This is a genomic window from Mesorhizobium sp. WSM3879, from assembly GCF_002294915.1.
Lineage (GTDB): Bacteria > Pseudomonadota > Alphaproteobacteria > Rhizobiales > Rhizobiaceae > Mesorhizobium.
In genome coordinates this window covers 563233-618501 of the sequence record NZ_NSFZ01000001.1, presented here as the reverse complement: position 1 = coordinate 618501, position 55269 = coordinate 563233, and the positions used below count along the sequence as shown (strand labels likewise).

The 55269-nt window shown below is 63.9% G+C and carries 56 protein-coding genes and 1 pseudogene (2 of these 57 cut by a window edge); 14 read left to right on the top strand and 43 right to left on the bottom strand.

Features of this window, described 5'->3' with window-relative positions; translation table 11 throughout:
• Positions 1–192 carry the beginning of an Hsp20 family protein gene (locus CK218_RS02970; RefSeq protein WP_067004038.1) on the bottom strand. The gene continues 234 nt to the left of window position 1, outside the view, so 192 of the gene's 426 nt are visible here — the first part of the coding sequence; it begins with the start codon at positions 190–192; its stop codon lies beyond the left edge, outside the window.
• A 140-nt stretch (positions 193–332) separates the two neighbouring features.
• Here CK218_RS02970 and CK218_RS02965 point away from each other — a divergent pair, with 140 nt between their 5' ends.
• Complete coding sequence (locus tag CK218_RS02965) at positions 333–1277, top strand: nucleoside hydrolase (RefSeq protein WP_095826789.1); 945 nt, start codon at positions 333–335, stop codon at positions 1275–1277.
• Between the two features lie 30 nt (positions 1278–1307).
• Here the strand turns inward: CK218_RS02965 and CK218_RS02960 are convergent, their stop codons facing one another.
• The 10 genes from CK218_RS02960 to CK218_RS02915 form a co-directional block, all read right to left on the bottom strand.
• Entirely contained in the window at positions 1308–1709 is a 402-nt protein-coding gene (locus CK218_RS02960) for a hypothetical protein (protein ID WP_179294417.1), read from the bottom strand.
• Positions 1710–1760: 51 nt separating this feature from the next.
• Positions 1761–2375, bottom strand: a complete 615-nt coding sequence (locus tag CK218_RS02955; RefSeq protein ID WP_095826788.1) for a LysE family translocator — start codon at positions 2373–2375, stop codon at positions 1761–1763.
• Positions 2376–2468: 93 nt separating this feature from the next.
• Positions 2469–3920: an amidase gene (locus tag CK218_RS02950; protein WP_095826787.1), complete on the bottom strand. Its 1452-nt coding sequence runs from the start codon at positions 3918–3920 to the stop codon at positions 2469–2471.
• Positions 3921–3925: 5 nt separating this feature from the next.
• A complete protein-coding gene (locus CK218_RS02945) occupies positions 3926–4828 on the bottom strand; it encodes a ribokinase (protein ID WP_095826786.1) in 903 nt (300 codons plus the stop codon).
• A gap of 149 nt (positions 4829–4977) precedes the next feature.
• A complete protein-coding gene (locus tag CK218_RS02940) occupies positions 4978–5463 on the bottom strand; it encodes a hypothetical protein (protein ID WP_095826785.1) in 486 nt (161 codons plus the stop codon).
• Entirely contained in the window at positions 5438–5968 is a 531-nt protein-coding gene (locus CK218_RS02935; RefSeq protein ID WP_067004024.1) for a hypothetical protein, read from the bottom strand. Before CK218_RS02935 ends, CK218_RS02940 begins: the two co-directional genes overlap by 26 nt.
• Positions 5935–6312, bottom strand: a complete 378-nt coding sequence (locus CK218_RS02930) for a hypothetical protein (protein ID WP_095783522.1) — start codon at positions 6310–6312, stop codon at positions 5935–5937. Before CK218_RS02930 ends, CK218_RS02935 begins: the two co-directional genes overlap by 34 nt.
• 38 nt (positions 6313–6350) lie before the next feature.
• Positions 6351–6821 (bottom strand): hypothetical protein, encoded by a 471-nt coding sequence (locus CK218_RS02925; RefSeq protein ID WP_095783521.1) that lies wholly within the window; start codon positions 6819–6821, stop codon positions 6351–6353.
• Positions 6822–7054: 233 nt separating this feature from the next.
• Complete coding sequence (locus tag CK218_RS02920; RefSeq protein WP_164746661.1) at positions 7055–7960, bottom strand: methylated-DNA--[protein]-cysteine S-methyltransferase; 906 nt, start codon at positions 7958–7960, stop codon at positions 7055–7057.
• A 213-nt stretch (positions 7961–8173) separates the two neighbouring features.
• Positions 8174–8668 carry a DUF2244 domain-containing protein gene (locus CK218_RS02915; protein WP_095783520.1) on the bottom strand — a complete coding sequence of 165 codons (495 nt, stop codon included), beginning with the start codon at positions 8666–8668 and terminating at the stop codon, positions 8174–8176.
• A 22-nt stretch (positions 8669–8690) separates the two neighbouring features.
• On the opposite strand from CK218_RS02915, the gene nth reads away from it, so the two are divergent.
• Entirely contained in the window at positions 8691–9506 is an 816-nt protein-coding gene (gene nth / locus CK218_RS02910; RefSeq protein WP_095826784.1) for an endonuclease III, read from the top strand.
• A gap of 81 nt (positions 9507–9587) precedes the next feature.
• On the opposite strand, the gene CK218_RS02905 is transcribed toward nth, so the two are convergent.
• From CK218_RS02905 to CK218_RS02890, 4 genes are all read right to left on the bottom strand, one after another.
• Positions 9588–11096, bottom strand: a complete 1509-nt coding sequence (locus tag CK218_RS02905; RefSeq protein ID WP_095826783.1) for a tripartite tricarboxylate transporter permease — start codon at positions 11094–11096, stop codon at positions 9588–9590.
• Between the two features lie 10 nt (positions 11097–11106).
• Positions 11107–11568 (bottom strand): tripartite tricarboxylate transporter TctB family protein, encoded by a 462-nt coding sequence (locus tag CK218_RS02900; protein WP_067004012.1) that lies wholly within the window; start codon positions 11566–11568, stop codon positions 11107–11109.
• 95 nt (positions 11569–11663) lie between these two features.
• Positions 11664–12641, bottom strand: coding sequence for a tripartite tricarboxylate transporter substrate-binding protein (locus CK218_RS02895; protein WP_095778744.1), 978 nt, complete (start codon positions 12639–12641; stop codon positions 11664–11666).
• 259 nt (positions 12642–12900) lie between these two features.
• Positions 12901–13356, bottom strand: a complete 456-nt coding sequence (locus CK218_RS02890; protein ID WP_095826782.1) for a DUF2214 family protein — start codon at positions 13354–13356, stop codon at positions 12901–12903.
• Positions 13357–13562: 206 nt separating this feature from the next.
• Here CK218_RS02890 and CK218_RS02885 point away from each other — a divergent pair, with 206 nt between their 5' ends.
• Positions 13563–14117 (top strand): GNAT family N-acetyltransferase, encoded by a 555-nt coding sequence (locus CK218_RS02885; protein WP_095826781.1) that lies wholly within the window; start codon positions 13563–13565, stop codon positions 14115–14117.
• A 49-nt stretch (positions 14118–14166) separates the two neighbouring features.
• Here CK218_RS02885 and CK218_RS02880 read toward each other — a convergent pair whose 3' ends face one another.
• The 7 genes from CK218_RS02880 to CK218_RS02850 form a co-directional block, all read right to left on the bottom strand.
• The gene (locus CK218_RS02880; protein WP_095826780.1) at positions 14167–14565 is read right to left on the bottom strand and encodes a DUF1801 domain-containing protein; all 399 of its coding nucleotides are present in this window, start codon (positions 14563–14565) and stop codon (positions 14167–14169) included.
• A gap of 78 nt (positions 14566–14643) precedes the next feature.
• Positions 14644–15093, bottom strand: coding sequence for a DUF1801 domain-containing protein (locus CK218_RS02875; protein ID WP_095826874.1), 450 nt, complete (start codon positions 15091–15093; stop codon positions 14644–14646).
• Positions 15093–15326 carry a hypothetical protein gene (locus CK218_RS02870; protein ID WP_095826779.1) on the bottom strand — a complete coding sequence of 78 codons (234 nt, stop codon included), beginning with the start codon at positions 15324–15326 and terminating at the stop codon, positions 15093–15095. Before CK218_RS02870 ends, CK218_RS02875 begins: the two co-directional genes overlap by 1 nt.
• A 79-nt stretch (positions 15327–15405) precedes the next feature.
• Positions 15406–15816, bottom strand: a complete 411-nt coding sequence (locus tag CK218_RS02865) for an SRPBCC domain-containing protein (protein ID WP_095783513.1) — start codon at positions 15814–15816, stop codon at positions 15406–15408.
• Positions 15813–16136, bottom strand: a complete 324-nt coding sequence (locus CK218_RS02860) for a metalloregulator ArsR/SmtB family transcription factor (protein ID WP_095826778.1) — start codon at positions 16134–16136, stop codon at positions 15813–15815. Before CK218_RS02860 ends, CK218_RS02865 begins: the two co-directional genes overlap by 4 nt.
• A gap of 103 nt (positions 16137–16239) precedes the next feature.
• Positions 16240–16710 carry a nucleoside deaminase gene (locus CK218_RS02855; protein WP_095826873.1) on the bottom strand — a complete coding sequence of 157 codons (471 nt, stop codon included), beginning with the start codon at positions 16708–16710 and terminating at the stop codon, positions 16240–16242.
• Between the two features lie 82 nt (positions 16711–16792).
• On the bottom strand, positions 16793–17644 hold the full coding sequence (locus CK218_RS02850) for an IclR family transcriptional regulator (RefSeq protein WP_082980771.1): 852 nt from the start codon (positions 17642–17644) through the stop codon (positions 16793–16795).
• 202 nt (positions 17645–17846) lie between these two features.
• Between CK218_RS02850 and CK218_RS02845 the strand changes: the two genes are divergently transcribed.
• The 5 genes and pseudogenes from CK218_RS02845 to CK218_RS02825 all read left to right on the top strand — a co-directional run bounded on the left by CK218_RS02845 (position 17847) and on the right by CK218_RS02825 (position 23033).
• Positions 17847–18812, top strand: coding sequence for a tripartite tricarboxylate transporter substrate-binding protein (locus CK218_RS02845; protein WP_067318842.1), 966 nt, complete (start codon positions 17847–17849; stop codon positions 18810–18812).
• Positions 18813–18932: 120 nt separating this feature from the next.
• Entirely contained in the window at positions 18933–19469 is a 537-nt protein-coding gene (locus tag CK218_RS02840) for a tripartite tricarboxylate transporter TctB family protein (protein WP_095826777.1), read from the top strand.
• Between the two features lie 5 nt (positions 19470–19474).
• Entirely contained in the window at positions 19475–20998 is a 1524-nt protein-coding gene (locus tag CK218_RS02835) for a tripartite tricarboxylate transporter permease (RefSeq protein ID WP_067318840.1), read from the top strand.
• 15 nt (positions 20999–21013) lie between these two features.
• Positions 21014–22197: pseudogene (locus tag CK218_RS02830) on the top strand (CoA transferase).
• On the top strand, positions 22194–23033 hold the full coding sequence (locus tag CK218_RS02825; protein WP_095800552.1) for a citryl-CoA lyase: 840 nt from the start codon (positions 22194–22196) through the stop codon (positions 23031–23033). The pseudogene CK218_RS02830 and the gene CK218_RS02825 overlap by 4 nt, the downstream one beginning before the upstream one ends.
• Positions 23034–23144: 111 nt before the next feature.
• Here CK218_RS02825 and CK218_RS02820 read toward each other — a convergent pair whose 3' ends face one another.
• The 14 genes from CK218_RS02820 to CK218_RS31025 form a co-directional block, all read right to left on the bottom strand.
• Positions 23145–23612, bottom strand: coding sequence for an NUDIX hydrolase (locus tag CK218_RS02820; RefSeq protein WP_095800551.1), 468 nt, complete (start codon positions 23610–23612; stop codon positions 23145–23147).
• Positions 23613–23757: 145 nt separating this feature from the next.
• Positions 23758–24021, bottom strand: a complete 264-nt coding sequence (locus CK218_RS02815; RefSeq protein ID WP_245299831.1) for a hypothetical protein — start codon at positions 24019–24021, stop codon at positions 23758–23760.
• A gap of 167 nt (positions 24022–24188) precedes the next feature.
• Positions 24189–24881, bottom strand: a complete 693-nt coding sequence (locus tag CK218_RS02810) for a response regulator transcription factor (RefSeq protein WP_095826776.1) — start codon at positions 24879–24881, stop codon at positions 24189–24191.
• Positions 24878–27601, bottom strand: a complete 2724-nt coding sequence (locus CK218_RS02805; protein WP_095826775.1) for a sensor histidine kinase KdpD — start codon at positions 27599–27601, stop codon at positions 24878–24880. Before CK218_RS02805 ends, CK218_RS02810 begins: the two co-directional genes overlap by 4 nt.
• A gap of 56 nt (positions 27602–27657) precedes the next feature.
• Positions 27658–28221, bottom strand: coding sequence for a potassium-transporting ATPase subunit KdpC (gene kdpC, locus CK218_RS02800; protein ID WP_095826774.1), 564 nt, complete (start codon positions 28219–28221; stop codon positions 27658–27660).
• A gap of 12 nt (positions 28222–28233) precedes the next feature.
• Positions 28234–30330 (bottom strand): potassium-transporting ATPase subunit KdpB, encoded by a 2097-nt coding sequence (gene kdpB, locus CK218_RS02795; RefSeq protein ID WP_095826773.1) that lies wholly within the window; start codon positions 30328–30330, stop codon positions 28234–28236.
• Positions 30327–30563, bottom strand: a complete 237-nt coding sequence (locus CK218_RS02790) for a hypothetical protein (RefSeq protein ID WP_245434855.1) — start codon at positions 30561–30563, stop codon at positions 30327–30329. The genes kdpB and CK218_RS02790 overlap by 4 nt, the downstream gene beginning before the upstream one ends.
• 1 nt (position 30564) lies before the next feature.
• Positions 30565–32268: a potassium-transporting ATPase subunit KdpA gene (gene kdpA, locus CK218_RS02785; RefSeq protein WP_095826772.1), complete on the bottom strand. Its 1704-nt coding sequence runs from the start codon at positions 32266–32268 to the stop codon at positions 30565–30567.
• Positions 32269–32290: 22 nt separating this feature from the next.
• A complete protein-coding gene (locus CK218_RS02780; RefSeq protein ID WP_067003971.1) occupies positions 32291–32380 on the bottom strand; it encodes a K(+)-transporting ATPase subunit F in 90 nt (29 codons plus the stop codon).
• Between the two features lie 493 nt (positions 32381–32873).
• A complete protein-coding gene (locus CK218_RS02775) occupies positions 32874–33965 on the bottom strand; it encodes a Gfo/Idh/MocA family oxidoreductase (RefSeq protein WP_095826771.1) in 1092 nt (363 codons plus the stop codon).
• 74 nt (positions 33966–34039) lie between these two features.
• A complete protein-coding gene (locus tag CK218_RS02770; protein WP_067003968.1) occupies positions 34040–35212 on the bottom strand; it encodes an ABC transporter substrate-binding protein in 1173 nt (390 codons plus the stop codon).
• Positions 35213–35296: 84 nt separating this feature from the next.
• Positions 35297–36145, bottom strand: a complete 849-nt coding sequence (locus CK218_RS02765; RefSeq protein ID WP_095826770.1) for an ABC transporter permease — start codon at positions 36143–36145, stop codon at positions 35297–35299.
• The gene (locus tag CK218_RS02760; RefSeq protein WP_245434865.1) at positions 36142–36798 is read right to left on the bottom strand and encodes an ABC transporter ATP-binding protein; all 657 of its coding nucleotides are present in this window, start codon (positions 36796–36798) and stop codon (positions 36142–36144) included. The genes CK218_RS02765 and CK218_RS02760 overlap by 4 nt, the downstream gene beginning before the upstream one ends.
• The gene (locus CK218_RS31025) at positions 36777–36974 is read right to left on the bottom strand and encodes a hypothetical protein (protein ID WP_245434853.1); all 198 of its coding nucleotides are present in this window, start codon (positions 36972–36974) and stop codon (positions 36777–36779) included. Before CK218_RS31025 ends, CK218_RS02760 begins: the two co-directional genes overlap by 22 nt.
• 272 nt (positions 36975–37246) lie before the next feature.
• Here CK218_RS31025 and CK218_RS02755 point away from each other — a divergent pair, with 272 nt between their 5' ends.
• Both CK218_RS02755 and CK218_RS02750 read left to right on the top strand, forming a co-directional pair.
• Positions 37247–38194 carry a MurR/RpiR family transcriptional regulator gene (locus tag CK218_RS02755; RefSeq protein ID WP_095778765.1) on the top strand — a complete coding sequence of 316 codons (948 nt, stop codon included), beginning with the start codon at positions 37247–37249 and terminating at the stop codon, positions 38192–38194.
• A gap of 218 nt (positions 38195–38412) precedes the next feature.
• Positions 38413–40203: an NAD(P)/FAD-dependent oxidoreductase gene (locus CK218_RS02750; RefSeq protein WP_095826769.1), complete on the top strand. Its 1791-nt coding sequence runs from the start codon at positions 38413–38415 to the stop codon at positions 40201–40203.
• 5 nt (positions 40204–40208) lie between these two features.
• Here CK218_RS02750 and CK218_RS02745 read toward each other — a convergent pair whose 3' ends face one another.
• Positions 40209–41432 carry an amidohydrolase/deacetylase family metallohydrolase gene (locus tag CK218_RS02745; protein WP_095778767.1) on the bottom strand — a complete coding sequence of 408 codons (1224 nt, stop codon included), beginning with the start codon at positions 41430–41432 and terminating at the stop codon, positions 40209–40211.
• 29 nt (positions 41433–41461) lie between these two features.
• On the bottom strand, positions 41462–41827 hold the full coding sequence (locus tag CK218_RS02740; protein ID WP_067318812.1) for a RidA family protein: 366 nt from the start codon (positions 41825–41827) through the stop codon (positions 41462–41464).
• Positions 41828–42026: 199 nt separating this feature from the next.
• On the opposite strand from CK218_RS02740, the gene CK218_RS02735 reads away from it, so the two are divergent.
• Positions 42027–42512, top strand: a complete 486-nt coding sequence (locus tag CK218_RS02735; RefSeq protein ID WP_095826768.1) for a hypothetical protein — start codon at positions 42027–42029, stop codon at positions 42510–42512.
• Between the two features lie 96 nt (positions 42513–42608).
• Here CK218_RS02735 and CK218_RS02730 read toward each other — a convergent pair whose 3' ends face one another.
• Positions 42609–42863 carry a hypothetical protein gene (locus tag CK218_RS02730; protein ID WP_095783502.1) on the bottom strand — a complete coding sequence of 85 codons (255 nt, stop codon included), beginning with the start codon at positions 42861–42863 and terminating at the stop codon, positions 42609–42611.
• Between the two features lie 208 nt (positions 42864–43071).
• Here CK218_RS02730 and CK218_RS02725 point away from each other — a divergent pair, with 208 nt between their 5' ends.
• A complete protein-coding gene (locus CK218_RS02725) occupies positions 43072–44571 on the top strand; it encodes an ATP-binding protein (protein ID WP_067003950.1) in 1500 nt (499 codons plus the stop codon).
• 158 nt (positions 44572–44729) lie between these two features.
• On the opposite strand, the gene CK218_RS31455 is transcribed toward CK218_RS02725, so the two are convergent.
• Positions 44730–44948, bottom strand: coding sequence for a hypothetical protein (locus tag CK218_RS31455; RefSeq protein ID WP_348628588.1), 219 nt, complete (start codon positions 44946–44948; stop codon positions 44730–44732).
• Between CK218_RS31455 and CK218_RS02720 the strand changes: the two genes are divergently transcribed.
• On the top strand, positions 44949–50435 hold the full coding sequence (locus CK218_RS02720; RefSeq protein ID WP_348628709.1) for a HAMP domain-containing protein: 5487 nt from the start codon (positions 44949–44951) through the stop codon (positions 50433–50435).
• 23 nt (positions 50436–50458) lie between these two features.
• A complete protein-coding gene (locus tag CK218_RS02715; protein WP_095826766.1) occupies positions 50459–52528 on the top strand; it encodes a response regulator in 2070 nt (689 codons plus the stop codon).
• A gap of 9 nt (positions 52529–52537) precedes the next feature.
• Here CK218_RS02715 and CK218_RS02710 read toward each other — a convergent pair whose 3' ends face one another.
• The 3 genes in view from CK218_RS02710 to CK218_RS02700 are tightly spaced (each overlapping or abutting the next) and all read right to left on the bottom strand, a layout consistent with a single transcriptional unit that may run on beyond the window.
• Positions 52538–53524: an ABC transporter permease gene (locus CK218_RS02710; protein ID WP_095826765.1), complete on the bottom strand. Its 987-nt coding sequence runs from the start codon at positions 53522–53524 to the stop codon at positions 52538–52540.
• On the bottom strand, positions 53521–54507 hold the full coding sequence (locus CK218_RS02705) for an ABC transporter permease (protein ID WP_067003944.1): 987 nt from the start codon (positions 54505–54507) through the stop codon (positions 53521–53523). The genes CK218_RS02710 and CK218_RS02705 overlap by 4 nt, the downstream gene beginning before the upstream one ends.
• A protein-coding gene (locus CK218_RS02700) for a sugar ABC transporter ATP-binding protein (RefSeq protein ID WP_095826871.1) crosses the window boundary here: on the bottom strand, positions 54504–55269 show its 3' portion. 782 nt of this gene lie beyond the right edge of the window; 766 of the gene's 1548 nt are visible here — the last part of the coding sequence; its start codon lies off the right edge, out of view; it ends in the stop codon at positions 54504–54506. The genes CK218_RS02705 and CK218_RS02700 overlap by 4 nt, the downstream gene beginning before the upstream one ends.

Here is a 55269-nt window from a genome sequence, read left to right as displayed (position 1 = left end):
GAGGTCGTTCTCTGCGAAACCCGCCACGGCAAGTGTGATGCGCAGCCTTTCGGCCTTGCCGTCCGAGGCGCCCAGACGCTCGATGTTATACGGAGGGTAGCTGTCGCCCGACTTCGCCAGACGTTCGAGCGTCTTTTCCATGGCGTCGAAGCCCAGAAGAAGCGGGCTGGAGAAGGGCGTCATTCGACTCATTGTTACACTGTCCTCTTAAGAGCGACACAAACCGGAAAAACCCGGATGGCATTTTTCCCGATGGTCTTGATATGGTCCGCCGCGCGATCAAGTTCAAGCCGTGAAAACCCCGCCCAAAAAGACTCCCCAAAGGAATAGAAATGCCCCAGTCACGAAAGATCATCATCGACACGGATCCCGGCCAGGACGACGCCGTCGCCATATTGCTGGCGCTCGGCAGCGCCGAGCTGGAGGTCGTCGGCATCACCGCCGTTGCCGGCAACGTGCCGCTGAAGCTCACCGAGAAGAATGCGCGCAAGATCTGCGAGCTCGGCGGCCGACCCGACGTCAAGGTCTATGCCGGCGCCATCCGCCCGCTGGCGCGCGAGCTCGTCACCGCCGAGGACGTGCATGGCAAGACCGGCCTCAATGGACCCCAGCTGCCCGAACCGACGATGCCGCTGCAGGAGCAATACGCGGTCGATTTCATTGTCGAGACGCTGATGCGTGAGGAAGCGGGCACGATCACGTTGTGCCCACTCGGGCCGCTCACCAATGTCGCGCTGGCGCTGATCCGCGAGCCGCGGATCGCGCCGCGTATCAAGGAGATCGTGCTGATGGGCGGCGGCTTTTTCGAGGGCGGCAACGTCACGCCTGCCGCCGAATTCAACATCTACGTCGACCCGCAGGCGGCGGATTTGGTGTTCAAGTCGGGCGTTCCGATCGTGATGATGCCGCTCGACGTCACCCACAAGGCACTGACCTCGGCCAAGCGCATCCAGGCCTTCCGCCAGCTCGGCACCAAGGTCGGCACCGCAACCGCCGAGATGCTGGAGTTCTTCGAGCGCTTCGACGAGGAGAAATACGGCACCGACGGCGGGCCGCTGCACGATCCGTGCGTGATCGCCTATCTCATCAAGCCGGAGCTGTTCAAGGGTCGCCGCTGCAATGTCAGCGTGGAGACCAGCTCCGAGCTGACCATGGGCATGACGGTCATCGACTGGTGGGGCGTCACCAAGCGCGAGAAGAACGCCATGGTGATGCGCGACATCGACCACGATGCGTTCTTCGCGCTGCTGGTGGAGCGGCTGGGGCGGCTCAACTGACCGTCAAAGCGGCCAACTGAGCACACGTCGTCATCCGTTGAGCAACCGATAGGTGTCGGCGCCGTGATTGTGGTGCTGTCGCTCGATGGGAAGGACGGAGCCGACAAGATGGGGTCGCCTCACATCGTCGTCGACAGATATCCGTGTGTTGTCGTCATCAAGGCGCAGATCGTAGGTGTAGTATAGATTGTGGCCGATCGTGCCGTACGGATTGATGGGCTTCACCCTGACGTATTCGACCACGCCCATCACGCGTTGAGTGGCGATGACCGGATTGGCCTGAAGCTCAACGATGGCGATGGATTTCATAGCCGCAAATGCGCAGAACAAAGCGACGCCGATCACGGCGTCGCTGTACTCATATTGCCAAATAAGCAAGCGATTCCGGAAGGAAACGTTTGACTTGTTCATCCTGAAGAAGTGTGCTGCCAAGCACAGTTATTCAATAGGCGTCAAAAATAATTGCGACCAGAGTATTCGCTCTCATTTCGCCTTGGAGAACGCCAGCCAGAGCCCGCCGCCGACCAGGAAGCTGCCGCTGATCCGCGACATCAGCTTAACGCGGCTGGCCGAGAGCATGCGCCCGGCGCGGCCGGCGGCAAGCGCGTAGGTCGAATCCGACATGGCGGCGAAGACCATCGCGGTCAGGCCCATGACCACGATCTGCAGCGTGTAATTGCCCTGTGGCGCGATGAACTGCGGGAAGAAGGCGCCGAAGAAGACAAGCGTCTTCGGATTGGAAATCGCCACCAGGAAACCTTGCAGGAAGAAGCCGCCGCGCGGTTTCTTGGTCGATCCATCGGGGTTCAGGGCTCCCTTGGCGCGGAGCATCTGCACGCCCATCCAGATGAGGTAAGCCGCACCGATCAGCCGCACCCATTCGAACCAGTGACCCATGCCGGCGATCAGCGTGTTGAGGCCGATGCCGACGATGGCGATCATGATGGCGAGCCCGGCCTGGGTGCCCGCGACATTGGCCAACCCGGCGCGCGAGCCATGGCGGATACTGTTGGCGATGATCAGCGTGACCGTCGGCCCGGGTACCAGGACGATGACGATGCAGGCGACGACATAGGCGGCGTAGAGTTCCAGCGACATGTTTTCCCTCGAACAGGATCGCGCCGACACGCGCGGAGCGCGATCAATGCACGGAGTTGACGCCGGCGCAAGCGCGCCAGCCGGTTGAGCCCGTCAGGCAGCCCCCGCCGGCCAGGGCAGCGTCGCCTCATAGGCGGCGCCGGCCTGCAGGACCGCCAGGTCGCCGCGCGGCTGGCCGATCAGCTGCATACCCATCGGCCGGCCCTTGCCGTCGAAGCCGACCGGCACATTGAGCGCCGGACAACCGCCGAGCGTGGCAAAGGCGGAGACCTGCATCCAGCGGTGATAGCTGTCCATCGGCCGCCCGGCGATCTCGCGCGGCCAATGCGTCGAGACCTCGAAGGGGAAGACCTGGGCGGTCGGCAGCACGATAAGGTCGAAGCGCTCGAACAGCGACAGCAGCGTGCGGTGCCATGAGGTGCGCCGGACCGAGGCGGCATGGATCTGGGGCGCGGTAAGGCGCATCGCCTGCTCAACTTCCCAAACGGCCTCCGGCTTCAGCAGCCTGCGCTTTTCCGGATCGTCATAATGCGCCTTCAGTCCGCAGCCGCTGCTCGCCTGGCGCAACGTCACAAAGGCCTGCCAGAGCGCTTCGAAGTCGGCATCCGGCACCAGCGTTTCGCTATGGAACGCGGCGTCCGCGAAGCGGGCAAGGGCCGCCTCGCACAGGTCGAGAATGCCTGGCTCCATCGGCAGATGGCCGCCGAAATCGCCGAGCCAGGCGATGCGGCCGCCGGTGGCTTTCTCCCGCAGGCCTTCGAGAAACGAGCCCTGCTTGTCATGCGACAATGGCACCCGCGGATGATAGCCGGCCTGCTCATCGAGCAGCAGCGCGATGTCGCGCACATTCCGGCCCATCGGCCCTTCGACGCCCATCTGGGCGTGGAAGACATCGATGTCGGGGCCGGCCGGCACTAGCCCTTGCGAGGGGCGGAAGCCATAGACGTTGTTGTAGGCCGCCGGATTGCGCAGCGAGCCGCCGAAATCGCTGCCGTCGGCGACCGGCACCATGTCGAGCGCCAGCGCCACCGCCCCGCCGCCGCTCGAGCCGCCGGCGGTAAGCGTCGGATCGAAAGCATTGAGCGTCGGACCGAAGACCGGATTGTAGGTGTTGGAGCCCAGCCCGAATTCCGGAACATTGGTCTTGCCGATGATGATGGCGCCGGCCTTGCGCAGGCGCTCGACGAAGAAATCGTCTTCTTGCGGGACGAAATCGGCGAAGATCGGCGAGCCGAAGGTTGTTCTTAAGCCCTTGGTCAGGGCGAGGTCCTTGATGGCGATCGGCAGGCCGAACAGCGATCCGGCCGCGCCGCCCCGTGCCAAATGGGCGTCCGCCCTGTCGGCTTCCGCCAGGATATCGGCGCGCTCGCGCAGCGACACGATGGCGTTGACCAGCGGGTTCACAGCATCGATGCGGTCGAGAAAGGCGCTGACGACCTCTCGCGCCGACAGACGGCGCTGCCTGATCGCGTCGGTAAGCTCTACGGCGGACAAGCGACAGATGTCGCCGGCCGGCGGCACGGCGTGTTTCGTCGACGGGCGCATCGCCGTCACCGCGCGGCCAAAGCCGTGTCGACATCCTTCGCCAACGGAATCGCCGGCTGCGCACCCGGCTTCAAGCAAGCGAGCGAGCCTGCCGCCGCGGCGCGCGTGAGCGCCTGTTCGAGCGGGAGGCCGGACGACAGGCCGGCGCCCAAATAGCCGCAAAAAGTGTCGCCTGCGCCGACCGTGTCGACCGGAGTTATCTTCAGTGCCGGGACGGTGAGGAAATGGTCGGGAGTGGCGGCCAGCACGCCGTCGCCGCCGAGCGTCACGACGATGGCGCGGCCTGTCTTTTCGGCATAGTCGCGCATCCGCGCCTCCCGGTCGCGGCCGGTGAGCACCAGCGCCCCGCCATAGAAGTCGAACTCGGTCTCGTTCGCGACGGCGTAGTCGGCCTTGCCGAGAAAGCCGGCCGCCTCGGGGCGGAAAGGCGCGGTGTTGAGCACGCTGACGGCACCCGCCGCGCGGGTTGCATCGAGCGCCGCTTCGACCGTGGGCAGCGGGATCTCGTGCTGCAAAAGCACGACATCGCCCTTCTTCAGATACGCCTTGGCGATGTCGCCGGGCAGTACAGAATCGTTAGCGCCCGGCACGACGGCGATCACATTCTCGCCGTCGGCGCCGACCAGGATGAGCGCTGTGCCCGTGGAGGCGAAGCTCTCGCCGACGCCGGAAAGATCGACACCGCCGGCCTTCAGCAGCGCCAGCGCTTCGGCGGCAAAACTGTCCTTGCCGACGGCGCCGACCATGCGCACCTCAGCGCCTGCGCGGGCGGCCGCCAGCGCCTGGTTGGCGCCTTTGCCGCCGGGAGCGGTGGCAAAGCCGGAGCCGCGGACCGTCTCGCCGGGTTCAGGCAAACGGTCGACATTGGCGATCAGGTCCAGGTTGATCGAGCCGACGATGATGATCAAGAAAGCTCTCCTGCACGAGCGGGCGAGCCTTCGATCGAAGGCCGATGCCGCAAGTCTTTGCATTTACGCATTTGCTTGCGCGGGAGGCTAGCCGCAAAGACCGTCTATTGCCAGATCAAGCCGGTTGTGCGCCGCACCGGCCCACAGCATCATTCGCAGCGCACCGTCACCGTGCCCTGGTAGTTGCCGGCCGGGAAGATGCCCGGCGATTTCGTGGCCGTGAGATCGACCTGGATGGTGTGAGTGCCGTTGGTCACCCGCTGCGGCGAACTGCCCGGGATGTCCGCGCCTGAGCCATCGAGGCGGAAGACGGTGGCGAAGGTGACGTCGGTGTCGCCGCCGCTCGGCGCGGACGTGAAGGCAATCGGCGCCGGCGCCGAGACGGAATAGCAGTCGAGCAGGTTGAGGATCGTGCATAGCGTCGCATTCGCGGTGATGGTGGCGCCGGCGCTCGACCCGCCCGCCTGCCTGGAGCCCAAGATATTGATGGCGGGGTTCGATTTCATCGTTCCCGAGGCGCCGATCATGATGGTGCAAGTGCCGATGATCGCCGCCGGAGCCGGGAGCGAGAAGCTTGCAAGCGCAGCCACCGCGGCGATCAGCGCGCGGCTATTTCTTTTTCTTTTTCTTGTCATTGCCGGTTGTGCCTCTGATGCTCCAGCCCTCGTTAGCCCATCCAGTCGATGCGGCAGCGGAGGCGGTCGCGGGATTGGGAGCAGCCACGCTTCCCGTCTGGCCGTCGGCGCCGAGACCCATCTTGAGCAGCTTCAATTCGAGCTGCAGGCGCTCGACCTCGAGTTCGTAGAGGCGGCTGCAATCCACGCGCTTCGGCGTCCGCCCGATCGGGACCACCACGCGGCCGTAAGTGGCGAGGTCGCTGTTCGACTGGCTGTTGCTGTTGCCGCGGATGACGCCGACGTCCAGATAGGCGCCGCTGCCGGAAACGGCCGAGCGGCAGGTCGTGCCGTCGGAAGCATGAACCTCGTCCTGGCCCTGGGGCAGGGTGACGCCGGGCAAGGTGAAGCCAGTCTGGTTCTGGTTCAGGTTCAGTATATCCTCAGCATACCCCTGACTTGCGACCGCCAAGGCGGGCAGCAGGGCAAGCGTCAGAACCTGCGATGCCCGAAGAACTTTCCGCATATCTGAGCCCTTATCTGCGTCTGCTCGCTTGGAAAGGGGATACTCTCGGTACAGATACGCACTTTACGCTCGTTCGCGCCGTCGAACGGGACGACCACCAGAACCGGGCGCGACGCCTGGCCGGCCAGAACGAAGGCCTTCGGCGTGATCCTGGCGTCGATCGGCCGAAAGTCCTGGTCATAGACATGAATCTCGACGCGTATGCGCTGGTCGTAGGGGTTGCCGGGGAAAACCCGGACCGCGAAAGCATCGGTGAAGGACCTGACCTCGCCCCGCATCGGCGTCATCGACTGGCCCTCCGCGGCAATGGGAGACAGCACGGCGATCAACCCCGCCGCCAGCATTCCGATCGTTCTCAAGGACCGCTCCTTTCGCGTGAGGGCTATTCGCAGCGCAGCGTCACGGTTGCCTGGTAGTTGCCGGCGGAGAAGCGGTCCGTGCCGCTCTTGGTGCCGGCAAGATTGACCGCGACCGTCGATGTGCCCGGTACGGTGAGCGCCGTCGCTGTGCCGGTTTCGGCAATGGTCTGCGCGCCGGAGGTGGCAAAGGTCGGGGTCCATGTCGTGGCCGTGGTGTCCGAGGCCGGGACGGTGGTGATGGTGACCGGATCGACGCTGAGCGTGACGCCGCCGGTGGTATCGACCTGGGCGCTGCCGGCCGAACCGCCGGCATTGTGAGAGCTCAGCGACTGAAGATTGCTGCTGACGGTCATCGTGCCGTTGGAGTTGATCGTGACCGTGCAGGTAGCGGTGATAGTGCCGTTGAAGAGGACGTTTCCGGTGGCTGCCGATGCAGTCTGGCCGGTGCAGACGGCCAGCAGGCTCGCGGCCATTGCGACGCGAAAGAACTTCATCGGACCCCTCTTTCGAGCCGGCGAATGCGGCTCAATACAGAGGTATCATCCGTTTATCGTGGTTAATTTAGCGTTAAACAAGATAACGACTGCAAACAACTCAAAATACAACTGCAGAAACCTGAGGTTGTTTCGGGTTGCATTTCCCGATATTTCGGATGTATTGTTTCGATTATACTTACCTATATTCAGATCCACGGTTTTTCGCAATGGCGCGCGGAAAAAACGAGGTTTCAGGACGCCATTTGTCCCGCCTCCCAGCCGAGGATGGCGCGCTTGCGTGTCAGGCCCCAGTGATAGCCGGTGAGCGCGCCGGACTTGCCGAGCGCACGATGGCAGGGCACCACGAAGGACATCGGGTTGGCGCCCACCGCGGCACCCACGGCCCGGCTGGCGCTCGGCGCGCCGATGCTTGCCGCAATCGAGGAATAGGTGCAGGCCCTGCCCATCGGAATGCGCAGCAGCGCCTCCCAGACGCGCAGCTGGAAATCGGTGCCGATCATCACCACACGCAGCGGCTGGTCGGCGCGCCATTTGGTCGGATCGAAGACGCGCGCGGCATAGGGCTGGGTGGCCGACATGTCTTCGACGTAAGCTGCGTTCGGCCAGCGGCCGGACATATCGGCGAAGGCAGCCCGCTCGCCGCCGGCGTCGCAGAACGCCAGGCCGGCCAGCCCGCGATCGGTGACCATGATCAACGCAATGCCGAAGGGCGAGATATGATAGCCGTAGCGGATGGTCAGGCCGGCGCCACGGGTCTTGTAGTCGCCGGGCGACATCGCTTCGTGCGTGACGAAGAGGTCGTGCAGCCGGCCGGGGCCCGACATGCCGAGCTCGAACGAGGTTTCGAGCAGCGGCATGCCGGAATCAAGCAGCCTGCGCGCATGGTCGAGCGTCACCGCCTGCAGAAAGGCCTTGGGTGACAGGCCGGCCCAGCGCGTGAACAGTTTCTGCAGGCCCGTCGGCGTCTCGCCGACCGCCTCGGCCAGAACCTCCAGCGAGGGCTGGTCGCGATAGTCGAGGCTGATCTTCTCGATGGCGCGGCGCACGATTTCGTAGTCGCTGCCCACGGGCGTGATGTCATTCTGCAGGATCGCTGACGGTTCCATCCGGGTATTCATGGTCATCTGGGCGTTCATGGCAATATCTCCCATGGCTATCTGCTCGGCCGCGAATATCGGTCTTCCCGCGCATTGCCACCACCCGAAACTTGCCTTCCTCCGGCCCCTACCCAGATCGAGCAGGCTTCGAGCCGAAGGGCGATGACGGCCGGCGAAAAGATAGATTTTACCGGGGTAAGGCAGACCTTGCTGATGACGCTCTACGGCAAGGGCGCCGAGCGCCGTGCTAGTTCAACGCGCCCTGGCGGTCGCCAGTGCGCGCGAAAAGGCAGCAGCAAAGCTTTCGCGGGAATCGGGATCCAGGAAAGACCCGATCGAAACGCTTTCGCCTTGCGCCTCGACGGCCATTTTGGTGATGCCGATCTCGGCATGGCGGGCGATCGAAAAGCGGGTCCAGAACGGGTTGAAGCGATGATCCTCGAAGCGGCCCGACGGCGCCGTTTTGCGGATGTCAAGCCTGGTGCGCGAGACCGATATTTCCTCACGGGCGCGGGCCGCCCGGTAGTTGGCGCGAAAGGCGATGTAGACGGCGACCACGTCCAGCCCCAAGAAGCCGAAGACCGGCCATGCGCCATGAGCCAGGAAGATCGCGCCGGTGACCGCCCAGCCGAACACCAGGGCGCCCATCAATATCAGAAAGCCGGTCCGACCGAGGGAGCGATGCGGCGTCAGCAGGGCTTGGAAGAATGGCTTGTCGGCTTCGAACGAGGCGTTTGTGTCGCTCATACGGAAACATTATAGGAAGGGAATGGCGCCGCCCAAGTCCAAAAAATCCTTCCCCGTCAAAAAGCCGTCGGCCTCAGCCTCAGGCGGCAGTGCAAAAGCAAAGACGCCCTCCCGGAAGGGCGGGCTGCGCTCGCTTTACACGCCCGCCGAGGTGCATGAGATTTTTCGGCGTTTTTCCGTGCAGCGGCCCGAGCCGAAGGGTGAGCTCGACTATGTCAATCCCTTCACTCTTCTGATCGCGGTGGTGCTGTCGGCGCAGGCGACCGATGCCGGGGTAAACAAGGCAACGAAGCCGCTGTTTTCGGTCGCCGATAAGCCGCACAAGATGCTGGCGCTCGGTGAGGCCAAGGTCGGCGACTACATCCGCACCATAGGCCTGTGGCGCAACAAGGCCAAGAACGTGGTCGCGCTCTCGAAGGCACTGATCGACGACTATGCCGGCAAGGTGCCCGAAGATCGGGACGAGCTGGTCAAGCTGCCGGGCGTGGGACGCAAGACCGCCAATGTCGTGCTCAACGTCGCCTTCGGCCAGCACACGATGGCGGTGGACACGCATATCTTTCGCATCGGCAATCGTATTGGATTGGCGCCCGGCAAAACGCCGGAACAGGTTGAGCAGGGGCTGTTAAAAGTCATCCCCGCCGAATACATGAGGCACGCCCATCACTGGCTGATCCTGCATGGCCGCTATGTCTGCAAGGCGCGCAAGCCCGACTGCCCGGTCTGTGTCATCGCCGATATCTGCAAGTCCAAGGAAAAGACCACCGACCTGCCGGCGCCGCTGATCGAGCTCGCGCCGCTCGACGAAACTGAGGACCGAGCGATTGGTGTCAGCTAGGCGGAGTGTAGCGGATAGCGCCAGCCGACGGCGCCTGCAGCCAAAACGCCGAATTCAAAAATCGCAACGAAATTCAACGACTTAATTTTCCTCCACAAACACCTCTTCACGCTTCTTCTTGACCGCGGGCAGGAAGACGATGACGAGCACGGCGAGTGCGATGAAGAGCAGGCTGGCGCTGATCGGTCTCGTCACGAAGGTGCTCGGGTCGCCACGCGACAGAATCATGGCGCGACGCAAGTTTTCCTCAAGCAACGGGCCGAGCACAAAGCCGAGCAGCAGTGGCGCGGGTTCGCAGCGCAGCTTGGTCAGGAGGTAGCCGAGCAATCCAAAGAAGGCGACGGCGTAGAGGTCGTAAACATTGGTGTTGACGCTGTAGACGCCGATCGAGCAGAACGCCATGATGATCGGAAACAGCACGTAATAGGGGATCGTAAGGAGCTTCACCCAAAGCCCTATCAGCGGCAGGTTGAGGACGATCAGCATCAGGTTGCCGATCCACATTGAGGCGATGATGCCCCAAAACAGCTCCGGCTGTTCGGTCGCGACATTGGGGCCGGGCACGATGCCCTGGATGATCATCGCGCCGATCATCAGCGCCATTACCGGATTGGCCGGAATGCCAAGCGTCAGCATGGGGATGAAGGAGGTCTGCGCGCCGGCATTGTTGGCCGATTCCGGCCCGGCGACCCCTTCGATGGCGCCCTTGCCGAACTCCCCCGGGTTTTTCGATACGCGCTTTTCGACCGTGTAGGAGGCAAAGGCTGCAAGGATCGCGCCGCCTCCCGGCAAGATGCCGAGCGCCGAACCAATGATCGTTCCGCGCATGATGGGCGCGGCCATGCGCCGAAAATCCTCGCGGGTCGGCATGAGGCCGGAGACTCTTCGGATCAGCACGGAGCGCTCATGCTCGTTCTCGAGGTTGCGCAGGATCTCGGCGACGCCGAAGACGCCGACCGCTACCGCGACGAAATTCAGCCCGTCGGCATATTGGGTGATGCCGAGCGTGAAGCGCGGCGTGCCGGTATAGATGTCGGTGCCGACAATGCCGAGCAGCAGGCCGAGCACAACCATGGCCAGCGCCTTGACTATCGAGCCGTGGGCGAGCGCGACGGACGAGACGAGGCCGACGACCATCAGCGAAAAATACTCGGCCGCGCCGAATTCCAGCGCCATCGCCGTCAGCGGCGGAGCAAAGATGGCGACCAGGAAGGTCGACACCGTGCCGGCAAAGAACGAGCCTATCGCCGCGATCGCGAGTGCCGCCCCGGCGCGGCCGTTTTTGGCCATCTGGTAGCCATCGATTGCGGTGACGGCTGACGAGGATTCGCCGGGCATATTGATGAGAATGGCGGTGGTGGAGCCGCCATATTGCGCGCCGTAATAGATGCCGGCGAGCATGATGAGAGAGGAAACCGGGTCGCCTATCTGGAACGTAATCGGCAAGAGCATGGCGATGGTTGCGGTGGCGCCGATGCCGGGCAGGACGCCGATCAGCGTGCCGAGAAGGACGCCGATCAGACAGAAACCGAGATTTGTCAGCGATGTCGCCGTCGAAAAGCCGAGCACCAAGTTGGCGAGGAGTTCCATGGTCGTCTCCTCACAATGGCAGCCACGGGCCAAAGCGCCGGAACGGCAGGCCGAGTGCGTAGCTGAAGACGAGTGATGCAAACAGCGTCAGCCCGGCCGACAACACGAGCGCGGTCAGCGGTTTCATGCGGGCGCTGGCAAAGGATGCGATCAGCGCCGTCAGGAAGATCGACGGGATGAAGCCGAGGCCGCGCACCGTCAGGCCGAAGAAGATCGGAGCGGGGAGGATGAGCAGCATGCCGCGCCACGCAATGTGGCCGATCGCCTCGCTCTCGAAGCGCACTGCCTGAACGAGGATGATAACGCCAAGCAGGAGCAGCACGATCGCCAGGACCAGCGGGAAATAGCCCGGTCCCATGCGGAAGGCGGTGCCGATTTCGAGGCCGAGCGACTGCAGCGCGAAAAATGCGCCGAAGGCGATGAACAGCGCGGCGCATATGCCGTTGGTCGTGTCGATTGCGAAAGGCTTCATCACGTTCCTCTCAGGTGAGCACCCCGGGCGCGCCGTTGCAACGCAAAACGGGGCCGAAGCAAAAACGGGGCGCCGATTGCGCCCCGTCCAAAACCTCAGTCGGCGTACTGGCCGGCGGCTTCGATGATCGGCTTCCAGCGCCCGATCTCGCTTTCAAGCTTGGCCTTCAGCGCCGCCGGTGTCGCGTCGGCTTCGGGCGACGGCTTGGTGCCGAGTTCGGCGAAGCGGGCGGCGACGTTCTGATCCTTCAACGCGACCTGCAGCGATTTCGACAGGCGTCCGGTGATCTCGGCCGGCGTACCCTTTGGTGCGTAGAGGCCGTGCCAGATGCTGACCTGCACCTCGGGAAGGCCGCCTTCCGTCGTCGTCGGGACGTCCGGCAGCACATCGAGGCGTTCCGGCGAGGTGACGGCATAGGCCTTGATCGTGCCGCCCTGGATCTGCTTGGTGGTGTTGGTCGTCTGGTCGCACATCATGTCGACCTGGCCGCCAAGAAGATCGGTCATTGCCGGGCCGGTGCCCTTGTAGGGCACGGTGACCAGCGGCGTACCGATGGCGCTCATGAACAGCATGCCGCACAAATGCGAGGCCGCACCGATCCCGGCATTGGCGACGGTGACAGTATCCTTGTTGGCCTTGGCGTACTCGACCAGTCCCTTCAGATCGGTCGGCTCAAGGTCCTTGCGGCCGACGACGGTCATTGGCACCTCGGTGACGAGGCCGACATATTCGAAGGCGTTGAGCGTGTCGTATGCGAGCTTTCTGTACAGCGTCGCACTGGTCGCCATGCCGATGTGGTGGAGGAGCAGCGTATAACCGTCCGGGTCAGCCTTCGCGACGCGGCCCGCGCCCAGCGTGCCGCCGGCACCGCCGACATTCTCGACGATGACCTGCTGGCCGAGATCCTTCGACATGGCTTCGGCGATGAGGCGTGTGACCGTGTCGGTCGGGCCGCCGGCCGCAAACGGCACCACCACGGTGATGGTGCGTTCCGGATAGGTCTGCGCGCCCGCGGCGAACGGATAAAGCGTGACGGCCGCTGCGGCAGCCAGAGCGGCAACAAATTTTCTCATTGTGACTTCCTCCCAGAGTATGAATCTTCAGCCACCGCGCGAAATTCCTCTCGGCGACGGCTGTGATGTAATAGCAACTAGTGCAGGCTGGCAGATTGCAATCGGACTCAAACGGCCAAACTGCGATTATCTACAACCATCCACAAGATGGATGGAAAAGATCTGGGTCGAATGATGGATCGCGGGATGTCGTCATCTGACGACGGTACGTTGGCGGATGCCGGTTGCTGCCCGATCCCTGCTCTTCCTCGGTTCTATTCTAATAACCGTAGCCGCGCGCCATCGCCGCCGCAAAGACCGGGATGAGCAGGAAGATGAAGCCCTCGGCGCGGACATAGTTCTTCACCGAGGCGAGCTCCGCCGCCGGAACCGAGAAGGATGGATTGCCGCTCGCCTGCCTGCTCCAGGAGATGAAGCGCACGGTCGGGATGATCGACAGCAGGCCGACGATGATGAAGGCCATCATCTTTGCCCAGAACACCCAGTTGAAGACGTAGAACTCCCAGCCCTTCAGGCCGAAGAACACCCGGCAGATGCCGACGATGACGATCAGCGCGGCGATGATGCCGTAGTGGCGGTCGATGCCGACAAGGCGCTTGAGCGTCGTCGCCCCCAACTCGCCGCGCACCAGCACGAACTCGGCGCCAATGATGCCGGCCAGCGAGAACACCAGAAGATGATGGGCGATCGCCAGCAGAAGGTCGGTGGTGTCCATTATCTTTCCTCAGATGCGCCGCGATATCGCTGAATCAGCTTCGTCCGAAGACTAACATCGCCTGTCGAGAATCCCACACGCCGAATGTCAGCCGGTCAATGACGGCGCTCATCCACTTGCGTCGCTGGAGGATGACCCGGGCGATCCTGGCCCTTGTTCGAACGTGCAGGTTTGCTAAGCGCTGCCGCTCAAAGGAGAGAACTGCGATGAGCATTGCAAGGGAAGCCGGGGTGCCGATCCTCGAGACGGCGCGGACGGTCCTGCGGCCGCATCGGATCGACGATTTCGAGACCTATGTCGCGATGTGGGCGGACCCGGGGGTCACCCGCTTCATCGGCGGCAAGCCGCGCACCCGCGAGGAAAGCTGGATGCGTTTCCTGCGCCATGCCGGGTTGTGGTCGCTGCTTGGCTATGGGTTCTGGGCGATCGAGGACAAGGCGACTGGCCGCTTCCTCGGCGAGGCGGGGTTCCATGATCTGAAGCGCGAGATCGAGCCCTCGATCGAAGGCGTGCCGGAAGCCGGCTGGGCTTTAGCTTCGAGTGCGCATGGCCAGGGGCTTGCAAGCGAAGTGGTCGGGCGCATCGTTGCCTGGGGTGACGAGGCGTTCGGGCGAGCCAGGACAGTCTGCATCATCGATCCCGAAAATGGCGCCTCGCTCAAGGTCGCAGATAAGAACGGCTATCGCGAGATGCTGCGGACCACCTATCACGACAAGCCGACGATCCTGCTGGAGCGGTGGGCCGGAGGGCCAACAGCCTAGAGGGCAAATGCCGGGTTCGTCCGCCTCCGGTGCTGGCGCGCTTCTCGGATCAGCGTTTGGCCTTGGACCTGTTCAGGGCCACCGCTGCTCGCACGAGAGCCTTGAACGCTTCCTGGTCGATCTCCTCGCCTTCGCGAAAATCGATGGCGCGCCTTGTGTTGCCTTCAAGGCTGGAGTTGAAGAGACGTGAGGGATCCGGCAGCGCCGCGCCCTTGGCGAAGGTCAGCTTGACGACGGCCTTGTAGGTCTCGCCGGTGCAGATCATTCCGGCGTCCGCCCAGACCGGCACGCCGCGCCACTTCCATTCCTCGGTGACGTCCGGATCGGCATCCTTAATCAGGGCGCGCAGCCGGCCGAGCATCTCGCCCCGCCAATCGCCCAAGTCCGCGATACGGCCATCGATCAGCTCGGAAGGAGACTTGCTTTCCTGCACGCCGACTTTCTCCATATGTGTCCTCCTTCAACACCCGCTAGACGGATCGCCATGATGCCTCGTCGGGCGGACCGTGACTGACCGATAATGCGCTTACATTCGTTCGCCAGGCAATTGACTCGCCTGTTTCACCCAGGAGACGAATTGCGCTTCGTCGAGCTGGTCGTCCTCATGGATGTGAAAATAGCGCGTGTCCTTGCTCTTGGATTCGCCGGGCGGCACCGGCTTCAGCGACATGCCGCGAAAGAAGGCCACTTCGACGTATCTGGTGAAACAATGAATGCCGAGAAACCAGCCTTCGCCGTCCATGCCGTAAAACGGCGAGTTCCATTTGATGGCCTTCTGCACGTCGGGGACGGCCTGCATGATGAGTTGGTCGAGCCGGCGGCCTAGCTCGCTCTTCCAACCCGGCATCGCCGCGATATAGGCCTGCACGGGAGCGTCACCATACCCCTTGGCGATCTGCGGGTTGCCGCCCGAAAGCAGGACGGGTTTTTCCCCCGACGGCCTGGCTGCAACCTTTGCCGATTTCGCTTTTGCCATCAGGCCGGTCCGGCGCGCTCGCGCGCCGGCCCACCGCGCCACCTTGCGGCATAGGGCAGCACGAACATGTAGAGGCCGCTGAACAACAGCAGGAAAAGCGGCAGGAGCGGCGAATAGACCACCCAGGCCGGCGGCTCGCCCAACGCCATGGCGATGAAGTTGGCGATGACGGTCACGGTAAAGATGATCGACAGCCAGCGATGCAACTGCCTGATCCACTTGCTCCAGTCCAATGCTTCCTCCTCTGAAAGAACCAATGAACGCTGGGCTTACCAGCGCGCCAGCTGCGTCATCTGGATGAGATTGCCGCCCTCACTCGATCCGCGAAAGCACCTGCTCCAGGGCCGCAAAGAACCTCGGCCAGCCAACGGTGGCGCCCCGGAAATACGGCTCCTGGTCAGTTCGGAAGCCCGTCTGCTCCATGCGCAGGCGAGTGCCGGCGCTGGTCGGGGTGAGCGTCCATGTGACGACGCTCTCTAGATCCTTGGTGTCCCAGGTGTAGGAAAGCGTTTTGTTTGGCTCGACTGTCTGGACCTGGCACTCGACACCGCCCCAGTCCGCGCTCAGTTCGAAACGGTGGTCTACGACCGGCTTGAAGTTGTTCTTCATCAGCCACTCCTCGATGAGATGCGGTTGGGTCAGTGCCCGCCAGATCTTTTCCGGCGGATGGGGAATCTCGCGCTCGACGACAACGGAGCGCGTTCCGGCCGGCATATCGTTCATTGATCCATCCTCTGCAGCAGATCCTCGAGATCGTCGAACCGGCTCTCCCAGAACCCGGCCATATAGCGAGTCCAATCCATTAGCGGCGCCAGCGCGCGAAGCTGCGCGCTGTAATGGGTCTGGCGACCCTCGTGGCGGTCGCGCACCAGTCCGGCTTGCTTGAGCAGGCCGAGATGTTTCGACACCGCCGGCTGCGAGACACCGGCCTCAGCCGTCAGCGCGCCGACCGTCTGCTCGCCTTGCCGGCACAGACGCTCGAAGATGGCGCGCCTTGTCGGATCGGCAAGCGTCCGGAACAGCAAATCGTGTGCGTTCGTCATCTGGATCGATAACTCAATGGCTATTGATTGACGTATAACCAGTGAGATATATGTGAGTCAAGCAGAAGCCTGGAGGATGGAAGCTTAGGGCGCAGCCTCGGCGTCAGCGCCTCCAGAAATCGCGGTGTGGTGCGAGCAGCTCGTCCGCGACTTCGGGGAAGGGGCCAAACACCTCGATCTTTTTCTGCCCGGAGTCGAGCACGGCGCGCGAAGAAAGGCTCATCGTCGGATTCTCCGCGTGATCGCCGGTGAGCGCGAGAAGCTGGGTCTCCTCGAAGCCGTAAACCAGCCGGCCGATATTGGCCCAGTAGAGCGTTCCGGTGCACATCGCGCAGGGCTCGCCGGTTGAGACGAGCGTGCAGGTCCAGAGAAACTCCGGCGAATAGGCAGCCGCCGCGCGTCGCGCAAGTTCGGTTTCGGCGTGATGGACGGTGTCGATATTGCCTTGGCGCATGAGGATGGCGTCGTCGGGGCCGACCAGCACCGCACCGAATGGATGATGACCGTGCGCCGCCGCCTCGCGCGCCGCGGCGTCGGCGGATCGGAGATGGGCGAGCATCTGATCGCGGGTCATGGCAAAACCTATCGCGCCGCCATCCACCCGATGAGCGGCCCGTCGAGCCGAGATTGGTGCCAAGGGACGCGATTGGCAAGAGCTAACCGTCGCTTGAGCGTCCACCTGCCCGAAGCTCGGCGACATTGGCCTGCTGCGTGCCGGAAACTCGAATTTGATGCTCGCCAAAACCCGGATCCGTTGTGGGCTCCGGCGGCGTGTCGAGGCTTGCCGCATCCAGCATGGATGCATCTTCGCCAAAAGCGCGGGTGGCGCGGGCTGCAGCTTCGAGCAGCGGCCGCTTCATGCGGGTGAGGAAGGCCGCGTCGACCCGCGTGTTCGGACCGGCGAGCGTGAGCACGCCGAGCAGTGTCCGTCCCGGCCCGAAGACAGGGGCGGAGATGCCGGCAGTCTGTGGATCGCGGTCACCGATTGAAATGTAACTATAGGTTTTCCGGATCGTCTCGTAAGGCTCGCCCTGCTCTCCCGAGAAAGCGGCCAGCACCCGGCCGCCCGAACCAACCAGCAAGGGCAGCACGTCACCTTCCCGTATCGTGTAGCGGATCGGGTGCTTGGACTCGACCCGGTAGAGACAGGTGCGGACGTCGCCCGAGCGGACATAGAAGGCGACGCTTTCCCAACTCCGCTCGGAGAGATCGCGCATGATCGGCAACAGGATATCCATCGCCACGAGCGAGCGCTGGTAAAGCGCGCCAAGCCTAAAGGTCGCCGGTCCGATGCGATAGCGTCCGTCCTCCAGGCGCTCCAGCAATTGCCCGCGCATCAGCGAGTTGGCCAATCTAAGGATCGTGCTCTTGTAGAGACCGGTTCGGGCCGCGATCTCGGCGAGGCCGAGCGACCGGTCGGCAATGGTGAACGCGTCGAGGATGGCGATTGCCCGGTCGAGCGCGGCAACGCCGTCGGCCGGAGCCTGGCTTGGAGGGAGGTCTGTCATTGCGGTGACGATTTTCATGGTGGTCGCCCATCCGGGAATGACCCTGGACATGCGGATTTAGTCCGATCCTATGCGTTCTGTCCAGCAGAATGGCATTCCCGTGACAGAACGCGGTAACAAATGCTTGAACTCAAATGCGGGTCTTAATTCAGGCCACGTCTTGGCAGGCACCGGAGGAGGTGTCGTGATTTGGAGGAATCCCATGCTGAACAGACGCAGATTCTTGTCGACCACCGCCGCCGGCTTCGCGGCTTTGCATTTCGGACCCGCCTTTGCGCAGGACGCCCCGCAAATCCAAATTTTCGTGCCGGCGGCCCCCGGCGGCGGCTGGGACCAGACCGCGCGCACGATCGATCAGGTGCTGCGCTCCGAAAAGCTGATCTCCGGCTCGCAGATCACCAATGTCGGCGGCGCCGGCGGCACGGTCGGCCTGCCGCAATTCGTCAACCAGTGGAAGGGCAAGGGCAACGCGCTGATGGTTGCCGGCATGGTCATGGTTGGCGCCATCATCGCCAACAAGGCCGCCAACAATCTCACCGAAGTGACGCCGATCGCGCGCCTCACCGGCGAGTTCGAGGCGCTGGTGGTGCCGGCAGCCTCGCCGTTCAAGACGGCCAATGATTTCGTCGCGGCGCTGAAGGCGGATCCGACGAAGGTTCCGGTGGCCGGCGGTTCGGCCGGCGGTTCCGACCACATCCTTTTCGGCCTGATCGCCAAGACGGCCGGCGTGCCTGCCGCCAACCTGTCCTATGTGCCGTTCGCCGGCGGCGGCGAGGCGCTGTCGGCGCTGCTCGGCAACCAGGTCGCGGCCGGCATTTCCGGCTATGGCGAATTCTCCGAGCAGGTCAAGGCGGGCGCGCTCCGGCTGCTGGCGATCTCGTCGGACAAGCGCCAGGAAGGCATCGACGCGCCGACATTGAAAGAGGCCGGCATCGACGTCGAATTGTTCAACTGGCGCGGCGTCTTTGCACCCCCCGGCGTTTCCGACGAAGACAAGGCGGCGATGATCAAGATGGTCGAGACCATGGCGAAGAGCGAGGCCTGGGCGACCGAGTGCAAGAACCGCAACTGGACGCCGATTCTGCTGACCGGCGACGATTATGCCAAGTTCGTCGCCGAGGACACGACACGCATCGGCGCGATCCTCAAGGATCTCGGCCTCGCCTGATCGCCTCCTGCCTGATCTCGAAGGAGGCTGCATCGCCTTCTTCGAGACAGCGGACATGCGACGGTTCAATGAAACTGCGGCGAAGCCGGCAGTGGAAGGCCGGCTTCCGGGGAGGAGATCATGAGCACCAGCGACCAGCAGGCGTCACCGCCGCGCCTTGCCATACCCGAATTGCTGATCGGCGTCGGGCTTCTTGCCTGCGCCGGGGCCGTTGCCTGGCAGACCCTGGCGATCCCGGTTTCGCCGCTCTATTCCAAGGTCGGCCCGAAGGTCTTCCCCTACATGACCATGGCCGGCATGGTGATCCTGTCGCTGCTGCTCATCGTCGCCGCCCTGCGTGGCGGCTGGCAGCCGGACGAGGAAAAGGAGACGCCGACCGACTGGAAGGCGATGGGTTTCGTGGTCGCGGGGCTCGTTGCCAATCTCGTGCTGATCCAGCCGCTCGGCTTCACAGCCGCCTCGGTGATCATGTTCGTGCTGGTCTGCTTCGGCTTCGGCAGCCGGCATCCGCTGCGCGATGCGCTCCTCGGCCTGATGTTGGCGCTGGCGGCCTATTTCGGATTCGCCAGAGCGCTCGGCGTCAACATCGGGGCCGGCCTGATCGAGAACCAGCTCAACGCGTTGATCAGCGCCTTCGTCGGCATGGGAAGGGGCTGAGGACGATGGACACGCTCGGTTATCTCGCGCACGGATTTGCGGTCGCCTTCACGCCGACCAATCTCTTGTGGTGCCTGCTCGGCACGACGCTCGGAACCGCGATCGGCGTGCTGCCCGGGCTCGGGCCGGCGCTGACCATCGCGCTGCTTTTGCCGATCACCTACCAGGTGGCGCCGGAAGCTTCCTTCATCCTGTTTGCCGGCATCTATTACGGGGCCATGTATGGCGGCTCGACGACGTCGATCCTGCTCAATACACCGGGCGAAAGTGCCACCATCGTCACCGCGCTCGAGGGCAACCGGATGGCGCGTTCGGGCCGCGGCGGCGCGGCGCTCGCGACTTCCGCGATCGGCTCGTTCGTCGCCGGGACCCTCGGCACGCTGGGCGTCGCCTTCCTGGCGCCGATCGTGGTCAAGCTGGCGCTGGCTTTCGGGCCGGCGGAATATTTCTCGCTGATGGTGCTCGCCTTCATCACCGTTTCGGCGGTGCTCGGCTCGTCCTCTGTGCGTGGACTTACCAGCCTGTTCGTCGGCTTCGTCATCGGCATGATCGGCGTCGACCTGCAGACCGGGCAGCCGCGCTTCACCTTCGGCATGGGCGAGTTGCTCGACGGCGTCGACGTCATCATCGTCGCGGTCGGCCTCTTTGCGGTCGGCGAGACTCTCTACGTGGCCTCGCGCCGCTATGCCGGGAAGGACGAGATCGTGCCGCTGAGGGGCTCGCTCTACATGACTGCTTCCGAATGGGCGCGCTCGTGGAAGCCGTGGCTCAGGGGCGCGGCAATCGGCTTCCCGATCGGCGCCCTGCCCGCCGGCGGGGCCGAGATCCCGACCTTCCTGTCCTATGCCATCGAAAAGAAGCTTTCCAAGCACAAGGAGGAGTTCGGCACGGTCGGCGCCATCGAAGGCGTCGCCGGGCCGGAGGCTGCCAACAACGCGTCGGCTGCCGGCGTGCTGGTGCCGATGCTGACGCTTGGCCTCCCGACCTCGGCAACGGCGGCGATCATGCTGTCGGCCTTCCAGAGCTACGGCATCAATCCCGGACCGCTGCTGTTGACGACGCAGGCCAATCTCGTCTGGGGCCTCATCGCCAGTCTCTTCATCGCCAACGTCATCCTCGTCATCCTCAACCTGCCGCTGATCGGCCTGTGGGTACGATTGCTCAAGATCCCGGCGCCGCAGCTCTATGCCGGCATTCTGGTGTTCGCCACCGTCGGCACCTACGGCATCTCGCAGTCGCCGATCGATCTCATCATCCTCTATCTGCTGGGCGCGGCGGGCTTCCTGATGCGCCGCTTCGATTTTCCTACGGCGCCGGTCATCATCGGCATGATCCTCGGGCCGCTCGCCGAGACGCAGTTCCGCCGGGCGATGACGATCGCCAATGGCGACTGGACGGTGTTCTACCGGCACCCGCTCTCGCTGACGCTTTTAACGCTCGCCTTCATCGGTCTGGTCGGCCCGCATATCTGGGCCTGGATCGAACGCCGGCGCACGCGCGGACCAGAGCATGTGCCGGGCGATGCCTGACCGATCTGGAGCATCATGACAGACCTGCTTTCAGGCATACGCGTCCTCGACCTCACCAATGTGCTGGCAGGTCCTTACTGCGCCTACCAGCTGGCGCTGCTCGGCGCCGACGTCATCAAGGTCGAGGCGCCGCGGGCGGCGATCTCGCGCGCCAGCTTGGCGCCTCGCCGGAGCTCAACAAAGCCGGCATGGGTGCATCCTTCCTGGCGCAGAACGCCGGCAAACGATCGGTGGTGCTCGACCTGAAGCAGGAGGCCGACCGCGAGCGCTTCCTCGACCTGGTCGCAACGGCGGACGCATTGGTCGAGAATTTCCGGCCGGGCGTGATGGATCGGCTCGGCCTCGGCCACGAGAAGCTGAAGGAGGTTAGGCCAAGCCTCGTCTATTGCGCGATATCGGGTTTCGGCCAGACCGGCCCGATGCGTGGCAACCCAGCCTATGATCAGATCATCCAGGGGCTGTCCGGGATCATGAGCATCACCGGCACGCCGGAAACGGCGCCCCTGCGCGTCGGCTATCCGGTCGCCGACACGCTGGGCGGACTGGTCGGGGCCTTCGCCATCGCTGCGGCGCTGGTGCGGCAGAAGACCAGCGGCGAAGGCGCCTTCCTCGACGTGTCGATGCTCGAATGCACGCTGTCGGCCTTGGGATGGCCGGTGTCGAACTATCTGACGGCGGGCGTCCAGCCTCAAGCCATGGGCAACGAGAACATGACGGCCGCGCCCTCCGGCGCGTTCCGCACCGGCGAGGGCCTGCTCAACATCGCCGCCAACAAGCAGGAGCAGTTCGTGATCCTTTGCGGCTTGATCGGCCGCCCAGACTTGGCTTCGGATCCGCGCTTCGCCGAACGCGAGACGCGCAAAGGGAACCGGGCAGCGCTGAAGCCGCTCATCGAGGACGCGCTTGCCGGCGCTCCTGCGGCGGTCTGGGAAGAAAAGCTCAACCGCGCCGGCGTGCCGGCCGGGCGGGTGCTGACGATCCCGCAAGTGCTGCAGGAACGCCAGGTCATCGAGCGCCGCATGACGACGCGCTTCCAGGAGATACCGGGACTGGACAACCCGCTCACGGTGGTGCGCGGCGGCTTTATGGTCGACGGTGCGGCTCCCGTGCCAGCCGGCCCTCCGCCACGTCTTGGCGCGCATATGGACGACGTGTTCGCCAGCTTGCCGGCGCGCGGCAAGGGGAGGGCGCGGGCATGAGCGCGGACAAAAAGACCGGCCGCGACCGCGGCGAGGAGTGGTGGCGGACCGGCATCATCGAGATGCAGCCCGGCGTGATCCGGCTGCGCGGCTACCAGATCCAGGATCTGATCGGCCGGGTCAGCTTTCCGGCGATGATCTGGCTTATGCTGCGCGGCGAATTGCCGGGCGACGATCAGGCGGCGCTGCTCGGCATCGCGCTCGGGGCCGCCGTCGACCACGGCCCGCAGGCGCCGTCGATCGCGATCGCGCGCATGGCGGCGACCTGCGGCGTCGGCATCAACAACGCCATGGCCTCCGCCATCAATGTGCTGGGGGACGTGCATGGCGGGGCCGGCGAGCAGGCGCTTTCCTTCTATGGCAACATCGCCGCCGCAATCGATGGTGGCGCGAGCCTCGCCGAAGCGGTGAGTGCGCGGCTCGACCGGTTCTTCGCCGAGGAAAAGGGCTACGTGCCCGGCCTCGGGCATCGCTTCCACCCGATCGATCCGCGGGCGCCACGCCTCATCGAACTGACGCGCGACTTCGCCGGTCGCGGCGTCGTCAGCGGGCGCTTTGCCGACATTGCCGAGGCGATCGAGGCGGAGGTGGCGACACGCAAGGGCAAGACGATCCCGCTCAACATCGATGGCGCCACGGCCGTCATCTATGGCGAGCTTGGCTTCCCGCCGCCACTGACGCGCGGCCTCTTCGTGCTGTCGCGCTCGGTAGGCATACTGGCGCATGCCTGGGAGCAATCACAGGAGAGCGACCGCAACAAGGGACCTCTGCCCAAAGAATGGCTGTGGGCTTATAGCGGCACCCCGGCACGGCCGTTTCCTGGCGACTCCGATTAGAGCGTTTCACCGTTCCACGGAAAACGGCGAACCATTCCATCCATTTTGTTGTGACGGAATTCCTGACGGATGCCGTGTCACACTTTCGTGGAATTGCGCCAGGCCATCGTCTTACGCCGGATCGGTCACCAAGGCCGTCAAATCCCTCAGCAGCGTGGAAAGCTCGGGCTCGTCGATCAGCAGGGCCGCATCGGCCGCCGGCAGCCAAGCCCGCTGACGGTTCACGGCCTCCCGCCAGTCGGCCATCTCCTCGCTGACCTCGAGCAGGTAGACGACCACGTCGACACGGACGAAACGGCTGGCCATGCGCTTCCAATAGGAGTAGCCGCCGGCAGGCTGCTTCAGCGCCTTGCCCAGCACGCCCGCCTCTTCCTGGGCCTCGATCGCGGCCGCCTTGCGCCCGCTCTTGCCTTTCATGGGCCAGCCCTTGGGCACAATGAAACGTTTGGTCGTGCGCGAGGTGACCAGCAAGACTTCAAGCTGGCCGTCGCCGCGTAGGCGAAAGGGGATGGCCGCCACCTGGCGGATCCGCTCTCCCTTCTTTGCCCTGCGTACTGCTTTCTTCTTGGCTGCTGCCATCCCCAAATCCGATCAAAGCGGCATTCCTGCCGTACGCTATCCGCACGGCAAAAATCTCGCTCCTGCAAATCCCAAAACCGCCGCCCATGCAAGGCGGCTCGCTGCCGACAGTAAGTCGGCTAAGTAAACCCAAAAAAGAAAAATGTCAGCGGCAGACGCGCGAAATCGTGGTGCCGATCACCTGAGACTGGCAATTCTGCTTGACGATCGGCACTTCAGGGCGAGCCTTCGGAACGATCTGCCGGTCCTGCTCGCGGTAAAGCTGCTGCTGTTGCTGGAACTGTCGTCGCTGCAGCTGGTTCCGGAGCGCCTGCAGCTCGTTATGTTGGATCAGGGCGTTGCGGTCTGTGGGGATGACGACCTGCGCGGAGGCATATGAAGCCGCGCCCAAAAGGGCGGCAGTCGACAAAGCCGCGGCAATCAAAGCCGCCGATAGCCGAGGATGCGACATCGCTTCCTTCCCGCACGAAAAACAGAAACCTTGCCGTAATATAGGATGTTTGTGCGGATCTACCATGGTTCAAGCGACCGATCTCGGCACAGCCTCGATCGGTTTGATGATGCCCGCCGGTTCCTTCAATCGACCTCGCGCAAACGGTAGCCGACGCCGGTCTCGGTGATGATGTAGCGCGGCTGGTCCGGTGTCTTCTCGATCTTCTGCCTCAATTGGCGGACATAGACCCTGAGATATTGCACGTCCGTCGACTCGTTCCAGATCTGCTTCAGCAGGAACTGATGGGTCAGAACCTTGCCGGCATACTGCACGAGCATGCGCAGGATATCGTATTCCTTCGGCGACAGTTTTACTTCCTTACCCTCTACCTTGACGATGCGCTTCACCAGGTCGACCGAAAGGTCTCCGGCCTGGAACACCGGCTTCTCCCCCTGCTGCTGGAACTTGTGGCGCAGCGCCACGCGGATGCGGGCGACGAGCTCGTTCATGCCGAAGGGTTTCGTCACATAGTCGTCGGCGCCCATCTCGAGCGCCTGGACGATGCCGGCCTCGTCGGTGCGGCTCGATAGGATGACGACCGGAATGTCGAGGCCGTCGTCACGCCATTTGCCGAGCAGTTCGAGGCCCGTCATCCCCGGGAGGCCGAGATCGAGCAGGATCAGGTCGGGCCGCTGCGCCTGCATGAGCTCGATCGCTGCCTTGGCGTTCGGTGCCTCCGATACGGCATAGCCCTGGCTGCCGAGGCCGACCCGAAGCAGCCTGCGGATCGGCGGTTCGTCGTCGACGACCAGGATGCTGACGTTCTGACCGGTCATGCGGCGTCATCCGTTTTGGCCACGGCAAGGTCCGGAATTTCCTGCGGCACCGGCATGCGGATGGTGAAGATCGCGCCGGGCCGGTCGGTACGGTTCGTCGCCGAGATCCTGCCGCCCATGGCCTCGACGAAACCGCGACTGATCGACAGGCCGAGACCCGTGCCGGCGCGGACCTGGTCGCGCTTGCGCACCCGATAGAAGGTGTCGAAGATCCGTTCGAGGTCGTTGGGCGGGATGCCTGGTCCCTCGTCCATGGCCTGCAGGATGACGGAGCCGTTGTCGACCCAGCCTTGCAGGCGGATGGTCGAGCCGGGCGCGGAATACTTGGCGGCATTGTCGAGGAGGTTGAACAGCGCCTGCTCGAACAGCACCGGGTCGAGGCGCAGCATCGGCAGGTCCGGCGGAATGTCGGTGTTAATGCGGTGCTCGCCGGTGATCTTGCGAGCGCGATCGAGCGCCGAGCCGACGATATCGCCGACATAATGGAGGGCGTAGTTCGGCTCCATGGCGCCGGACTCGATCTTGGTCATGTCGAGCAGATTGGCGATGAAGCGGTTGAGCCGCTCCGATTCGTCGACCACCGTCGACAGGAGTTCCGCGCGGTCCTCTTCGGGAAGGGCGGCCGCGTATTCCCGCAGCGTGCCGGCGGCACCCATGATGGCGGCCAGCGGCGTCTTCAGGTCATGCGAGATCGAGGTAAGCAGCGCCGTGCGCAGCCGGTCCGCTTCCGCCGCCAGCCTGGCGCGGTCGACATCGGCGACAAGCTGGATGCGTTCGATGGCGACCGCCGCCTGATCGGCAAGCGCGTCGAGAAGGCGCTGCTGCTCGGGGGTCAGCAAAGGGCCCTGTTTGTCGTTGTCGAGGCCGACGACGCCGACCGCTGTCCGGCCTGTTCGCAAGGGCAGATAGAGGCGCTTGGCGCCGGGCAGCGTATCGGCGCCGCGGCCGGCGGGGCGATCATGTTCCCAGGCCCAGCGGGCCGCCGCGATGTCAGCCTCGGCGAGCGTATCGTCCGGCGGATAGCCGGCCTTGACGGTGATCGTTCCATTCTCGGGCAGAAGCAGCACCACGCGCACTTTCAGCATCGAGGCGATCTGGAAGGCGGTGGCCCACAGCACGTCGTCAAGCGTGCCGGCGCCGGCGAGCTTCTTCGAGAACGAGTAGATGTCCTGCGTGGCTCGCGCGCGTGAGCGGGCGGCGACCGCCTGGCGCTGGACGCGCGCCGTCAGATTGCTGGCGATGACTGCGACAACGAGAAAGACCGCGAAGGCAACGATGCTCTCCGGATCCCTGATCGTGAACGTATAGCGCGGCTCGAGAAAGAAATAGTTAAAGGCAAGCGCGCTCAGGAAACAAGCGTAGAGCGCCGGCCAGAGTCCGAACGTCACCGCAGAAGTCAGCACCGCCAGCAGCAGGACGCTGGCCAGATTGCGGACATCGAGGAACTGATCGAGAATCGAGCTGACGGCCACCGCGCCGGCGACATAGGCCGTCGAGAACAGATAGGGCCAGATCTGGAAGGGCTTCTGCTCGGGCGCGGCCTTCACCCGGGCCGACGGCATGTCGGCATCGCGCTCCTTGCCCGAAATGACATGGACGCTGATGTCGCCGGCATTGCGGATCAGGTCATAGGTGAGCGAGCCCTCGATCAGTTCCCGCCAGCGCGAGCGGGTCGGCCTGCCGATGACGATATGGGTGAAGTTGTTCGCCGTCGCATGGCGCACGATGTCCTGGGCGACGTTCTGGCCCGGGATGGTCGCCACCTCGGCGCCGAGCTGTTCGGCAAGGCGCAGGTTTGTCGCCAGCCGGTCCTTGTCCTCTTCGGACATGCCGGCCAGGCGAGGCGTGTCGACATGCAGCGCCGTCCATGGCGCCCGCAGGCGATCGGCGAGCCGGCGCGCGTAGCGGATACGAGCGCTCCCGTCCGGACGCGAGTCGACGCAGACAAGGACCCGCTCGCCGGCCGCCCACGGTCCCGGAATGGCGTGGGACTGCATATGGCTGAGGAGCTGTTCATCGACGCGCTGCGCGGTGCGTCGCAGCGCCAACTCGCGAAGCGCCGTCAGATTGCCAGGCGAAAAATAGTTCTCGATCGCGCGCTGAGCGGTTTGCGGGAAATAGACCTTGCCTTCATGCAGCCGCTTGATCAGGTCGTCCGGGGTGAGGTCGATGACCTCGATGTCGTCGGCCTCGTCGATGATGGAATCCGGAACGGTTTCGCGCACCCTGACGCGGGTGATCTGCGCCACGACGTCATTCAGACTTTCGACATGCTGGATGTTGAGCGTGGTGTAGACGTCGATGCCCTGCGACAGGATTTCCTGAACATCGAGATAGCGCTTGGGATGACGGCTGCCGGGCGCGTTGGTGTGCGCGAGCTCGTCGATCAGAACCAGCTCCGGCCGCCGTTTCAGGATGGCGTCGATGTCCATCTCGTCGAGGACGCGGCCCCTGTATTCGACCTCGCGTCGCGGGATCACCTCATAGCCTTCGACCAGCGCCTGGGTTTCCTTGCGGCCATGCGTTTCAACGACGCCGATCGCGACGTCGATGCCGTCGGCGCGCCGGGCGCGGCCTGCCAACAGCATCTCGTAGGTCTTGCCGACGCCGGGCGCCGCGCCAAGGAAGATGCGCAGACGGCCGCGGCCCTCCCGCTCCGCGTGCTCGAGCAGCGCGTCGGGAGAAGGTCTGTTCTCGAAGTTGGTCCTGTCGTCCGGCATCAAGTCCAATCATGGATTGCACCGGGGATCGTGTCGATCCCCGCTGCGAGTGCTGATTATTTGAGATCGTCGAGCCCCATGTTGAGGGCCAGCACATTGACCACCGGCTCACCCATGAAGCCCAGCTCGCGATCCTCGACATGGCCGTCGACAAGCGATTTCACCTTGGCTTCATCGATGCCCCTGGCCTTGGCAATCCGCGGCACCTGGAAATAGGCCGCCTCCGGGCTGATGTCGGGATCGAGGCCGCTGCCAGACGTGGTGACGAGATCCATCGGAACCGGTGCGTTCGGGTTCTCGGCCTTCAGCCTGTCGGCGTCGGCCTTGATGCGTTCGACCAGCTTCGCATTGGTCGGCCCGAGATTCGAGCCGCCGGAGGAGGCGGCGTTGTAGCCGTCGCCGGCGGCCGACGGCCGCCCGCGGAAATAGCGGTCGCTGGCGAAGGCCTGGCCGATCAGTTCGGAGCCGATAACCTTGCCATCCCTTTCGATCAGGCTGCCATTGGCCTGCCTGGGAAACAGCGCCTTCGCGATGCCGATCATGCCGATCGGATAGATAAGGCCGGTCAGCACCGTGAAGAAAACGATCATGACGATAGCGGGTCTGAGTTGCTTGAACATCGGAATGGGTCCCTATGCCAGGCCAAGAGCCGTGACGATCAGGTCGATCGCCTTGATGCCGGCGAACGGCACGATGATGCCGCCAAGGCCGTAGAGGAGAAGATTGCGGGTGAGCAGCGCGCCGGCGCCGATGGCGCGGTATTTCACCCCCTTCAGCGACAGCGGGATCAGCGCGACGATGATCAGCGCGTTGAAGATGATCGCCGACAGAATGGCGCTCTGCGGCGTCGCCAGATGCATAATGTTGAGCGCCTGCAGCGGGCCTACCGACTGGCCGGGCGCGACGTAGAACACGGCGAACATGGCCGGGATGATGGCGAAATACTTGGCGACGTCGTTGGCGATCGAGAAGGTGGTCAGCGAACCGCGCGTCATCAGCAGCGCCTTGCCGATCTCGACGATCTCGATCAGCTTGGTCGGATCGCTGTCGAGGTCGACCATGTTGCCGGCCTCGCGCGCGGCGACCGTGCCGGTGTTCATGGCGACGCCGACATCGGCCTGGGCGAGCGCCGGCGCATCGTTGGTGCCGTCGCCGCACATCGCGACAAGCTTGCCCTTGGCCTGTTCCTCGCGGATCAGCGACAGCTTGTTTTCAGGCGTCGCCTGGGCGAGGAAGTCGTCGACGCCGGCTTCGGCCGCGATGGCCGCTGCGGTCAGCGGATTGTCGCCGGTGATCATCACCGTGCGGATGCCCATCTTGCGAAGCTCGGCGAAACGCTCGCGAATGCCGCCCTTGACGATGTCCTTGAGGTGGACGACGCCGAGCAGGCGCCCGTCGCGCTCGACCGCCAGCGGCGTGCCGCCGGCCTTGGCGATCTCGTCGGCCCTGGCCTGCAGGTCGCGCATGGTGTCGCTTGTCGGACGCGTGCCATGGCTTGCCACCGTTGCTTGATTGACATGGGCTAGCACGGCATCGACCGCGCCTTTGCGCACCGACGAGCCGTCGATGTCGACGCCGCTCATCCGGGTCTGCGCGGTGAAGGGCACGAAAGTGGCATGCAAGGTCGCCATATCGCGGGCGCGGATGCCGTATTTTTCCTTCGCCAGCACCACGATCGAGCGGCCTTCCGGCGTCTCGTCAGCCAGCGAGGCCAATTGAGCAGCATCGGCCAGTTCCTGTTCGGTCACCCCCTTCACCGGATGGAACTCGGTCGCCTGGCGATTGCCGAGCGTAATGGTGCCGGTCTTGTCGAGGAGCAAGGTGTCCACGTCGCCGGCAGCCTCGACGGCGCGGCCGGACATGGCAAGCACGTTGAAACGCACCAGGCGATCCATGCCGGCAATGCCGATGGCCGAAAGCAGCGCGCCGATCGTGGTCGGGATCAGTGTCACGAACAAAGCGACGAGGATCGTCACCGGGATGTAGCCGCCGGAATAAGAGGCGAAGCTCGGGATGGTCGCGGTGGCCAGGACGAAGATCAGCGTCATGCCTACAAGCAAGATGTTAAGCGCGATCTCGTTCGGGGTCTTCTGGCGCTCCGCACCTTCGACCAGCGAGATCATGCGGTCGAGGAAGGTCTGGCCGGAGGCGGCGGAAATGCGCACGCGGATCCAATCGGACAGCACCTGCGTGCCGCCGGTGACGGCCGAGCGGTCGCCGCCGGATTCGCGGATCACAGGCGCGGATTCGCCGGTGATTGCCGCCTCGTTGACGGAAGCCACGCCTTCGATCACCTCGCCGTCGGAAGGGATGATGTCGCCGGCTTCGACCAGCACGATGTCGCCGACCTTCAGGCTGGTGCCAGGCACCAACTTGAACTTGCCGCGATCCTCGGCGTTGACGAGCAGCTTGGCCTGGGTCTCGGTGCGCGCCTTGCGCAGCGAGTCCGCCTGCGCCTTGCCGCGCCCCTCGGCCACGGCCTCGGCAAAGTTGGCGAACAGCACGGTGAACCACAGCCAGATGATAATCTGCAAGGTGAAGCCGAGATCGCCGCCGCCGGTGATGACATCCTTGACGAACAGGACGGTGGTGAGTGCTGAGACGATGGCGACGACGAACATCACCGGGTTCTTGATCAGCGTGCGCGGATCGAGCTTGCGGAAAGCGCCACCGATGGCGGGCATCAGGATGCTGGCATCCAGAATGCTCGCGGATTTGGACTGGCTCATTTCAGGACTCCAGTATCGGTGTTGTTGGAGGGCGCCGGGTGTTCGGTCTTCGGCAACAGATGCGGAAGGCCGGAGGCCAGCAGCCACAGCACGAACAGCACGGCCGCCATGCCGAGGAAGGTGGAGAGCGTCGGGAAAGGACGAGGCTTCTCGTCCCCTCCGTCATCGGGCGTTCCGTCACCGGATTGGTGACGATCGTGCCGACGTATGTTGTTGAACCAGGGCATGGTCATCTCAGAAAGTCTGTCCGCGGATCATCGCCAGATGCTCGACGATCGGACCGACGGCGATCGACGGGAAGAAGGTGAGGCCGCCGACGATGACGATCACGCCGACCAGGAGGCCGACGAACAGCATGCCGTCGGTCGGGAAGGTGCCGACGGAAGCAGGCACGGTCTTCTTCGTGGCCAGCGAGCCGGCGATGGCCAAAGCCGGAATGATGACCAGGAAGCGGCCCATCAGCATGCCGATCGCGATGGTGATGTTGTACCAGGGCGTGTTGCCGGTCAGTCCGCCGTAGGCCGAACCGTTGTTCGCGGCCGCCGATGTGTAGGCATAGAGCACCTCGGTGAAGCCGTGCGGACCGCCATTGGCCATCGATGCCACCGCGCTCGGCAGGACCACGGCGATAGCCGTGAAGATCAGCATCGCCAGCGGCAGGCAGAGGATGGCAAGCATCGCCATCTTGACCTCCTTGGCCTCGATCTTCTTGCCGAGATATTCCGGTGTGCGGCCGACCATCAGGCCGGCGACGAAGACGGCGATGACGACAAACATCAGGATGCCGTAGAAGCCGGCGCCGACGCCGCCGACGATGACCTCGCCAAGCTGCATGTTGATCAGCGGGATCATGCCGCCAAGCGCGGTGAACGAATCGTGCATGGCATTCACGGCGCCGCACGAGGCGGCCGTGGTGATGACCGCGAACAGCGCCGACAACGCAATTCCGAAGCGCGTCTCCTTGCCTTCCATGTTGCCGCCGTCGATGCCGAGCGCATGCACCAGCGGACTGCCGGCGGCCTCGGCCCAGTAGCAGACGATGACGCCGACGAGAAACAGCACGCCCATCGAGGCAAGGATGGCCCAACCCTGGCGCTCACTGCCGACCATCCGCCCGAAGACGTTGGTGAGACCGGCGCCGAGCGCGAAGATCGACAGCATCTGGATCAGGTTCGAGATGGCGTCCGGATTCTCAAAAGGATGCGCGGCATTGGCGTTGAAGAAGCCGCCGCCATTGGTGCCAAGCATCTTGATGGCGACCTGAGAGGCGACTGGGCCGAGCGCGATCGTCTGCTTGGCGCCTTCCAGCGTGGTGGCGTCGACATAGGGTCCAAGCGTCTGCGGGATGCCGAGCCACACATAGACGAGCGTCAGCACGATGCAGGCCGGCAGGAGCACGTAAAGCGTGCAGCGGGTCAGGTCGACCCAGAAACTGCCGATCGACTTGCCCGAGGCGCGGGCAAAGCCGCGGATCAGCGCGATCGCAATGGCAATGCCGGTGGCGGCCGAAACAAAGTTCTGGACGGTGAGGCCGGCCATCTGCACGAGGTAGGACATCGTGCTTTCGCCGCCGTAGTTCTGCCAGTTGGTATTGGTGACGAAGCTCGCCGCGGTGTTGAAGGCGAGCTCCGGTTCGACCTCAGCCATCCCGGCGGGATTGTAGGGCAGCGCGCCCTGCAGCCGCTGCAAGGCATAAAGCACGAGGAAACCGGCGAGGTTGAAAAGCAGCATGCCGGTGGCGTAGGCGGCCCAGTGCTGTTCTTCCTTCTCGCTTGTCCCGGCGAGGCGATAGAGGCCGCGCTCGATCGGGACAAGCACGGGCGACAGCAACGTACGATCGCCCTTGAAGACGCGGTGCATGTAGCCGCCGAGCGGCTTCACGAGCAAAAGCAGGATCCCACAATAGACGAGGATCTGTATCCAGCCGTTGAGTGTCATGAACTGACTTTCCGTATGCCGATCAGAAGCGCTCTGGGCGGATGAGGGCGTAGGTGAGGTAGGCAAGCAAGAACAAGGTCACCGCGCCGCCGAGGACGTAGTCGAAAAGCATTGTAAGACCCTTCGATCAGATTCTGTCGCAGGCTTTGACGTAAGCTAAGGACAGGACGAAGAACAAAATCCCCATCCCGAGAACAACGAGGTCCATTGCAGGCATTCCTTGTTTCGGCTTGTGTTTGCACCCCGACACGGTCGAGTTCAAAATTGCACAGGACCGCCCGTCACCTTGGCGGCGATGGCGATAAAAGTGTTTTCGAGGGGAATATGAACCCGACCGCCATAAAGGTTCGAGACGAGGCGGGGAGCAAAGATATAGGAATCTTATAGGAAATTGACGCCACGCGGATGAAGGCGGAGGGCGACGTGCTGTTCCAAAGATCCGGAAGCTAGTTGGCCGGCCGTCGGTCCTTGCACGGCATCTCCTCTTCCGACTGCGTGGAGAGCGCTCCCTAGCGGCCCGACTGGCTGCATGCCGATCGGCACGCCGCCGGCGGACTACCCATCCGCGAAGGGCTTAGGGGTTGCGCGGCAGGTGACCGGGAGCTTCAGGTCAGCTCGACGGTCCGCTTCTCCGCGATGCTCTGTTCGGCGGCCAAAACGATGCGCAGGCTGTTGACGGCGGCATCCATTTGCTCGGTCAGATCGAGGTCCTCACGGATGGCGCGCAGGAAGAAGGCCTGCTCGCGGTCGCAAAGCTCCTGATGGCCGGGCTCGTCCTCCATGCTGACGATCTCGTCGGGCTTCGAGAAGTTCTTGTCGCCATCGACCTGCGCGTAGTGGATCTTCAGCGCGTCGGTCTTGGTGTGGCGGTCGATGTCGGCGGAATCCGATACCTCCTCGGCTTCCTTGGCGCTGCTTGCGGACTGGCCGGCGACGATCGAAACGGCGCCCTTCGGGCCGACCACATCCTTCACGAAATAAGCGGTCTCGCTCATCATCGGGCCCCAGCCGGCTTCATACCAGCCGACCGAGCCATCGTCGAAAGTGACGTGCAGATGGCCATAATTCTGCTTGTCGGCTTCGGCCCAGAGCTTGGCGCCGATGCCGTGCACGCGCACCGGCTTGGCGCCGGTCAGCTGGCACATCACGTCGACATAGTGCACGCCGCAGTCGACGATCGGGATCAGCGAGTCGATCAGGTTCTTGTGCCAGTGCCAGGCGCTGCCGCTGCTCTGCTGGTTGAGGTTGAGGCGCATCACCAGCGGCTTGCCGAGCGTCTTGCCGACCTCGATGAATTTGATCCAGGACGGGTGGACGCGCAGGATGTAGCCCAGAACCAGCTTCCGGTTCTTGGCCCGCGCGGCGGCCACCACCTTCTCGGCGTCGGCGATGTTGGTGGCGAGGGGCTTTTCCATGAACACATGGCAGTTGGCGGCGATCGCCTTCAGCGCGTATTCGGCATGCGTGTTCGGCCAACTGTTGATCGAGACCGCGTCCGGCTTGGTCTCCTTCAGCGCCAAGTCGAAATCCTCATAGAGCGGATAGCCGGCGAGCTCCTTCGGGATCTTCTTGTTGCTCTTGATGGTGCGGCTCATGATGCCGACGATCTCGAAGCCGTCGGAGCGGTGATAGGCGCGCGCATGCGAAGCGCCCATATTGCCCAGACCAACCACCAGGATTTTTACTTTGTCGGCCATGTCAGCCTCCCCAATGCTCTTTGAACAGTAGCTCGGGCGGCATCAGGCGCCGCCCGATGGTCAATGCGCCCGCCTTACTTGACGGCGGAATCGAACAGGTGCGCCTTGATCTTCTCGACGTCGAGCGCGGCAAAGCCTTCCGACAGTTTCACGCCGTCGGCATCGGCCTTGACCTTCGCTTTGTCGAAGTCGTTGGCGGTCGGAATCAGGTCGTTGGTGCAGACGTCTTCGGCCTTCACCGGCGCGGTGATCTGGCCGATCTTCAGGATCTCGTCGAAAAAGCCCTGCCAGCTCGCCATGTCGTGCGAGCCCCAGCCACTGCGCTTGTCCATGTCACCGCGGAAGACGTTGATCTGCTGCAGGATCGAGGTGGTGCCGAGCTCAGGGCCAAGGTTCTTGGCCAAGGTCGGGAATTGCTCGAACACGGCTTCGACGGCCGCGCGCGGGTTCTGGTAGCCGAATTCGAGGCCCATCGCCCAGCCGCGCAGATATTTTTCGAGGAAGGCCTTCTTGTCGGGATCCTCGAGATCGGCGGCGCGCACGACGAAGGTGTTGGCCGGAAGCTTGGAATTCTGGACGCCGAGCCAATATTCGAAGTCGAGGTCCTTGGCGATCCATTCGGCGCGCAGACCTTCCCAGGAGAGCGCGGCATCGCCTTGGCCGCCGGCGAGCGCGGTGCCCCAGGTCGGCCACCCGGCCTCGACATATTTCACCTTCTTGATGTCGACACCCTGCGCGGCAAGCAGCGGATCGACGATCGCCTGCCAAGCGGCGGAGCCGAGAAGGATCGTTTTGCCTTCGAGGTCCTTCAGGTTCTTGGTGCCCTGGCCCTTGCGGAAAGCGATGCTGAAGGTGTCGCGCGCGCCCATGTGGAACACCGACTTCAGCTTCATGCCGTTCTGGATGGCGAAGGAGAAGACACCTGGCGAGGGGAAGCCCATGTCGGCCTGGCCGACATCGACGAACTTGACCGTCGCGGTGCCGTCCGACGGACCCGGCTGCATGTCGGTGGCGAGGTCGCCGAAATAGCCGGCCTTCTTGGCCGACCAGTAGGGATAGTCGTCCAGCACTTCGAGCGTGCCGCGCGGCGAGATCCAGGTGAATTTTTCATAAGCCGCCGCCCTGGCTTTCAGACCCGATGCGCCGAGCGCGGTGGCGGTCACCACGCCGGCGGCCGTCACTTGCAGGAAGTAGCGGCGGCTGATGCCCGCTCTTGTCGCTGTACTGAATAAGCTTTCGTTAGTCATGGCATTCCCCTTTTGTTGATTGCCCTTATCGATCGCTTTGCCCTTGCCTTCGCCCGTCTCCCGGGCGATCTCATCCGTCCGCGCTCATGCCTCCCAACTCGACCATTTCTTGCCGATCAGGAAGAAGAGCACGTAGATCAGGATGCCGAGCGTCGACAGGATCAGCACCACCGCGAAGAATTGCGGCATCTGGATCATCGACGAATACGAGGTAAGCCGGTTGCCGAGGCCGAAGCCGCCGCCGACCATCTCGGCACCTACCGCAGTGAGGAGCCCGAAGATCGCGCCGATCATCAGCCCGACCAGGATCATCGGCAGCGCCATCGGCGCGCGGATCTTCCAAAAGATCTGCAAGGTGCTCGCGCCATAGGAGCGAGCGAGCGCGATCTTGGCGCTGTCCACGCGCCGGAACCCGGTCGCGGCGTTGATCATCACCATCGGTCCGGCGGCTAAAGCTACCGCGATAATGCGCGGCGTGTAGCCGAAGCCGAAGCGCAGGATGAGAAGCGGCACCAGCGCCAGCATCGGCGTGGTGACGAGAATCAAGATGTAAGGCGCGACGATCTTCTCGGCGAAGGGAAACTGCGTGATCACCGCCGCCATCACCAGCCCGACGACGGCGCCGATGGCAAAGCCGGAGAAGAGCTCGACCAGCGTGTAGCCGAGATGCGGCGCGATCAGCGGGAACTCGTCGAATAAAGCGTAAACGATCGCACTCGGCGGCGGCATGATGTATTGCGGCACGTGGAAGATGCGCAGCGCCAGCTCGATGCCGCCGATGATCACCACCGCGACGACGAGAATCGCGGCCACCTCGGCGCCGGACTTGATGCCTGGGCCGCCGGCGAAGGCGGAGAGGTTGGTGAGGCTGACATCCTGGCCGTCACCGGACTTGGCTTTGGAGAATTCCGGAATGGCGTCGCCCCCGCTCACGGTCTGATCCTCACGATTTCAGCGCTCTTGTGTTCCAGCTGCTCCTGCGCCTTCGGCCGGCGCTCGCCGACGATGTCCATCTTGATGCGGTTGGTGAGGTCGAAGACCTCCTTGGTGGCCATGATCTCCAGCGAGCGCGGGCGCGGGAACGGCACGTCGTAGACCTTGGCGACGCGTCCCGGCCGCGCGGTCAGCACCACGACCCGGTCGGAGAGGAAGATCGCTTCCTCGATGCTGTGGGTGATGAAAACGATGGTCGTCTTGGTATCCAGCCAGATCTCCTCGACGAGGCGGTTCATCTCCTCGCGGGTGAAGCTGTCCAACGCACCGAAGGGCTCATCCATCAAGAGCACGGAAGGCTTCAGCGCCAGCGCGCGGACAATCGCCGCGCGCTGCTGCATGCCGCCGGAAAGCTCGCGCGGGAACTTGCCGCCGAAGCCGTCGAGCCCGACGCGATGAAGCAGATGCGCGATCCAGGCGCGATCGGGCTTCTCGCCCTTGATCTCGAACGGGAAGTTGATGTTGGCGTCGAGATTGCGCCAGGGCAGAAGGTTGGCTTCCTGAAAGACAATACCGATCTCGGGACGCGGGCCGGTGACCTCCTTGCCGTCAAGCAGTATCGCGCCGCTGGTCAGACGATGCAGGCCCGACATCGACCACAAGAGCGTGGTCTTGCCGCAGCCGGAGGGGCCGACGTGGAGACGATCTCGTTGGCGTGCACGTCGAGGCTGCAGCGGTCCAGGGCGAGAAGATCGCCGGAGGCCGTGGTATAAACCTTGCTCGCTGCCTGCACGCCGAGCTTCGGCGTTCTTGCGATGCCGGTATTCATGCTCCCCTCGGAGACTGCGTGATTGGGTTGCCGGAGCCCCCTCTGTCCGCGAAATCAGTCTGTAACTATCCTACTTTACTGTCAAGCGGCGGGCAAAGATCTGGTGCTGTCAGAATCGACCAAAGCTTGTATAAGCGTCTGATTTCTCCTGTGTTTTGACGCGCTTGCAGTGTGTGTTACTTTCCTACATACTCACTTCGGTTGATTGCCTATGGCCAGCCGGCGGATAATCGCAAATATGGTGGTCCAGAAACGGCAGAGAAGGGCGGCCAATGACCGAAGCTGACAGCCAGGCGCTGCGGATTTCCGACGCGGATGACGGCCGGCATGATCATGTCAGGCGCTTCCCCGACATCATTTCGCAGGTGAAGGACAGCTACACGGACTTGCGGCCGGCGGAGCGTCGCGTCGCCGACGTCGTGCTCGACGACGTCAAATATGCCGTCGATGCATCGAATGCCGCGCTGGCGCAGCGCGCCCAGGTCAGCGAGCCGACGGTCACCCGTTTCTGCCGCGCCATCGGATGCGACGGCGTGCGCGACTTCAAGCTGAAGCTGGCGCAGAGCCTCGTCGTCGGCGCGCTTTATCTTAGCACCAAGCCGCAACCCACGAACGGCGACAGCGGCATGCCGTTCTGGAACGCCGTGTTCGGCGAAGCGCGCCGCGCGCTGCAGGAGGCCGAACGGCAGATCGATCCAGGGCAGTTGCAGAAAGCGGCGGAGCTGATCGCCAAGGCCAGGCAAGTGACGGTATTCGGACTTGGCGGCAGCTCATCGGCGCTGGCGCAAGAGACGCAGTATCGCCTGTTTCGCTATGGCATCACCATCAGCGCGCAATGCGATCCGTATCTGATGCGCATGACCGCTTCGACGCTGAAACCGGGCGATGTGGTGATCGCGATCTCGGCGACCGGCCGTACCCGGGAGGTGATCGAGGCGGTGGAACTTGCCAAGCATTATCGCGCCGACGCGATCTGCGTGACGGCGCCGGACACGGAGCTGACACGCGTCTGCGATGTCCAACTGACGATGGCGGTTCCCGAATATCCCGACACGCTGAAGCCGACCGCTTCGCGCTACGCCTTCCTCGCGGCCATCGACCTGCTCGCGGTCGCGTCCGCCTACAAGCTCGACGGCCCCGCGCGCGAGACGGTGCGCCGCATCAAATATAACGCCCAGATCCATCGGACGGGGAAGGAGATGGAGCCGCTCGGAGATTGAGGCAGGTTCTTCCTTCTCCCCTTGTGGGACAAGGTGGATCTGCGCGATAGCGCCGAGACGGATGAGGGGTGTTCCAGCGGAGTGAGACGCTGGCGTTCCCTGGAGCACCCCTCATCCGACCTCGCTTCGCGAGGCCACCTTCTCCCACAAGGGGAGAAGGGAAGGCCGGCCGCCGGCTCAGATCAAGAATTCGAACAGAAGAAAGGGAACGAACATCAATGCTCGACATCGCACCATCGCAACAGGCGGCAACCTGGCTCGGCACATTCGGCCGCGCGCTCGAGGCGGGTGACATCGAGGCGGCGACGAACCTTTTCGTGGACGATTGCTACTGGCGCGATCTGCTGACCTTCACATGGAACATCAAGACCATGGAGGGCCAACCGGCGGTCTGCGAGATGCTCAAGGCGACGCTTTCCTCGACGCAACCATCGCACTGGCGCCTGTCCGGGGAGCCAAGCGTCGCCGACGGCGTCATCGAGGCCTGGTTCAGCTTCGAGACGGCCGTGGCGCGAGGCGAGGGCATCCTGCGGCTCAAGGATGGCCGCTGCCGGACGCTGTTCACGGCGATGAGCGAGCTCAAGGGTTTCGAGGAGCAGAAGGGGCCTGCCCGGCCGCTCGGCATCCGCCATAAGGCTGATCCCGAACGCGAGACCTGGGCGGAAGCAAGAGCGCGCGAGGCGCGTGAGCTCGGCGTGCACGAGCAGCCCTATTGCCTGGTGATCGGCGGCGGCCAGGGCGGCATCATGCTCGGCGCCCGTCTGCGGCAGCTCGGCGTTCCCACCCTCATCGTCGAGAAGAACGCGCGCGCCGGCGATTCCTGGCGCAACCGCTACCGCTCGCTCGTGCTGCACGACCCGGTCTGGTACGACCATCTGCCCTACATTCCGTTCCCGGAAAACTGGCCCGTGTTCACGCCCAAGGACAAGATGGGCGACTGGCTCGAAATGTACGCCCGCGTCATGGAGCTGAGCTACTGGGTCGCCACCAAATGCATCAGCGCGGCCTATGACGAGGCCGAAAAGCTCTGGACGGTGGTGGTCGACCGCGTCGGCGAGCGCATCACGCTGAAGCCGAAGCAAATCGTCTTCGCCACCGGCGCCTACGGGCCGCCACGGCAGATCGATCTGCCTGGCGCGGACAGCTTCAAGGGCGAGCTTTTGCATTCCAGCCAGTACTCGACCGGCGAGAAATTCCGCGGCAAGCGCGTCGCGGTGATCGGCGCGGCGAGCTCCGGCCACGATGTCAGCGTCGACCTCTGGGAAGCCGGCGCCAAGGTCACGATGGTGCAGCGCTCGCCGACGACGGTGGTGAAGTCCGACACGCTGATGGAGGTCGGCTTCGAGATCTTTTCGGAAAAGGCGCTGGCGCGGGGCATCACCACCGACAAGGCCGACATGATCGTCGCTTCGACGCCCTTCGCGCTGGTCCCAAAGGGCCAGCGGGCGCTCTACGACGTCATCCGCGAGCGCGACGCGGATTTCTACAAGCGCCTCAGCGACAGCGGCTTTGCCATCGACTTCGGCGAGGACGAGACCGGACTGCTCATGAAAGCCTATCGCACCGGTTCCGGCTACTACATCGACGTCGGCGCCTGCGAGCTGATCCTGAACGGCGAGATCGCGGTGAAGAGCGGCGTCGGCATCAAATCGCTGACGCCGACCGGTATCCTGTTTGAGGACGGCAGCGAGCTGGCGGTCGACGCGATCGTCTCCTGCACCGGCTACCAGTCGATGAACGAGACCGTGGCAGGGATCGTTTCCCGGGAGGTCGCCGACAAGGTCGGGCCGTGCTGGGGCCTCGGCTCCGGCGTCAAGGGCGACCCCGGCCCGTGGCAGGGCGAGTTGCGCAACATGTGGAAGCCGACGGCCCAGGAGGCGCTATGGTTCCACGGCGGCAATCTCGCGCTGTCGCGCTTCTATTCGAAATTCGTGGCGCTGCAGCTCAAGGCGCGGATGGAGGGGATTGCGACGCCGGTCTATGGCGAGCCGAGCAATTCGCGACGGTGAGCCAATCAGCGCCCGAAGTGCCGGGCCGCAACCTCGACATGCGTATGGTGCGCATGGGCCTCGAAGCGCTCGGTCTCATTATGGTCGGGCGCCTCGTTCCGCCACCATTTGCCGCCGATGACGATGCCATTGGAGACCAGCCGCTGGTCCGCGATCAGTGACGCACCGACCGCATCGACAAAGGTGAAGCGGCCGGGCTGCAGCCTCAGCACCGCGACATCGCCGATGCCGCCGACTTTAAGCGCCCCGAGCTCGGGCCTGGCGATCGCATCGGCCGGGCGCTGCGTTGCCGCGCGCACGACCTCGACCAGCGGCATGCCGAGCGCCATGAGCTTCGACATGCAGACGAGAATATCGAAGGCAGGGCCGTCGACGCAGTAGAGATGCACATCGCTCGAGATGACGTCCGGCGCCAGCCCCTCCGCCAGCATCGCCTTCGCCACCTCGAAGTCGAAGGAGCCCATGCCGTGGCCGATGTCGAAGATGACGCCGCGCTCGCGCGCCTGCCGCATATCCGGCCGCACCGCGCCCGAAGCGAAGACCGGCGCGTTGGGGAACGGCCGGAAGCAGTGAGTGAGGATGTCGCCGCGGCGGAGCCTGGGCAGCACTTCCGAACGGCCGGGCGGCGGCTCGTCGATATGCGCCATCAGCGGCAGGCCGGCTTGGTCCGCGGCTTCGAGCGCGAGGTCGACCGGCGCGATGCCGCTGGTGCCGCCGGCATGCTTGCCGGAACGGACTTTTACGCCGACGACGACAGCGGCGTGCTCGCGCACCGCGGCCACCGTCTCGCGCGGCTCGCAGAGTCTGAGATCGCTGCATTCGCCGACGGATACCGTCTCGGCGAAGCCGAATATGCCGGCGAAGGAGATGTTGACGTAGGCAAGGATGCGGACCTTCGAACGCTCGATGACATGGCGGCGAAACCCCAGGAAATTGCCGGCGCCGGCGCTGCCGGCATCGATGAAGGTGGTGGTGCCGCTCTTGGCGGCGAGACGGTCAGCGTCGACGCCGAGCGAGGTGCCGCCCCAGTAGACGTGGCTGTGCAGATCGACGAGGCCCGGAGTGACGATGCAGCCGCTGGCGTCGACGACCTCACCGGCGGTCTCGCTATCGATGGCCGCTTCGATCGCGGCGATTCGACCATCGGCGACGGCGATGTCGCGCGGCGCATCCAACCCGGAAGCCGGGTCGATCACACGGCCGCCCTTGATCAACAGGTCGAACTGCATTCCGCGCCTCCGTTGTTGTCTGGCCCCGATCAGACCGGCCGGTAGGCGACGGCCTCGATCTCGATCTTGATGTCGATCATCAGGCGCGACTCGACGGTGGTGCGCGCCGGCGGGTCGTTCGGGAAGTGCCTGGCATAGACCGTATTGAACGCGCCGAAATCGCGGGCGTCCTCGAGCCAGACGGTGGTCTTCACCACGTCGTCCATGGTGCATCCGGCCAGCGCCAGCGCAGCCTTGACGTTTTGCAGCACCTGCTCGGCTTGGTCAGTTATGCCGCCCTTGACTACCAGGCCGTCGCTGCCCACCGGCACCTGGCCGGAGACATAGACGAAATCGCCGGCGCGGACGGCAGGCGAGAGCGGGACATGCGATTTTCCAAAGCACTGCTTGGGCAAATGAATCTCCTGTTGTCGAGCGTAAGGACCGTTCTTTGCAGCCGTCTACGCTTGTAGAGGTGATCCTCCAAGAGGCAATGTCGGAAAGCAACATTTTTCCGAAATTCATGTTGCTTTATTACAAATCGTGAGCATCCTGCACCCCGAACCGGCGATGGGACCGGTGGGTTGCTGATCGAACGCAAGGGGAAGAACCAACATGACCTTTGACAAGAATCCGTTTCCGGAAGGCGATGCCGATCGCCATGCGTTGTGGGAAATGCTGGTGCGGCGCGACATCGACGCCTTCCTCGGCCAGGACTGGTCGTTGGTCGAGGACGACTTCATTGCCGAAAGCTTCTTCGGCATGCATGCGCATTTCCTGCCCAATGCCGACGCCTGGCGGCTGCAGTTTCCCAGGCTGGAAGTCTATCGCGACGAATGGCTGCGGCAGGCCAAGGAGACAGCCGCGACGGAATTCGCCGAGCCGCTGCGCGAGGCGATTTTCCGCGTCACCAACCTGCGCGACATCGACGTCGACGGCGATCGTGCTGTGCTGCACAAGAAGTTCGACGGCTCGATCGCCAAGGTGGATGGCGGCGTCGACCGCCTCAAATGGCAGACGCTCTATTTCTGCCGCAAGGTCGGCGGGCGCTGGAAGATCGCCGGTTTCGTCGGTTATATGCCGCATCCGCTCGGAAGCTAATGCATGTCGCCCGGACGTGCGCGCGTTCTGGGACACCGACATGCCTCAAACAAAGATTTACAGCGCCTCGCCTAATCCTTTTCAGCGCAACGAGGTTTAGGACAGGCACGGCAACCGCTCGTCGGGCGAGCGGTGATCGAAGACGACGCCCATGGTCTTACCAACAGCGGCCATGACGATCAGTTCGACCAGATGGTCGTCGCTGTCCCCGCAGGCGGGGTCCGATTGGCGGATGGCGTCGAGCATTGCCCGGGTCGAAACGGTGTCGCCGGCGCGAAATTTCGAAAGAGCAGACGAAACAATGTCTTGCACCGTCAGGTCTACGACGGGCACCTCCGCAGCGACGTTCATAAGCCTCCTCCTGCCATGAACCCCTCCCTCAAGGGATGATACGCCGATCAGGAGATTGCGCCAGCGAAATGGTGGTCGGACCAGTTCAGCTGGCGATGGCCTGCCGTTAAGTGTGGAACATCGCGCCGAGCCCTTGGCCCCGTGCTCGACGCACCGCGCGTCGGTTGCTAAGTCCCTCCCGCGCAGGGAGACTATCCGAGTCGAGAATATGACGGTTGCGATCGAGATGGGGCAGACGTCGGCAGGCGCGCCGGCGGCCCTCGACCTTGAAGAGCTGCTGGCGACCCGCCTGCTGGTGCAGGGCAATTCGGGCTCGGGCAAGTCGCATCTGCTGCGCCGGCTGCTGGAGCAGAGCGCGCCCTGGGTGCAGCAGACCATCATCGATCCCGAAGGCGACTTCGTCTCGCTCGGTGAGCGCTACGGCCATCTGGTGATCGACGCCGAGGATCATACCGAGCGCGGCCTGCAGGCGGCCGGCGAGCGAGCGCGCATCCACCGCGTCTCGACAGTGCTAAACCTCGAAGGGCTCGATGCCGAGAACCAAATGCGGCGCGCCGCAGCCTTCCTTGGCGGGTTGTTCGAGGTCGCGCGCGACCATTGGTATCCGATGTTGGTGGTGGTGGACGAGGCGCAGCTCTTCGCGCCTGCTGCTGCAGGCGAGGTCTCGGATGAGGCGCGCAAGCTTTCGCTCGGCGCCATGACCAATCTGATGTGCCGCGGCCGCAAGCGCGGGCTCGCCGGCATCATCGCCACGCAGCGGCTGGCGAAGCTCGCCAAGAACGTCGCGGCGGAGGCCTCCAACTTCCTGATGGGCCGCACCTTTCTGGACATCGACATGGCGCGCGCCGCCGACCTGCTCGGCATGGAGCGGCGGCAGGCGGAAGCCTTCCGCGACCTTGACCGCGGGCATTTCATGGCGCTCGGTCCGGCGCTGTCGCGTCGCCCGCTCAGCGTGCGGATCGGATCGACCGAGACGAGCCCGCGCAACGGCACGCCGCGGCTGATGCCGCTGCCCGAAGCGACGCTCGAAGATGCGCGCGCCATCATCCTCGCGGCACCGCCGCCGGAGACGGTCCGCCCGCAGCGCCGGCCGTCGCCCGACCTGCTCGATCAGTTGATGGCGGCCAAGGCCGCGCCGCTCGACATCCGCCCCGAGCCGGCCGAGCCGCAGCCCAGCGCCGAGGACCTTGCCGAGCGGCGCGGGCGGATGGACCGTATCCTGCGCGCTATCCTGGCTGAGCCCGATGCCGGATTCCGCGTCATCGGCGTGCTCTATCAGGAGTTCGTGGTCCGCTGCCGAATCGAAGGACTCGCTTCGGTGGTGCCCGACCTTTCGGAATTCCGACGCATGCTGACGCGCGCCCGCGCCGGCGTCGGCTCGGACATGGCCGAGGACGACGCGTGGCGCGACGTCTCCGTGCGCGCATCGCTTCTGCCGGAGGACATGCAGGGCGTGTTCATGATGATCGCGAGGGCGGCGAAGGAAGGCTGGCCCTGCCCGAGCGACGCGGCGATCGCCCGCGCTTATGGCTCGCATTCGCTGCGTCGCGCCCGGCGGCTGCTCGATTACATCGAGGAGCAGGGGCTGATCGTCTGCCAGATCGACGGTGTTGGCCGCCGCACGGTGACACTGGTCGAGCTCGCCTGGGCAACGGCCCCGGGGGATCCGAATGGCGGAGAAGAAGAGCCGGGCAGTTCGGCTGCATAAGAATCCGGCCTGAGTGTCTCTACGGCAAGCTTCGCCACATCTGATTAACCACCTGTTCAAACAGGCACGGAACCAAACAGGCCGCGATGCGTTTTGGCCCTCGGCTTAATATAGCTGTCGGGGCAGGCGCGGAGGGGAGTGTGGGCGTTTCTCGTTCGTCAAAGGAACAATTCGATTCCCGTCAGATTCTCAACGCCCTCAAAGCCTTTCGAAACGGTGACTTCTCCGTCCGCATCGAGAATTCTTATGAAGGGTTGAACGGCGAGATCGCCGACACATTCAATCAGATCGTCGAGTTGAACGATCAGATGGCGCGAGAATTTGCGCGGCTGAGCAGGGTCGTCGGCAAGGACGGCCGCATCGGCGAACGCGGCCATGTGAGGAACGCCAAAGGCAGCTGGGAATCGAGCGTCCGTTCGGTCAACGACCTCATCGAGGACATGGTGCAGCCCACCGCGGAAGTTGCCCGCGTCATCGGCGCGGTCGCCAAGGGCGATCTGTCCCAATCCATGATGGTGGAAATTGACGGCAGGCCGCTTCGTGGCGAATTCCTGCGCATCGGTAAAATCGTCAACACCATGGTTGAGCAGCTCGCCTCCTTCACGTCGGAGGTGACGCGTGTGGCGCGCGAGGTCGGCACCGAAGGCAAGCTGGGCGGTCAGGCACGCGTCAGGGGGGCGGCGGGGACGTGGAAGGACCTGACCGACAATGTCAACGCGATGGCGACCAACCTGACCAGCCAGGTGCGCAACATTGCGGAGGTGACCACGGCTGTCGCGTCTGGCGACTTGTCGAAGAAGATCACCGTCGACGTGAAGGGTGAGATCCTCGAACTGAAGAACACCATCAACACGATGGTGGACCAGCTCAACTCCTTCGCCTCGGAGGTGACCCGCGTCGCGCGTGAGGTCGGCACCGAGGGCAAACTCGGAGGCCAAGCCCGTGTCGAGGGCGTTGGCGGTACTTGGAAAGACCTCACCGACAGCGTCAACCTGATGGCCGCCAACCTGACCGGCCAAGTCCGCAACATCGCCGATGTGACGACGGCGGTGGCTTTGGGCGACCTCTCCAAGAAGATTACCGTCGACGTGAAAGGCGAAATTCTGGAACTGAAATCGACCATCAACACCATGGTCGATCAGCTCAACTCATTTGCCGGCGAGGTGACGCGCGTGGCGCGCGAGGTCGGCACGGAAGGCAAGCTCGGCGGCCAAGCACAGGTGCGCGGTGTCGCCGGCACCTGGAAGGACCTGACCGACAACGTCAATTCCATGGCGGCGAATCTTACCGGTCAGGTGCGCAACATCGCCGAAGTGACTACCGCGGTGGCACTGGGTGACCTCTCGAAGAAGATCACCGTCGATGTGAAGGGCGAGATCCTGGAGCTGAAGAACACCATCAACACGATGGTGGACCAGCTGAACTCCTTCGCCTCGGAAGTCACCCGCGTGGCACGCGAGGTCGGCACCGAGGGAAAGCTGGGCGGCCAAGCTGAAGTCCGCGGAGTCGGCGGCACATGGAAGGACCTGACGGACAACGTCAACCTGATGGCCGCCAATCTGACCGGGCAGGTGCGCAATATCGCCGATGTTACCACGGCCGTTGCCAGGGGCGACCTTTCGAAAAAGATCACCGTCGATGTGAAGGGCGAAATCCTCGAACTGAAGAACACCGTCAACACCATGGTGGACCAGCTCAATTCCTTCGCGTCGGAGGTCACCCGCGTGGCGCGCGAAGTGGGCTCGGAAGGCAAATTGGGAGGTCAGGCGCATGTCGAGGGCGTCGGCGGCACCTGGAAGGATCTGACCGACAATGTCAACGCGATGGCCGGCAATTTGACCGTGCAATTGCGCGACGTCTCCAAGGTCGCGACCGCAATCGCCACCGGCGACCTGACCCAGAAGATCACCGTCGACGCCTTGGGCGAAATCCTGCAGATCAAGGACGTCATCAATACGATGGTGGACCAGTTGAACTCCTTCGCCTCGGAGGTGACGCGCGTCGCCCGCGAAGTGGGTTCCGACGGCAAGCTCGGCGGACAGGCGCAGGTACGCGGCGTTGCCGGCACCTGGAAGGACCTCACCGACAACGTCAACGCCATGGCCGCCAATCTCACGGGCCAAGTGCGCAACATTGCGGAGGTGACGACCGCCGTCGCACTTGGCGATCTGTCGAAAAAGATCACGGTCGATGTGCGCGGTGAAATCCTGGAGCTCAAGGACACCATCAACACGATGGTGGACCAATTGAACTCCTTTGCCTCGGAAGTGACGCGCGTGGCTCGCGAGGTCGGCACCGAAGGCAAGCTCGGCGGTCAGGCACAGGTGCGCGGCGTTGCCGGCACCTGGAAGGACCTGACCGACAACGTCAACTCGATGGCCGAGAACCTCACCGGTCAGGTTCGCAACATCGCCGAAGTTACCACAGCGGTGGCGCGAGGCGACCTGTCCAAGAAGATCACCGTCGATGTCAAAGGCGAGATCCTGGAGCTGAAGTCGACCATCAACACCATGGTCGACCAGCTCAACTCGTTCGCCGGCGAGGTGACGCGCGTGGCTCGCGAGGTCGGCACCGAAGGCAAGCTCGGCGGTCAGGCTCGGGTGGAGGGTGTGGCCGGCACCTGGAAGGACTTGACCGACAACGTCAATCTGATGGCGACCAATCTGACCAACCAGGTGCGCGGCATTGCAGACGTCGTCACCGCCGTTGCCCAGGGCAATCTGAAGCGCAAGCTTGCGGTCGATGCCAAGGGTGAGATCGCTTCGCTGGCGGACACGATCAACGGCATGATCGAGACGCTGGCGACCTTCGCGGATCAGGTGACCAACGTGGCTCGCGAGGTCGGCATCGAGGGCAAGCTCGGCGGCCAGGCCAGGGTGCCGGGCGCCGCCGGCCTGTGGCGCGACCTGACCGACAACGTCAATCAGCTGGCGGCGAACCTGACGACCCAGGTCCGGGCCATCGCCGAAGTGTCGACCGCCGTGACCAAGGGCGACCTCACCCGCTCGATCAGCGTGCAGGCCTCCGGCGAGGTCGCGGCGCTGAAGGACAACATCAACGAGATGATCCGCAACCTCAAGGACCAGACCTTGAAGAATGCCGAGCAGGATTGGCTGAAGACCAATCTCGCCCGTTTCTCGCGCATGCTGCAGGGCGAGCGGGACCTTGCCACGGTTTCGCGGATGATCATTTCCGAGCTCGCGCCGCTGGTGAACGCGCAATATGGCCTGTTCTACGTCACCAATCGCGACGAGGAAGAATCCTATCTGGAACTGGCCGCGTCCTACGCCGCCGAAGGCAAGGCCACCGTCCGCCAACGGGTCGACTTCCGCGAAGGCCTGATCGGGCAGTGCGCCGCCGACAAACGGGCAATCATGCTCGATGACGTCCCATCGAGCTTCCTGCGCATCACCTCCGGCCTGGGCGAGGCCCCGCCGGCGAGCGCCATCGTCCTGCCGGCATTGTTCGAGGACGAGGTCAAGGCGGTTATCGAACTCGCTTCGTTCAGCCGGTTCAGCGATACGCACCGCCTTTTCCTGGAGCAGCTCATGGAATCGGTCGGCATCGTGCTCAACACGATCGCCGCGACCATGCGCACGGAAGGGCTTCTCAAGCAATCGCAGCTTTTGACGTCCGAACTGCAGTCGCGTCAGACCGAGCTCACCAAGAAGCAGGAAGAGCTTCACGCCACCAATGAGGAGCTGCAGGAAAAGGCGCAACTGCTCGAGAATGAAAAGAAGCAGGTGGAAAACAAGAACCTCGAGATCGAGATGGCCAGGCGGGCTCTGGAGGAGAAGGCCGAGCAACTGGCGCTGACTTCCAAATACAAATCCGAATTCCTGGCGAACATGAGTCATGAGCTGAGGACGCCGCTGAATTCGCTGTTGATCCTGTCCAATCTGCTTGCGACCAACCAGCAGGGGAATCTGAACGACAAGCAGATCGATTTCGCGCGTACTATCAACTCGGCAGGTACCGACCTGCTCAGCCTCATCAACGACATACTGGATCTTTCCAAGATCGAGTCCGGCACGGTGTCGATCGAAATCAACGACATGCCGCTCGCACACCTGCGCCAGCATATGGAGCGGACTTTCAGACAGCTTGCGGCTGACAAGGGGCTCGGCTTCACCATCAAGATTGAGCAAGCCCTGCCTGACACGATCCGCACGGACGAAAAGCGGCTGCAGCAGATCGTGCTCAATCTGCTGTCCAATGCCTTCAAATTCACGTCCAACGGCGAGGTGATGCTGAACATCCATGCCGAGAGAACCGGCCGCAAAAACGGTGCGGCGCCGCCCCGGGCACTGGCGATCGCCGTTACCGATACCGGGATCGGCATTCCGGAAGACAAGCAAAAGCTCATCTTCGAGGCGTTTCAGCAGGCCGACGGCACGACCAGCCGCAAATATGGCGGCACTGGCCTCGGCCTTTCCATAAGCCGGGAAATCGCCCGGCTGCTCGGCGGTGAGCTGCGCGTCGAAAGCGAGCCAGGCAAGGGATCGACCTTCACCCTGGTCATCCCCTTCGACGGCCCGCGCAGCAGCAGCCTGGCGGCGCCGATCGAGCTTTCGCCTGCCGAAGTCATCGCGGCGGGCGTCCAGCCAGCAGACAGCTCGGGTACCCCAGAACTTGCGGACGATCGTGACTCGATCAATCCCTCGGACAGGGTGGTGCTTATTGTCGAGGACGACCCGACTTTCGGAGGGCTGCTGCTCGGTCTTGCTCGATCCGCCGGACTGAAGGGGGTGCTTTCAACCGCCGGCTCCGGCACGCTTGCGCTGACCCGCAAGCTGATGCCCGATGCCATCACGCTCGATCTCGGCCTTTCAGACATCGACGGCTGGGTGCTTTTCGACCTTCTGCGGCATGACCAGAAGACCAGGAGCATTCCGATCCATGTCATCTCCGGCGCCGAAGATCTCGAAGTGCTGACGCGCAGGGGCGCTGCAAGCGTTTCGAGCAAGCCGGTTTCGGCCGGCGAGCTCGCCCGCGTTTTCGAGGAAATCCATTCGCGGAACCTGAGGGTGCAGCGCAACGTGCTGATCGCCGATCCTGACCCCGAGCGCCGCCTGGCCCTGGTGGAAGCCATTCGAGATGGCATCACCTCGGTCACCGCGGTCGGTCGTGTCGCCGCCAACGTGGACGAGCCGGGCGCCGCCGCTTATGACGCGATTGTTTTCGGGTTTGGGCGTTCGGCCAAGGACAACGCCCAGATGCTCGACGAAATCGTGTCTCAATTCAGCGACGCTCTACCGCGCCTGCTGTTCTTCACGCCGCACCCGGACGCGTTTCTGCAGCAGGTCGCGCTGCATCCGGCACTGGGCGATGTCCCACGTGCCGATAACTTCGGCCAGCTCGGGCTCCTGATCTCGGCGGCACTGCCAAGCGACACGCAGAGCGAACAGATCTTGGCCACCGAGCAGGTCGACAATGCCGATCTCGCCGGCGCCAAGGTTCTGATCGTCGACGACGACATTCGCAACATCTACTCGTTGACCAGCGTGCTGGAGACTTACGACATTGATGTGCAGCATGCCGAACGGGGCCGGGACGGCATCGCGTTGCTCGAAGAAACACCCGACGTCGATGTCGCCTTGATCGACATCATGATGCCGGAAATGGACGGCTACGAGACCATGCGTCGGATTCGGGCAATGCCGGCGATAGCCCACATCCCATTGATCGCGGTTACCGCCAAGGCGATGAAAGGCGACCGTCAGAAATGCCTGGACGCCGGCGCATCCGACTACATCGCCAAACCGGTCGATCTCGATCTGCTGCTTGCGTTGCTGCGGGTTTGGATCGGTCGCGCGCGAGCGCGGGCTGAGCCCTTCGCGCCGGCATTGATGACCGCCATCTGAAAGCACTCCGGCAGGTAAAAGGAATGGCCGCGATCGAGGCAGAAAGAAGCGAACCGGTCGAAGGATTGCGGGCACGCGTTCTCGCGGTCGATGACGACGAACGCAATCTGCTTGCCATCGCGGAGGTGCTTGGCGAAGTCGGCGAGGTCGTCTGCGCCCAGTCGGGTGAGGAAGCGCTGCGCTTCCTGCTCAAGGAAGATTTCGCCGTCATCCTGCTCGACGTGCTCATGCCGAACCTCGACGGCTACGAGACGGCCACGCTGATCCGCCGGCGTGAACGATCGAAAAACACGCCGATCATCTTCCTTACCGCGATCAGCAAGGAAGAGGCGCATATGCTGCGCGGCTATGACGTCGGCGCTGTCGACTACCTGTTCAAGCCGTTCGACCCGGTGATGCTTCGCTCCAAGGTTATGGTCTTCGTCGATCTTCATGAGAAGACGCGCGAGATCGAGCGAAACGCGGCGCGGGAGCAGCGGCTGCTCGAACAGGCGCTGAAGGCCAAGTCGGACAAACTCGATGCCGAGCGGGCGCTGCGCCATTCGGAAGCAAGGCAGGAGGCTATTCTTGCCTCGCTTCCAATTTGTTTTCATGCCCGCTCGGCTGAGGCGCCTTTCGCCGCACGCTACGTCTCGAAAGGCGTCGAGCGGCTGACAGGGTTCCCGCCGAGCCGTTTCCTGTCGCATCCGGATTTCGGGCTCAGCCGGGTTCACCCCGACGATCGCGAGGAGGTAACCAGGTCGCTTTCGGCGGCATGCGAGACGGGGTCCTATGGCTGCGAATTTCGCTGGCGGTGCGCCAATGATGAATATCGCATCTTCTTCGATCGGGGCGTGGTTTCCAAAGATGACGCTGGGCTCGAGTTGCTTGGCACCATGCAAGACATAACAGAGCAACGCCGCCTGGAGAGCCAGCTGCTGCAGTCGCAGCGGCTCGATGCGATCGGCAAACTGACCGGCGGACTCGCCCATGACTTCAACAATCTCCTCGCGGCGATCCTTTCCGGCCTAAGCCTGCTCGAGCGACAGCTGACGCTGGACGGCAACGCTACCAAGATCCTCGACATGACACGCCGCTCCGCCGGGCAAGGCAGGGATCTCGTCCAGCGCATGCTCGCTTTTTCGCGACGCCAGGACCTGAAGCCCGTGGCAGTACCCTTGTCGAGCCTTGGGGATACGATGAACGGGTTGGTTGCCCCGGTCCTTGGAGGCCTCGTGCGCTTCAAGTGGCTGGTGAGTGACGACACATGGCCCGTGTATGTGGATGCGGCGCAGCTCGAGCTCGCCTTGATGAACCTCATCTTCAATGCGCGAGACGCAATGCCTTCGGGAGGCACGGTTCTCGTCCGGACGAGCAACCGCAGCGTCGGCCACGCGGGCGACGAACTGCCGGCCGGCGACTATGTGGTGGTCGCTGTCGAGGACACCGGGACCGGAATTGCCGGCGACATGATAAGCAAGGTGGTCGAGCCGTTCTTTACAACCAAGCCGATCGGGAAGGGCACGGGGCTGGGTCTCAGCACCGTCTATGGTTTCGCCAAGCAGTCGGGCGGCACGCTCAGGATAGAGAGCGAGGTGGACCGCGGCACCATCATAGAACTGTGGCTGCCCCGATCCAATCAGCCGCAGGATGTCACCGAGGCTATCGCTGTTGCCGGCGCAGAGGCTGTCGAGGCTGCCGACGCGGAGCGCGCCACGGCGGTTGGCGAACGATCACTGACCGTTCTGCTCATCGATGACAGCCACTCCTTGAGAGAAATGACGGCCATGTCGCTCAGGCAGTCCGGCTTCGAGGTCGTAGGGGCTTCCGGCGGAGCCGAAGCGCTTGCCGCCATTGAGAGAGAGCCGGATCGATTCGACGTGATCGTCACCGACTTTGCCATGCCCCTTATCTCGGGCATAGACGTGATCCGGTTTGCCCGCAATCTGCGTGCCGGCTGGCCCGCGGTTATGATCACCGGCTATGCGGATGCGGAGAAAATCGTGGAGCGCCCCCTCGATGTCGCGCTCGTCGGCAAGCCGTTCGACGAAAAAGACCTTGTTATGGCCATACATGCCGCAGCGCGCGGCAAGCTAATCAACGCCTCGGCATAGCTTCCCCTGTTACCTGTCCTCGATGATCCTCAAATAGGCCGCGGTCACGATCAGCACGATGAAGCCGAAGAGGATGCGGCGGCCGCCTTCGGGCATATGCAGGATGGTGAGCAGCGTCGTCAGCACTGTCAGGATCAGCGCGCCGACAATGGTTCCCATATAGCCGCCGCGGCCGCCGAAGATCGAGGTGCCGCCGATGACGGCGGCAGCCACCGAAGGTAGCACCAGCGGCTCGGCGAGCGACAGCGAGGGCGCCTTGATCAGGCCGATATAGAGCAGGCCGGTGATGCCGGCGAGCAGGCTGGAGATGACATAGAGCGCCGTGATCACCTGCCAGTAGCGGACGCCCGAAAGCCGTGCAGCGCGCTCATTGTCGCCGACGGCGTAGAGCAGGCGGCCGAAGCCTGTACGGTTCAAGGTGAAGACGATCAGCACCGCCACCGGCACGAACAGGAAGAGCGCGTTGGGGAAGCCGTAGGTGAGACCGGTGCCGAGCCAGTTGAGGAAATCCGGAATCTTGGCGCCGGAGGCGATCACGGTGCGCTGGTAGACCTGCAGGAAGCCGGTGCCGATCAGGCTGGTGCCGAGCGTCATGATCAGCGGATGGACGCGGAAGACGCCGACGCCGACGCCGTTGACGAGGCCGATCAGCACCGCCGGCAGCATGGCGAGGATGAAAGCCACCGTCGGATCCTGGTTGACGATTTGCGTAGCCATGATGAAGGCGCTCATCGTCGCCACCGTGCCGACCGAGAGGTCGATGCCGCCGGTGAGCATCGTCATGGTCTGACAACCGGCGAGGATTGCCAGCGGAATGGCGAACTTGGCGGTGTTCGCGATCCAGCGCTCGTTGACGATCCCGGGGCGAAGAACCTGCAGGATCAGCACCAGTATGACGAGCAGGACGATCAGGGGAATGAGCGGCCGGTCCGCCATGAAGCGCTTCAGGCGGCGGCCGAGCGAGACCGGCTGGGGCATGGTCGCGCTGTTCGTCATGGTGTTGCTCCTGCCGGGCGGCCCCGGATGGTGATGAAGGCGCCGAACATCACCACGGCGACCATGATCGCGCCCTCGATGATGGCCGTGACGTTGGGATCGATGGCTAGAAGCGTCAGGTCGGTGCGCACCAGCCTGAGCACGAAGACGGCGATGATCGGCCCGAGCAGCCCACCCTTGCCGCCACCGAGCGCGACGCCGCCCAGCACCACCGCCGCGACGCTGGCCAGCAGATAGGGACCGGGGATCGGCGCGCCGATGCCGGTGCTGATGGTGAGCGACAGCCCGCCAAGTGCTGCGAACAGGCCGGAGAGCGCGTAAGCGACGATCCTGGTGCGGGCCACCGGCACGCCGCTGCGGAAGGCGGCGAGCTCGTTGCTGCCGATGGCGTAGATGGAGAGGCCAAGCCGCGAGCGCCTGAGCGGGATCCAGATGACGAAGAGGCAGACAAGCAGCAGCACCAGCGCCTTCGGGACCCAGGCATCGGCCCAATCCGGCAGGCCGGGGATCGGCATGGTGCCGACGACGGTGGCCTTCAGCCACTCGGCGGCTGCGCCGCCGGGCGCGTCAAGCACCAGGAGCGCCGCGCCTTGCAGGACGAATAGCGTGGCCAAAGTAACCACGATATCCGGCACTCGGGTCACGACGATCAGGAGGCCGTTCAGCGCGCCGAGCACAAGGCCCATGGCCAGCACGAAGGGCACGACGAAGTACGCATATTCCTCGCTGGCGCCGTTCATCATCGAGGCGGCGGTGACGCTGGTCAGCGCCATCATGGCGGCCACCGACAGGTCGATGCCGCCGGCGATGACCACCACAGTCTGCGCCGCGACGGCGAAGGCGTAGGGGAGAACCGCCCGCGCCAGCGAGCCGAAGTCGCCGCTGCCGTAGCCCGGCTGGATCAGCTTGGTGACGACGAACAGGAATACGAGCAGGGCGAGCAGGCCAGCGACCCAGCCCTGGCGGCGCAGAAAGCGCATCATGGCGTGGTCTCCGCGTCGGACGTTGGCCTGACATCGGCAAGGATGCCGACATCCGCCTTGGCGCCGCGCGGCAGGCCGTAGGCGGCCCGCATCAGAGCCGGCTCGTCGGCGAGCTCGACCGGGAAGGTGTCGACGACACGGCCGCCGAAGATGACGATGACGCGGTCGCAGACACGCTGCACTTCCTCCAGCTCGGATGTGTAGAAGAGGACCGATTTGCCGAGGCCGGCGAGCTCGCGCAGCAACTTGTAGATTTCCTGCTTGGTGCCGACATCGATGCCGCGCGTCGGGTCGAAGCAGAGGATGGTGCGGGCATCTGCCGCGATCCAGCGGGCAATCGTCACCTTCTGCTGGTTGCCGCCGGAAAGGCGCTGGACCTCGCCCTGCGCGCGGGTGTCGATCTGCAGCCGGGCGATGGCGCTTGAAACCACCATATGCTCGCGGCGCACCTTGATCGGTCCCCATTTGCGCAGCGCAGCGCTGAAAGGCAGCGCGATGTTCTCGCGCACCGAACGCTGCATGGCTAAAGCCTCCGTGCGGTCACCCGGCACGTAGGCGAGGCCGGCCTGGATGGCATCGCTCGGATGGAAGAACTTCACCGGCGCGCCATCGACGGCGATCGTGCCGCCGGCCGGGCGGATCGAGCCGGCAAGGGCGGCGAAGAGCTCGTCCTGGCCCTGGCCCTCGAGCGCGACGACGCCGGCCACCTCGCCATTGGCGAGATCGAAAGAGACGTCATGCAGCTTCGTGCCGAGCTGCAGG

Excerpts from the sequence above, each read along its gene's own strand:
- CK218_RS02965 (WP_095826789.1), top strand. The coding sequence starts at position 333 with ATGCCCCAGTCACGAAAGATCATCATCGACACGGATCCCGGCCAGGAC.
- CK218_RS02955 (WP_095826788.1), bottom strand. The coding sequence starts at position 2,375 with ATGTCGCTGGAACTCTACGCCGCCTATGTCGTCGCCTGCATCGTCATC.
- CK218_RS02950 (WP_095826787.1), bottom strand. The coding sequence starts at position 3,920 with ATGCGCCCGTCGACGAAACACGCCGTGCCGCCGGCCGGCGACATCTGT.
- CK218_RS02940 (WP_095826785.1), bottom strand. The coding sequence starts at position 5,463 with ATGACAAGAAAAAGAAAAAGAAATAGCCGCGCGCTGATCGCCGCGGTG.
- CK218_RS02935 (WP_067004024.1), bottom strand. The coding sequence starts at position 5,968 with ATGCGGAAAGTTCTTCGGGCATCGCAGGTTCTGACGCTTGCCCTGCTG.
- CK218_RS02930 (WP_095783522.1), bottom strand. The coding sequence starts at position 6,312 with ATGCTGGCGGCGGGGTTGATCGCCGTGCTGTCTCCCATTGCCGCGGAG.
- CK218_RS02925 (WP_095783521.1), bottom strand. The coding sequence starts at position 6,821 with ATGAAGTTCTTTCGCGTCGCAATGGCCGCGAGCCTGCTGGCCGTCTGC.
- CK218_RS02920 (WP_164746661.1), bottom strand. The coding sequence starts at position 7,960 with ATGAACGCCCAGATGACCATGAATACCCGGATGGAACCGTCAGCGATC.
- CK218_RS02915 (WP_095783520.1), bottom strand. The coding sequence starts at position 8,668 with ATGAGCGACACAAACGCCTCGTTCGAAGCCGACAAGCCATTCTTCCAA.
- nth (WP_095826784.1), top strand. The coding sequence starts at position 8,691 with ATGGCGCCGCCCAAGTCCAAAAAATCCTTCCCCGTCAAAAAGCCGTCG.
- CK218_RS02905 (WP_095826783.1), bottom strand. The coding sequence starts at position 11,096 with ATGGAACTCCTCGCCAACTTGGTGCTCGGCTTTTCGACGGCGACATCG.
- CK218_RS02900 (WP_067004012.1), bottom strand. The coding sequence starts at position 11,568 with ATGAAGCCTTTCGCAATCGACACGACCAACGGCATATGCGCCGCGCTG.
- CK218_RS02895 (WP_095778744.1), bottom strand. The coding sequence starts at position 12,641 with ATGAGAAAATTTGTTGCCGCTCTGGCTGCCGCAGCGGCCGTCACGCTT.
- CK218_RS02890 (WP_095826782.1), bottom strand. The coding sequence starts at position 13,356 with ATGGACACCACCGACCTTCTGCTGGCGATCGCCCATCATCTTCTGGTG.
- CK218_RS02885 (WP_095826781.1), top strand. The coding sequence starts at position 13,563 with ATGAGCATTGCAAGGGAAGCCGGGGTGCCGATCCTCGAGACGGCGCGG.
- CK218_RS02880 (WP_095826780.1), bottom strand. The coding sequence starts at position 14,565 with ATGGAGAAAGTCGGCGTGCAGGAAAGCAAGTCTCCTTCCGAGCTGATC.
- CK218_RS02875 (WP_095826874.1), bottom strand. The coding sequence starts at position 15,093 with ATGGCAAAAGCGAAATCGGCAAAGGTTGCAGCCAGGCCGTCGGGGGAA.
- CK218_RS02865 (WP_095783513.1), bottom strand. The coding sequence starts at position 15,816 with ATGAACGATATGCCGGCCGGAACGCGCTCCGTTGTCGTCGAGCGCGAG.
- CK218_RS02860 (WP_095826778.1), bottom strand. The coding sequence starts at position 16,136 with ATGACGAACGCACACGATTTGCTGTTCCGGACGCTTGCCGATCCGACA.
- CK218_RS02855 (WP_095826873.1), bottom strand. The coding sequence starts at position 16,710 with ATGACCCGCGATCAGATGCTCGCCCATCTCCGATCCGCCGACGCCGCG.
- CK218_RS02850 (WP_082980771.1), bottom strand. The coding sequence starts at position 17,644 with ATGACAGACCTCCCTCCAAGCCAGGCTCCGGCCGACGGCGTTGCCGCG.
- CK218_RS02845 (WP_067318842.1), top strand. The coding sequence starts at position 17,847 with ATGCTGAACAGACGCAGATTCTTGTCGACCACCGCCGCCGGCTTCGCG.
- CK218_RS02840 (WP_095826777.1), top strand. The coding sequence starts at position 18,933 with ATGAGCACCAGCGACCAGCAGGCGTCACCGCCGCGCCTTGCCATACCC.
- CK218_RS02835 (WP_067318840.1), top strand. The coding sequence starts at position 19,475 with ATGGACACGCTCGGTTATCTCGCGCACGGATTTGCGGTCGCCTTCACG.
- CK218_RS02825 (WP_095800552.1), top strand. The coding sequence starts at position 22,194 with ATGAGCGCGGACAAAAAGACCGGCCGCGACCGCGGCGAGGAGTGGTGG.
- CK218_RS02820 (WP_095800551.1), bottom strand. The coding sequence starts at position 23,612 with ATGGCAGCAGCCAAGAAGAAAGCAGTACGCAGGGCAAAGAAGGGAGAG.
- CK218_RS02810 (WP_095826776.1), bottom strand. The coding sequence starts at position 24,881 with ATGACCGGTCAGAACGTCAGCATCCTGGTCGTCGACGACGAACCGCCG.
- CK218_RS02805 (WP_095826775.1), bottom strand. The coding sequence starts at position 27,601 with ATGCCGGACGACAGGACCAACTTCGAGAACAGACCTTCTCCCGACGCG.
- kdpC (WP_095826774.1), bottom strand. The coding sequence starts at position 28,221 with ATGTTCAAGCAACTCAGACCCGCTATCGTCATGATCGTTTTCTTCACG.
- kdpB (WP_095826773.1), bottom strand. The coding sequence starts at position 30,330 with ATGAGCCAGTCCAAATCCGCGAGCATTCTGGATGCCAGCATCCTGATG.
- CK218_RS02790 (WP_245434855.1), bottom strand. The coding sequence starts at position 30,563 with ATGACCATGCCCTGGTTCAACAACATACGTCGGCACGATCGTCACCAA.
- kdpA (WP_095826772.1), bottom strand. The coding sequence starts at position 32,268 with ATGACACTCAACGGCTGGATACAGATCCTCGTCTATTGTGGGATCCTG.
- CK218_RS02780 (WP_067003971.1), bottom strand. The coding sequence starts at position 32,380 with ATGCTTTTCGACTACGTCCTCGGCGGCGCGGTGACCTTGTTCTTGCTT.
- CK218_RS02775 (WP_095826771.1), bottom strand. The coding sequence starts at position 33,965 with ATGGCCGACAAAGTAAAAATCCTGGTGGTTGGTCTGGGCAATATGGGC.
- CK218_RS02770 (WP_067003968.1), bottom strand. The coding sequence starts at position 35,212 with ATGACTAACGAAAGCTTATTCAGTACAGCGACAAGAGCGGGCATCAGC.
- CK218_RS02760 (WP_245434865.1), bottom strand. The coding sequence starts at position 36,798 with ATGTCGGGCCTGCATCGTCTGACCAGCGGCGCGATACTGCTTGACGGC.
- CK218_RS31025 (WP_245434853.1), bottom strand. The coding sequence starts at position 36,974 with ATGAATACCGGCATCGCAAGAACGCCGAAGCTCGGCGTGCAGGCAGCG.
- CK218_RS02755 (WP_095778765.1), top strand. The coding sequence starts at position 37,247 with ATGACCGAAGCTGACAGCCAGGCGCTGCGGATTTCCGACGCGGATGAC.
- CK218_RS02750 (WP_095826769.1), top strand. The coding sequence starts at position 38,413 with ATGCTCGACATCGCACCATCGCAACAGGCGGCAACCTGGCTCGGCACA.
- CK218_RS02745 (WP_095778767.1), bottom strand. The coding sequence starts at position 41,432 with ATGCAGTTCGACCTGTTGATCAAGGGCGGCCGTGTGATCGACCCGGCT.
- CK218_RS02735 (WP_095826768.1), top strand. The coding sequence starts at position 42,027 with ATGACCTTTGACAAGAATCCGTTTCCGGAAGGCGATGCCGATCGCCAT.
- CK218_RS02730 (WP_095783502.1), bottom strand. The coding sequence starts at position 42,863 with ATGAACGTCGCTGCGGAGGTGCCCGTCGTAGACCTGACGGTGCAAGAC.
- CK218_RS02725 (WP_067003950.1), top strand. The coding sequence starts at position 43,072 with ATGACGGTTGCGATCGAGATGGGGCAGACGTCGGCAGGCGCGCCGGCG.
- CK218_RS31455 (WP_348628588.1), bottom strand. The coding sequence starts at position 44,948 with ATGGCCGCGTTCGCCGATGCGGCCGTCCTTGCCGACGACCCTGCTCAG.
- CK218_RS02715 (WP_095826766.1), top strand. The coding sequence starts at position 50,459 with ATGGCCGCGATCGAGGCAGAAAGAAGCGAACCGGTCGAAGGATTGCGG.
- CK218_RS02710 (WP_095826765.1), bottom strand. The coding sequence starts at position 53,524 with ATGACGAACAGCGCGACCATGCCCCAGCCGGTCTCGCTCGGCCGCCGC.
- CK218_RS02705 (WP_067003944.1), bottom strand. The coding sequence starts at position 54,507 with ATGATGCGCTTTCTGCGCCGCCAGGGCTGGGTCGCTGGCCTGCTCGCC.